The organism is Candidatus Aquicultor sp. (genome assembly GCA_036504445.1).
In the GTDB taxonomy this organism is placed as follows: Bacteria; Actinomycetota; Aquicultoria; order Aquicultorales; family Aquicultoraceae; genus DASXVE01.
On record DASXVE010000019.1, the window covers coordinates 115,344 to 162,457 of the forward strand.

The 47,114-nt window shown below is 49.8% G+C and carries 45 protein-coding genes and 1 tRNA gene (1 of these 46 only partly in view); 9 read left to right on the forward strand and 37 right to left on the reverse strand.

Going from position 1 to position 47,114, the window contains the following annotated elements; all coding sequences use genetic code 11:
- Positions 1-483 carry the 3' end of an oligosaccharide flippase family protein gene (locus tag VGK02_04960; protein ID HEY3374397.1) on the forward strand. Its footprint begins 876 nt before the window's first position, so 483 of the gene's 1,359 nt are visible here — the last part of the coding sequence; its start codon lies beyond the left edge, outside the window; the stop codon is at positions 481-483.
- 64 nt (positions 484-547) lie between these two features.
- On the opposite strand, the gene VGK02_04965 is transcribed toward VGK02_04960, so the two are convergent.
- The 15 genes from VGK02_04965 to VGK02_05035 form a co-directional block, all read right to left on the reverse strand.
- A complete protein-coding gene (locus tag VGK02_04965; protein HEY3374398.1) occupies positions 548-1,951 on the reverse strand; it encodes a polysaccharide deacetylase family protein in 1,404 nt (467 codons plus the stop codon).
- Positions 1,952-3,124 carry a glycosyltransferase family 4 protein gene (locus tag VGK02_04970; GenBank protein HEY3374399.1) on the reverse strand — a complete coding sequence of 391 codons (1,173 nt, stop codon included), beginning with the start codon at positions 3,122-3,124 and terminating at the stop codon, positions 1,952-1,954.
- A gap of 75 nt (positions 3,125-3,199) precedes the next feature.
- The gene (locus VGK02_04975) at positions 3,200-4,288 is read right to left on the reverse strand and encodes a glycosyltransferase family 1 protein (GenBank protein ID HEY3374400.1); all 1,089 of its coding nucleotides are present in this window, start codon (positions 4,286-4,288) and stop codon (positions 3,200-3,202) included.
- A gap of 1 nt (position 4,289) precedes the next feature.
- On the reverse strand, positions 4,290-5,609 hold the full coding sequence (locus VGK02_04980) for a hypothetical protein (protein ID HEY3374401.1): 1,320 nt from the start codon (positions 5,607-5,609) through the stop codon (positions 4,290-4,292).
- Positions 5,602-6,711, reverse strand: coding sequence for a hypothetical protein (locus VGK02_04985; GenBank protein ID HEY3374402.1), 1,110 nt, complete (start codon positions 6,709-6,711; stop codon positions 5,602-5,604). The genes VGK02_04980 and VGK02_04985 overlap by 8 nt, the downstream gene beginning before the upstream one ends.
- 183 nt (positions 6,712-6,894) lie before the next feature.
- Complete coding sequence (gene wbaP / locus VGK02_04990) at positions 6,895-8,421, reverse strand: undecaprenyl-phosphate galactose phosphotransferase WbaP (GenBank protein ID HEY3374403.1); 1,527 nt, start codon at positions 8,419-8,421, stop codon at positions 6,895-6,897.
- Positions 8,422-8,689: 268 nt separating this feature from the next.
- Positions 8,690-9,370: a sortase gene (locus VGK02_04995; protein HEY3374404.1), complete on the reverse strand. Its 681-nt coding sequence runs from the start codon at positions 9,368-9,370 to the stop codon at positions 8,690-8,692.
- A 73-nt stretch (positions 9,371-9,443) separates the two neighbouring features.
- Positions 9,444-11,393, reverse strand: coding sequence for a DUF4012 domain-containing protein (locus tag VGK02_05000; GenBank protein ID HEY3374405.1), 1,950 nt, complete (start codon positions 11,391-11,393; stop codon positions 9,444-9,446).
- Positions 11,380-12,750 (reverse strand): polysaccharide biosynthesis tyrosine autokinase, encoded by a 1,371-nt coding sequence (locus tag VGK02_05005; GenBank protein ID HEY3374406.1) that lies wholly within the window; start codon positions 12,748-12,750, stop codon positions 11,380-11,382. The genes VGK02_05000 and VGK02_05005 overlap by 14 nt, the downstream gene beginning before the upstream one ends.
- A gap of 166 nt (positions 12,751-12,916) precedes the next feature.
- Positions 12,917-13,486 (reverse strand): hypothetical protein, encoded by a 570-nt coding sequence (locus VGK02_05010; protein ID HEY3374407.1) that lies wholly within the window; start codon positions 13,484-13,486, stop codon positions 12,917-12,919.
- Between the two features lie 216 nt (positions 13,487-13,702).
- Positions 13,703-14,707, reverse strand: coding sequence for a DNA polymerase III subunit delta (holA, locus tag VGK02_05015; GenBank protein ID HEY3374408.1), 1,005 nt, complete (start codon positions 14,705-14,707; stop codon positions 13,703-13,705).
- A gap of 25 nt (positions 14,708-14,732) precedes the next feature.
- Positions 14,733-17,084, reverse strand: coding sequence for a DNA internalization-related competence protein ComEC/Rec2 (locus VGK02_05020; GenBank protein ID HEY3374409.1), 2,352 nt, complete (start codon positions 17,082-17,084; stop codon positions 14,733-14,735).
- A 4-nt stretch (positions 17,085-17,088) separates the two neighbouring features.
- Positions 17,089-17,871, reverse strand: a complete 783-nt coding sequence (locus VGK02_05025; protein ID HEY3374410.1) for a helix-hairpin-helix domain-containing protein — start codon at positions 17,869-17,871, stop codon at positions 17,089-17,091.
- 175 nt (positions 17,872-18,046) lie between these two features.
- Complete coding sequence (leuS, locus tag VGK02_05030; protein HEY3374411.1) at positions 18,047-20,518, reverse strand: leucine--tRNA ligase; 2,472 nt, start codon at positions 20,516-20,518, stop codon at positions 18,047-18,049.
- Between the two features lie 135 nt (positions 20,519-20,653).
- Positions 20,654-20,728, reverse strand: a tRNA-Ala gene (locus VGK02_05035).
- A 399-nt stretch (positions 20,729-21,127) separates the two neighbouring features.
- On the opposite strand from VGK02_05035, the gene VGK02_05040 reads away from it, so the two are divergent.
- The gene (locus VGK02_05040) at positions 21,128-21,367 is read left to right on the forward strand and encodes a hypothetical protein (protein ID HEY3374412.1); all 240 of its coding nucleotides are present in this window, start codon (positions 21,128-21,130) and stop codon (positions 21,365-21,367) included.
- Positions 21,368-21,404: 37 nt separating this feature from the next.
- Here the strand turns inward: VGK02_05040 and VGK02_05045 are convergent, their stop codons facing one another.
- From VGK02_05045 to VGK02_05060, 4 genes are all read right to left on the reverse strand, one after another.
- Positions 21,405-22,499: a LytR C-terminal domain-containing protein gene (locus tag VGK02_05045; GenBank protein HEY3374413.1), complete on the reverse strand. Its 1,095-nt coding sequence runs from the start codon at positions 22,497-22,499 to the stop codon at positions 21,405-21,407.
- Between the two features lies 1 nt (position 22,500).
- Positions 22,501-23,064, reverse strand: coding sequence for a bis(5'-nucleosyl)-tetraphosphatase (symmetrical) YqeK (gene yqeK / locus VGK02_05050; protein ID HEY3374414.1), 564 nt, complete (start codon positions 23,062-23,064; stop codon positions 22,501-22,503).
- Between the two features lie 20 nt (positions 23,065-23,084).
- A complete protein-coding gene (nadD, locus tag VGK02_05055; GenBank protein ID HEY3374415.1) occupies positions 23,085-23,726 on the reverse strand; it encodes a nicotinate-nucleotide adenylyltransferase in 642 nt (213 codons plus the stop codon).
- A gap of 151 nt (positions 23,727-23,877) precedes the next feature.
- A complete protein-coding gene (locus tag VGK02_05060; protein ID HEY3374416.1) occupies positions 23,878-24,915 on the reverse strand; it encodes a glycosyltransferase family 4 protein in 1,038 nt (345 codons plus the stop codon).
- Between the two features lie 171 nt (positions 24,916-25,086).
- Between VGK02_05060 and VGK02_05065 the strand changes: the two genes are divergently transcribed.
- The 4 genes from VGK02_05065 to VGK02_05080 all read left to right on the forward strand — a co-directional run bounded on the left by VGK02_05065 (position 25,087) and on the right by VGK02_05080 (position 28,437).
- Positions 25,087-25,713: a uracil-DNA glycosylase gene (locus tag VGK02_05065; protein ID HEY3374417.1), complete on the forward strand. Its 627-nt coding sequence runs from the start codon at positions 25,087-25,089 to the stop codon at positions 25,711-25,713.
- A 17-nt stretch (positions 25,714-25,730) separates the two neighbouring features.
- Positions 25,731-26,372 carry a DUF1614 domain-containing protein gene (locus VGK02_05070; GenBank protein ID HEY3374418.1) on the forward strand — a complete coding sequence of 214 codons (642 nt, stop codon included), beginning with the start codon at positions 25,731-25,733 and terminating at the stop codon, positions 26,370-26,372.
- Between the two features lie 322 nt (positions 26,373-26,694).
- The gene (locus tag VGK02_05075) at positions 26,695-27,102 is read left to right on the forward strand and encodes an STAS domain-containing protein (protein HEY3374419.1); all 408 of its coding nucleotides are present in this window, start codon (positions 26,695-26,697) and stop codon (positions 27,100-27,102) included.
- 171 nt (positions 27,103-27,273) lie between these two features.
- A complete protein-coding gene (locus VGK02_05080) occupies positions 27,274-28,437 on the forward strand; it encodes a PQQ-dependent sugar dehydrogenase (protein HEY3374420.1) in 1,164 nt (387 codons plus the stop codon).
- An 18-nt stretch (positions 28,438-28,455) separates the two neighbouring features.
- On the opposite strand, the gene VGK02_05085 is transcribed toward VGK02_05080, so the two are convergent.
- The 11 genes from VGK02_05085 to VGK02_05135 form a co-directional block, all read right to left on the reverse strand.
- A complete protein-coding gene (locus VGK02_05085; GenBank protein HEY3374421.1) occupies positions 28,456-28,965 on the reverse strand; it encodes a nitroreductase in 510 nt (169 codons plus the stop codon).
- 95 nt (positions 28,966-29,060) lie between these two features.
- Positions 29,061-30,482, reverse strand: coding sequence for an S-layer homology domain-containing protein (locus tag VGK02_05090; GenBank protein ID HEY3374422.1), 1,422 nt, complete (start codon positions 30,480-30,482; stop codon positions 29,061-29,063).
- 143 nt (positions 30,483-30,625) lie between these two features.
- Complete coding sequence (locus tag VGK02_05095) at positions 30,626-31,003, reverse strand: nitrous oxide-stimulated promoter family protein (GenBank protein ID HEY3374423.1); 378 nt, start codon at positions 31,001-31,003, stop codon at positions 30,626-30,628.
- Positions 31,004-31,158: 155 nt separating this feature from the next.
- Positions 31,159-31,797, reverse strand: a complete 639-nt coding sequence (gene nth, locus VGK02_05100) for an endonuclease III (protein ID HEY3374424.1) — start codon at positions 31,795-31,797, stop codon at positions 31,159-31,161.
- 163 nt (positions 31,798-31,960) lie between these two features.
- Entirely contained in the window at positions 31,961-32,914 is a 954-nt protein-coding gene (locus VGK02_05105; GenBank protein ID HEY3374425.1) for an ABC transporter ATP-binding protein, read from the reverse strand.
- Between the two features lie 36 nt (positions 32,915-32,950).
- Positions 32,951-34,081 carry an ABC transporter permease gene (locus VGK02_05110; protein ID HEY3374426.1) on the reverse strand — a complete coding sequence of 377 codons (1,131 nt, stop codon included), beginning with the start codon at positions 34,079-34,081 and terminating at the stop codon, positions 32,951-32,953.
- A complete protein-coding gene (locus VGK02_05115) occupies positions 34,078-35,202 on the reverse strand; it encodes an ABC transporter permease (protein ID HEY3374427.1) in 1,125 nt (374 codons plus the stop codon). The genes VGK02_05110 and VGK02_05115 overlap by 4 nt, the downstream gene beginning before the upstream one ends.
- Positions 35,195-36,127, reverse strand: a complete 933-nt coding sequence (locus tag VGK02_05120; GenBank protein ID HEY3374428.1) for an ABC transporter ATP-binding protein — start codon at positions 36,125-36,127, stop codon at positions 35,195-35,197. Before VGK02_05120 ends, VGK02_05115 begins: the two co-directional genes overlap by 8 nt.
- A gap of 68 nt (positions 36,128-36,195) precedes the next feature.
- Positions 36,196-36,960: an efflux RND transporter periplasmic adaptor subunit gene (locus VGK02_05125; GenBank protein ID HEY3374429.1), complete on the reverse strand. Its 765-nt coding sequence runs from the start codon at positions 36,958-36,960 to the stop codon at positions 36,196-36,198.
- Positions 36,961-36,971: 11 nt separating this feature from the next.
- Positions 36,972-38,303 carry an HlyD family efflux transporter periplasmic adaptor subunit gene (locus VGK02_05130; GenBank protein HEY3374430.1) on the reverse strand — a complete coding sequence of 444 codons (1,332 nt, stop codon included), beginning with the start codon at positions 38,301-38,303 and terminating at the stop codon, positions 36,972-36,974.
- Positions 38,293-38,943, reverse strand: a complete 651-nt coding sequence (locus VGK02_05135; GenBank protein HEY3374431.1) for a TetR/AcrR family transcriptional regulator — start codon at positions 38,941-38,943, stop codon at positions 38,293-38,295. Before VGK02_05135 ends, VGK02_05130 begins: the two co-directional genes overlap by 11 nt.
- Positions 38,944-39,164: 221 nt before the next feature.
- On the opposite strand from VGK02_05135, the gene VGK02_05140 reads away from it, so the two are divergent.
- On the forward strand, positions 39,165-39,602 hold the full coding sequence (locus VGK02_05140; protein HEY3374432.1) for a hypothetical protein: 438 nt from the start codon (positions 39,165-39,167) through the stop codon (positions 39,600-39,602).
- A gap of 58 nt (positions 39,603-39,660) precedes the next feature.
- Here the strand turns inward: VGK02_05140 and VGK02_05145 are convergent, their stop codons facing one another.
- From VGK02_05145 to ccsA, 3 genes are all read right to left on the reverse strand, one after another.
- A complete protein-coding gene (locus VGK02_05145) occupies positions 39,661-40,218 on the reverse strand; it encodes a hypothetical protein (GenBank protein HEY3374433.1) in 558 nt (185 codons plus the stop codon).
- A gap of 88 nt (positions 40,219-40,306) precedes the next feature.
- Positions 40,307-40,990: a hypothetical protein gene (locus tag VGK02_05150; protein HEY3374434.1), complete on the reverse strand. Its 684-nt coding sequence runs from the start codon at positions 40,988-40,990 to the stop codon at positions 40,307-40,309.
- Positions 40,991-41,001: 11 nt separating this feature from the next.
- Entirely contained in the window at positions 41,002-41,955 is a 954-nt protein-coding gene (ccsA, locus tag VGK02_05155; GenBank protein HEY3374435.1) for a cytochrome c biogenesis protein CcsA, read from the reverse strand.
- 210 nt (positions 41,956-42,165) lie between these two features.
- On the opposite strand from ccsA, the gene VGK02_05160 reads away from it, so the two are divergent.
- Together VGK02_05160 and VGK02_05165 are read left to right on the forward strand one after the other, a co-directional pair.
- Positions 42,166-42,534: an STAS domain-containing protein gene (locus tag VGK02_05160; protein HEY3374436.1), complete on the forward strand. Its 369-nt coding sequence runs from the start codon at positions 42,166-42,168 to the stop codon at positions 42,532-42,534.
- A gap of 157 nt (positions 42,535-42,691) precedes the next feature.
- Positions 42,692-43,117, forward strand: coding sequence for a peptidylprolyl isomerase (locus VGK02_05165; protein ID HEY3374437.1), 426 nt, complete (start codon positions 42,692-42,694; stop codon positions 43,115-43,117).
- 14 nt (positions 43,118-43,131) lie between these two features.
- Here VGK02_05165 and pyrE read toward each other — a convergent pair whose 3' ends face one another.
- From pyrE to VGK02_05185, 4 genes are all read right to left on the reverse strand, one after another.
- Positions 43,132-43,674, reverse strand: a complete 543-nt coding sequence (gene pyrE, locus VGK02_05170; protein HEY3374438.1) for an orotate phosphoribosyltransferase — start codon at positions 43,672-43,674, stop codon at positions 43,132-43,134.
- 15 nt (positions 43,675-43,689) lie between these two features.
- Positions 43,690-44,343, reverse strand: a complete 654-nt coding sequence (locus VGK02_05175; protein ID HEY3374439.1) for a carbonic anhydrase — start codon at positions 44,341-44,343, stop codon at positions 43,690-43,692.
- A 211-nt stretch (positions 44,344-44,554) separates the two neighbouring features.
- The gene (locus VGK02_05180; GenBank protein ID HEY3374440.1) at positions 44,555-46,399 is read right to left on the reverse strand and encodes a HAMP domain-containing methyl-accepting chemotaxis protein; all 1,845 of its coding nucleotides are present in this window, start codon (positions 46,397-46,399) and stop codon (positions 44,555-44,557) included.
- A gap of 463 nt (positions 46,400-46,862) precedes the next feature.
- The coding region (locus tag VGK02_05185; GenBank protein ID HEY3374441.1) for a hypothetical protein at positions 46,863-47,114 on the reverse strand (252 nt) is incomplete at its 5' end.

Genomic DNA, 47,114 nt, shown 5'->3' on the forward strand with positions numbered 1-47,114 from the left:
ACTCGTAATTCACTTACAATAATAATTATACTAGCAATACTGCTGGCAATCGCATGTGAACCATTAATCTCCATATTGTTCGGAGCACGATTCTTGCCCGCGGTGCAGCCATTGTTGATTCTATTACCGGGCGTCATCATGCTAAGTGTCAGCAAGGTATTAGTTGGTGACCTGGCCGGTCGGGGACGGCCCGAATTTGCCATGGGTTCGTCCATTGCCGGCATGTTGGTCAGTGTCCCCCTCTATATCTACTTGATTCCAAAATGGGGTATTAACGGTGCTGCGTTTGCGTCTTCGGTATCTTACAGCGTATCTACTATCGTCGTTATGGTCGCATTCAGCCGTTTGACAAACACGCGATTCTCGGATTTTCTCCTATTTACGCTGGATGACCTTCCTATTTATATGAACATCTTAAATGGAGCTAAAAGAGTCTTTAAGCAGAATTATTTGCGGCTTATAAGCTATTTTCAGGGTGTTTAGTGTTGCCTAGCGGTCTTTAGGCAACATGGGTAATATGGCGGGCAGAAAAAGTATGCGGCGCACATCATGTGCTGATTTCTCCGACAATACTCCTATACCAATGCTGCTGTTGTCGAGTTATAAGTGAGCTGTTGTGCCACAGAAGCGTAAAATCGCCGTTGAATTTCCTGCACGTGCTATTGAAACCGGCTATCGATTCCTGAGCCTTTTCAAATGACAACCCCTTGTAATCAAAGAGCGTTCCTTCCATGACAATAAGCGGGCGTTCGCGCAACTTTAAGGGTACTCGAGCGATAAGATCAAACACGGGATATTCGTAACATACGCCGCATCTGAAGCCCGGTAGCTCCGCAAACGTCAGCGTGCTATCGTAACCGACACCGGCTTTCTCAAGATTCTGCCAGGTGGTAGGGTTCGACCAGCGTAAGAAATGCTGGCGCGACCCCCACACCGGTTGATTTATTCCAAGCTTTTCACATACACCCAGCAGGTTTTTGAACTCGGAGCGTGTTATTGCCGCGTCGCAAAATGTGTTGTAGCTAGTATGCAGACCAATTTTATGGCCCCTGTCGAAGAAGCTTTTCAGAAGTTTTTGAATCCAGGAGTCATCCAGCGTATATGCACCATCGATCAATCCGGCCGTGTTTCCTGCGATTACAAAAAAAGTGCTGCTGATATTGAATTCTTCACTTACCCGCATGACAAAATCGAATGTGTTATTAACATCGTAGTCGAAATTCCCCTGCCTCGTGTAAGGAACGGCGCGAAGCCGACGATATGCGAGTGCGGGCTCTTTACGCCGCATGATGTCGGCGGCCGCCGACATCAGCACACGCTTTGGTCCCTGAGATCCCGACATCGGCCAATCGACATCGTGACTGAGAAGCACTCCGGCGTGTCGTTGTTTGCGCTCCAGCCACGGCCACTGCTGTTTGAGCGCCCACCATAATATCTCAAGATATTCATTTACTATAGGCCTAGAGAGAAGTTGTTCTCTAAAACCGGTCGTTGCCACGGCTGGAAACCGCATGTGGAAGTCACGCTCCGGCCTTACGGCCTCTTCGTAGCGCGTAAGCATGAAAAACATGCTACCGAATATATCTAAACCCAAAGTAAGCCTGCACGGTGTTTGCGCAAAAATCAGTTCGGAGTTCTGTGTGTTTGCATACAGCACGGGCACCCGCGGTGAGGTGACCCGGGCGTCGACAGGTGTTCGTGAGATATCCCATATACCGAGGGGGTTCTTTGGCAAAGCGCTCATCGTAAGCCACTGCCCCACCGGCACTTTAAAAAGAACCTCCGCTACAAGCAACTCCTTGCCTTCGGGGTCGCCTTCGAACAGGATATTAATATCATCGCGTTGCTCCTCTTGGGTTTGGTACTCCAGCCCGAGAAAATCGCGAAATATTACATCAAATATGTAGCGACGTTCAGCCTGATATGCCGGCGAATGAACGATTGTAAGCATCTAGCCCCTTCTCGATTCTAATAAACGGTTGTAAATATCAACAGTGCTCTCAAGCATCTTCTCTATACTATATGAAGCCCCAACGAGCTCGAGTGAGACACTGCTGAAACGTTGCCTAAGCTCCGAATCACGTATTAGCGTGTCGAGCGCTTTGCTTAAGTCGTCCGGGGCGTCTCTGGGCACTAATAAGCCGTTTACTTTGTCGCGAACCAATTCGCTATTGCCGCCCACCGATGTTGCAACGATCGGCAATCCTTCCGCCATAGCCTCGAGTAATACATAAGGCAGTCCCTCGTATCGGCTGGGCAACACAAAGATGTCAAAAGCGCTAAGAACGTCCGATGCAAGCGGGTGATACCCGGCAATATGAATGCTTCCCGCGTGCGGACTGGTTTTGACAAGCTGTTCAAGATCACCGTGTTTAGGCCCGTCTCCCAGTAAAACCAAGGAGATATTAGTAGGGCCCGGCTCAAGCCTACAGTATGCTTGAATCAAGATCTCCGGCGCTTTTTGATAGTCTAGACGACCGCTAAACCCAATGACAATATCCTCAGGTGCAACACCGAGAGAGCTTCGATATTCCTCGCGGCGCTTCAGCGAATTCTTACCAATACCAACACCGTTCACTACGGTATTCACCAGGTTGGTCGGTATCCCGAGTTCTATCGCATGTCGAGCTTCGTGATTCGAGACGGCAATAATTGCATCTGTAAGGTACGAACCGAGGATCCTTTCAATCAGATTGTACACGAACCTTTGTTTACCGCTTAAACCGGGCGACAGAGTAACGCATGCATGAGGAGTATATACGATTTTTGCCGGGCCTGCACCGGTTATCTTCAGTAGGCGTACCAACGCCCCCGCTTTTGAGCTATGCCCATGGATGATATCGAAAGGTCCATACTCCTTGACGTACCTTCTGATGGCAAGTAAGGCCGTCAAGTCTGCATATGGGTTGATCGAGCGCTGCATCGGGATAACCCTTGTGGTAATCATCCCGTCCAGCGCTTTGATTCTCTGGAAGAAGCGGTCCTCTAGCCGAGATTCGGAATATATAAGATGAACTTCATGGCCACCGGTCGCTAATCCATGCGCTAAATCTAAGATATGTCGCCCTACACCGCTTCCGGCAGCCTCTGTCAGTAACAGAACCTTAAGTTTTTCTTTTTTCATAAACCTAACTCTTTCTTCCCGTTTGTGCTTCTACCACCCATCACAAGAAGGCAAACAGCATATGGCCATGCACGTTTAGCGCAGTAATTTCTCGATTACAGACCAAATATCGCGACCGCACCTATCCCACGTGAACGAAGCAGCCCGTTCAAGTCCCCTTGCTTTCAGCTGCTCCCTGAGCCCCGTATCCTGCTTGAAACGTTGAATCTTATCGGCAATATCGCGAGGATCGTATGGGTCACAAAATAGTGCTGCGTCCCCACAGACTTCCGGCAACGAAGCGGCGTTTGCAGCGATAACAGGACAACCGCACGACATCGCTTCAATCGGCGGTAAACCAAAACCTTCATACAATGAAGGGAACGCAAAACAGTGCGCGTTCTCGTAAAGCGCTTTAAGCTCCATGTCACTTACTCTGCCGAGGTACGTAATCCGGTCTTTTACCTCTAACCCGTTACTGTTAAAAACCTTGCTGTTAATCCCGCCGGCCACAACAAGTTCAACTTCCGGGTCGCCCAAAGCCTCAACAGCATCAATGAGGCGAAGGAAGTTTTTACGCGGGCTAAGTGAGCTAACAGCTAAAACAAAACGTTTGTTGATTAGACCGTGTCTTTCCAGTATGGATATATCTGATTGCAGCTGCGTGAAATGATCGATACCGGGATATGCGACCGTAACTCGTTGTTCGCTAACATTGCAGTAGTGTGATAACTCTTTCCTTGAAAAATCTGAGACGGTCACCAGCTGTCTAGCCCTTTTGCACAAGCTAAAAAACATAATCTGATACCACGACCTGAAAGCCAACGAAAACTCAGATGGGCATGTGTACGGTGCCGCATCATGAATCAAGGCAAGTTGGTTTCTTTTGATGATCGGCGCGGGTCCACATAAGCTTACCAACACCTTCCCGCGTGCATATAACGGCAGCTCGAACTGCTCCCAGAGGTGTCCCGTAAGGTGGCCGACGACCTTGACTGAGATATTCTTAAAATCAGTCTTATACTTCAGGTCTTTTTCCGCCGCCAGGGTGAACGAGTATGAATTCGCATCAATTATTCCTGCGCCGATCAAATTATCGAGCGCTCTTACGACTTCCAAAGCGACTCTTTGCACACCTGTTACCGATTGTGAAAGAAACCTTCCGTTGATAATGATCTCTTGCATACTATGAACCGCTCCTTTGCCTAAATTCCGCACGTTGATGTTGCCGCTTGAAAGCCATGCGGTCTGTCGGCATCACCGGTCGCCTGATCTCCCTGCGTTGGTAGCGAGACAGGCTTACTGCAATCCCTACACATGCTAAAAAAACAAACGGTAAGACAAAAATGGTTAAGAAATAGTAATTGATTCGGGTAATCGACCATAATCCCGGATAAATGATAATGAAAGTTAAAGCGGCGAGAGATATATCGCCCGAGAACCGTTCGCCAACCTTATACGCGATACCCAATAGGGCGCCTATGATTAAACTCATCGCAAAAGCGAATATGCCCCAGTCGAACCACCATAAGCCTAGAACGTTAACTGTTCCGAATGAACTCGTCCAATATGGGTTCAAGCTATAACCCACAAAGCCGCCTATCGTATCACCCATCAGTGTCGTACTGAGAAACTGATAGCTAGGATCATATCCTAGTAGCACCAAGGCGTTATTTAGATCAGCGGCAAAATACCCCTGAATCAATAGATCGAGAATATGCTTCTGAGTGTCGGCCGAAAATAACCCGAAGCCGGTAGTAGTTGCGTACCATAATCCACCACGCAATAGTTCCCCGGTCCAAATAATGACGCCGATAATGCCCACGGTTCTTAGTATCGTTCGCCAGCTAAGACGAAATGTATCGGGTTTACTTAGTAAGTATGATGCCAAAACGACCGAGATAAAATATACGGGAAACATTCTTGCGGAAAACAAGAGTGCATGCAAAACGCTGACTGCTCCTATAATGATTAAGCGCAACCTGGCCTTACCGGCCGCCGTCCGGTCCATACGCGGATGAAACACAACCATGGCATAGATTGCGGCAGGTACGATAAACAGATTATTGAGAGAGCTCAAACCTACGATTCGCAGCTCTTTTATCTCGACGCCAACATTCGCCATGTTGCCCGCGTCAAACGCTTCCTTTATCATGCCCGGATTTAGAATGACTTCACGGATATAGATTAACTCCCCAATAACGCTTAGCAGCAGAGAAAATGCAGCCAGCGAGAATAAAAACCGGATCCAGGCGGCCGGCGGTATCTTTTCCTGACGTTTCTCATCTTTCCATAGCGTTTGGTATATGGTTTTTCCTAAGAGGACACCTACCAACAAGCATATCCAAAGCAACGAGAAATTGAGTATCGCGTTGAAACTTATATAGCGCGGTGCCGCTCCATAGATCGTAGGGACATCCGGCATGAAGGCCCACCACAGAGCTAACTGTAAACCGAAAAGGCCGGAAATTATCCAAAACGGGTCAAGCATGTAATGCTTACGCATGCGAATTCCCCACCAATGCGTGTGCCAGCTCATCCCATGAGCGGATATCATCTAGGCATACCTGCGAGCGGTCATACTGGGCAGCCGCGTCCAATACCTGGCATATGCTGTCATCGTCGCCTGGACGATAATAAAAGATATTCTTGCGACTTGAAGAAAGGAACTCCGGCGCGACGACGGGCATGCGGCAGTATGAATATTGCATCACTTTTAAGCTATCCCCTAGCGATTCCGCCCCCGGATAGTAGCTGCGTATAGCCAAACCGATATCTGCATGTTTAATAAACGGAATCGTGTCAACAAAAGCCATTTCGCCGTACGTTTTAATATTTGGGCCTTCCGGGACTTGCTTAATGGGACCGATTATATGAAAAGCCCAGGTAGGAAAAAGACGGCCGGCACGCTCGATAAAATCCAGATCGACATGAGAGACACCTACGAATACGGCATTAACACCGGACGACTCTCCGTAAGGGTTTGGGTAGTCCTCGTCGAACAGTTCCTTGTTAATACCGTGCAATTGCAATTGCACGTTTGCGACTTTGCCCTCGAATATCTTGAGCATGCTGGCATTTGGAACGCTTATCAGGTCAAAACTCGATGCATTATCTTCTTCCGCTTGGATTACCACAGGATGACTTCTTAGTAAACGGAGGTCATCCGATACCCGGTAAATAAAGCGTGCTTGCGGACATAAACGCTTAAGGCGAGGCAAAAGCATAAGCGCGGGTCCGCTCTCCAGGACAATAATGTCTGCGGAACGTAAGAAGGATTCCGCTTGCCCTAACGGTAGTGACGCATAGCGCTCGAATAAACACGCGCTTAGTTTGTTTAGGCCGGCAATCCTCAGATTTGCGGGATGCCATGGTGTAAACCAGACATAGCTCCAAAGCCCTTTTTGCTCTGCTACCATTTTATTTCGGATGCGCAACAGATTGTACCTAAGCCGTTCGTCTCGCCTAAGGATTGATAAAAAACTCAACGGACTCGTAAGAAAAAGTACTTCCGAACCCTGGCGGTGGAATGCATCGGCAAGCCAGTGAAACCCGGCCTTCTTTTTCGATCGCCAGTAATGTCCTGTTATTAAAACAACGCGTTTCAAGTAGTTACACCTTAGCCTGCTATCGTGCGATTATGATACATATAATATCGGTCAGCCGGTGTAGAACCTTATGTCAGATGTTACGCTAGTAGCGCTTTCACCAAGAAAGTTTGTGGTCGTTAAGGGGATTAATGAGGATATCGGGGAGCGGCATAATGTTTCTATGTCTTTCCGGTTTATCGACTAGTATGCGCCTGTCTTGTCTAAAACAGCACTTACGGTTCGAATCAGGAGCGTAATGTCGAGCCAAAGCGACCAGTTACGAACGTACCATGCCTCTAGGTCGACCCGTTCATCGTAGCTGATGTTGTTGCGCCCACTCACTTGCCATAGGCCCGTTATGCCTGGCCTTACCATAAAATAGTACGCAATCGAATAGCCAAATCGCTCGATTTCTTTTTCAACGATCGGGCGTGGTCCTACCAGGCTCATTTCACCCTTAAGCACATTAAATATCTGCGGCAGCTCATCGAGACTTGTCTTGCGCAGGAACTTGCCCACGCGGGTTGTCCGGGGATCATTTTTCAGCTTAAAATCGCGCTTCCATTCTTTCTTTAGCGCGGGATCTTTGGCAAGCAGCTCATCGAGAATCTCCTGTGCGTTCACGAACATTGTCCTGAACTTATAACAGCCAAACAAATCACCGTGCATACGCACACGCCGGTGGGAAAAAGCGATAGGTCCCGGTGAATCAAGCTTAATCGCAATGACGATAAGCGCTAGGATCGGCAATATCACCAGTAAAATCGCAATGCTGGCAATTACATCGAAGGTGCGCTTAACAAACCTGTTAAGTGGTCTCGCCAGATTATTTCTAAAGTGAAGCGAGAGCACTTTATCGCCAAAAGCATTATCAGCTTCAACACCCATAACGGGAACGCCGTGTAAGTTCGGGATAACCGTAACGGATACGGCTTCGCGCTGAAGCCGGTTGATGAGGCCGACCATAGTTTTCGATGGGATACTCGGTGCGGCTACTATCAAATGGCCGGCACCCGTCTGTGCCATTACCCTATCCGTGTCTCTAAAGCTTCCCAGAACCAAGAATGCTTTACCATTCAAGAGTACCGGCTGGTGCTGTTTAGAAGGGTCCTCATCCAAAAAACCCACGATCTTATAGCCAAGGTATTTTTGTTCAAGCAACGCATTCCCAACTGCTATGCCGGTACGTCCCGATCCAAGAATAATCACGTGCTCAATACCAATGCCTACACGTGAGACAATAGCTCTGATGGATTGCCGTCCCAGCGGCAACAGAATCAGCGTAAAACAATATCCCATCATCAAAGCAAAGCGAGATATTGTGTCGCTTAGCTTACCAAGCGATATTACTGCCAAAACCAGAATGAAACCTAGGCTCACAGCCCTGATAAGGTACCTGGTTTCCTGCCAAAAACGAAGCCGTTTTGAATAAAGCCCTTCATATGCAATACACAATATACATGTAAACATGACAATCCAAAGTTTATCGAGCAGCATTTGTGAAGGCATCGATGCAAAAAGCGGAGACACCGACGGTAATAAATTGAGCCGAATGATAAAAGCAAGGGACAGCGCAATATACAGGATGCATGCATCGGCGATGATTAAAGTCAGCGTCGCTAAAGAGTGCGAAATCCGTCTACTATATATGTGTTTAAGCGGCTCCTTGAATGTGTGCTCATGAGTTAGAACACCCGTCGCCGCTAATTCTTGCGATGCTTTCGCCATAATAAACCCTCGTAATTATGGTTGGGCTATTAGATATTTAAATGCTGAGATTTGTATCGGCATAATCCATGCCGACTATGAGATAGTTAATTGCATGCGATGTTCTTACTAAGTGGGGGTTCGGTTTGAGATGCTTCTAAGATGCGATGATTTCTTCGAGAGTTACTTGTTTAGTCTATCGGCTTAGAAATTATTTAATACCGGTTGTTTAGCGCTCGATATCTAAACAAGCAAGCCTCGTATTAAAACCGGTCACTGTTGCAGAGGATTATTTGACCGTCCCTAGCGGTTGCACAGAACGCATCTTTGAGATTATCAGAAGGCGTTTAGCGGCGGAATATATCGGGTCGCATGTTGATAGAATCAGTTGCGAGTTTCCCCCCTCTGTTATGTCACGCCAATCATCAGGGTTAACCCGCTTTATATCGCTGACCTCATAAGAGAAAGCGGCTTTTTTTGTATACAGAATCAACTCATCATTAATCGCTATCTTGTGCAGGTCGTGAAAAGGTGCCCCGAACATCGTTCGATGACCCGAAACAAGCGTCGTGCCTCTATCACCGATGCGTGCTGTTTTCGAGACACGGACCGGTCCAGTGGCTAGATTTGTCCACGATTCACCCTCGATAACGCTAAGCTTGAGGTTTATCTTAGGTATCGATAGGAGGGCAACATTTTCCCCGGGCTTAATCGGACCTCGGTCCACCAGGTCGGCGGCTTGTGCCTGCACGCTCTCGGTAGTATCGGCAGTTTGGCCTTTTACCCCTGTGGATAGTGTCCTGCTTTGCGACTCCGGGAGTTTCTCTGATTTTATCAGCGATTGCCATTGCTTTGTCTCGTTCCACTGATAATAGGTTGCATTAAGCCAAAATATCGCGGGAATAGCAATAAGCGCGACCCCGAGAACCATCATAATATTTGTTATTATGCGTAAGCGATTTTTACTCATGTGCTAACCAATCCCCCAACTATTTCACGTTCCGGTCTCTGGTTTAACCGCTATTGCATCATCGCCCATATCATTAGCGCTTAACCTTAAGCGCTCCGGTCAGGTTGAAATCGAATTCGATATCTTTAATAAGAGGCGCGCAATATGTCGCTTCTTCCCCGTTCCGCTTATATCCGTCAGGTATCGACGAAAAGCCTCCGGGCGCAGTAATTGTAACAGTAAGCATCGGCGTATTTATAACAGGTTGTGCCTGAACACCAATGTGATAGCCCGGCGCAACAGCGTTGGAGCGCACAACATCAGGTAGCGTATAGACTAATTCTACTGTCGAGCTCGTACCCGGTGCTACCTTCACGTATTGTGAAAAAACCGTTTTATCGAGTTCCCTGCCTACCTCTATCTGAGAGTCTCTATCATTCTCACGTGCACTATTTAGTTGTGCGGTTTTCGGCACATAGACGCTGAGCCAAGTATTGTCGTATCCTCGGGGAACTACATGACCCTCCCCGGCGACATAATCGCAAAGCGTGCTCACCGGTGCTTTGTTCTCAATCGATATCCTGGCAACTGCCCGGGCAGAGCCGTCTTTATTGAGTACTACGCGGTAATCAATCTTTTGGTCCAAATAGACGTCGAGCTTATTCGCACCATGATTCTGTAAAACCACCTGCAGATAATCCCCGGAGGTTGGCTTCAAAGAACCGCTGTAGCCAAGACGCTCTAGTAACCGCTGCTCCTGGGCATGCTTGCTGTAAACAATCATGTGCTTTTCATCTAGCGCCCGGCGGATTTGCTGCATGATGCCCATCGTGTCGGTGTTTCCGGACAACATGCGCGTCCAAACCGCTCGTGCTACATCTGCTAAATAACTTTTGCGGTCCCGACGGTCTTCGTACTGGGCATACGCTTTCACCAATGTCTCGTCGATTACATTGTGCTCATCGATAGTGTAGGGATGATGATTCGCGTCGGTTGTTGTGACCGGGCCAAGTGCTACAAGTAGATACTGTAAGCCTACCGGGTCTAGGCTAATGACCCCATCTACTTTCACGCCCGTTGCGTTGGTGTAAAGGTTTGAGACTATGTAGCCGGTTCTTGAGAAATCGGGGCTCATATTGGTATTAAGCCACAGTGAAGTCGACTTAAAGCGCCCGTATCGCACCATGAATTCCTGCGGCATGACAACCGGTTTCAAGCTGTCAAGCTGCAATTTATGTATCTCGTCGAACTCCTCAAGGCTAATCTTGCCGTGATCGATTGTGATAATACCATAATTGCCGATTATGCCGCCTGTTGCGCGTAGTTCAGCGTTGTTTTGAACAGCCAGGAAATATCTTCTTGTGCCATCCGCCCCCAGCAACCCCGAAACCAGTGGGACAATCCCGTCTAGCGTGTCTGTAATGCGCTTAAGCTTTGGTATCTGCTCGCCAAACTCGTTACATGCGGAGCGTATAACCGGTACCAGCATGCTGTGATGAATGTCTTTATAGATAGTATCTGCCGCCCGCACGTGGTATGACGTTCGATTGAAGCCGGTACTCATGCTATTTAGCAGAGCGAGGTTAATCCGGCCGTTACTCAATATAGGAGTGCCTTTATTCGCATAAGACACCTCGAGGGCCGTTTGGGAAAGCGACTCTCCGGCGCTGGCTACGTGAAAACCGGCTTTAGCAAGGAAGCTGACCGTCCGTATATTATTGCCAAGTACAGGAAAATAGCGACAGGGAGTCACGGTGTTCGAGCTCAACAGCTTATCAGCATCGGTAAAATCGATCCTGGCTTCTTTGAATTGCAAACGGGCGCTCTGTAGCTCGCCCTTTATGGCGGATGAATACGCTGATGTGAGATTCGATCGGCCGTGTAATAGAACTTCACGAGCCTGAGTGATTGTCGGGATAAGTAAAGCGCTATAGAATATGATCCCTAACGCTATACCAATAAAAGAGAAAACAATCGCCCGCGTATTACGCTTACGTGATGAGAGCGCTGATTCTTCTTTCTCGCTAATATCACTGCACCCCATTGCTAATCACCCGATGTTTAGCGTTGGGCTTATAGTTGTAATAACCGTGTTTTTTGTTAAAATGCACGCCATTTGTTACGAAACCGAGAATGCGAGCGCCTACTTTATCCAGCGAGTCTCGTGCGAGAACAATATCATGTTTTTTTGTTTTGCTGGCATATGCGACCAGTAAAACCGCATCGGCCTTTGAGGCAAGAATCACGGTGTCTGCGATCCCGAGAATCGGCGGACAATCCATAATAATGATGTCGAACGCTTCTTTAAGCTCGCCCAAAATACTTGCCATGCGTTCCGAATCAAGAAGATCTGCGGGGTTAGGCGGCATAGCTCCGCTCGTAATAATCCACAGCCCCTCAACATCGGTGGCTTTCACAACCGACGCAATTTCATCTTTGCCCGCTAAAACCCCCGACAGCCCTACGCCATTTCTGTTGAGGACCTTTCCCGCCATCGGCCGCCGCATATCGCAATCGATGAGGAGAACCTTGTTATCTGCCTTAGCAAACACCGTTGCCAAATTGACTGAAACAGTTGTTTTTCCTTCGCCCATATTAGCGCTGGTGATCACAATTGTTCTAATAGAGCGATCGAAGTTCAAATACTGCAGATTTGTGCGCAAGCTCCTATAGAATTCCGAACTATCAAAATCGTCACCCACCAATAACAATGGTTTCTTTGTAACAGGTATTCTGCCAAGTGCAGCGATCTTGATAAGTTCCTCAAGCTGCTCAGGGTCTTTAACGGTCGTATCAAGTTGCTCAAGGACAAGTGTCGAGCTTATGCCCACTAAGATGCCGAAGATAATACCTAAAACCAAATTGAAAACGGGGCGCGGGCTAACCGGCTTTAACGGAGCTGTTGCTTGGTCAACAACTGCCATGCTTATAAACGAAGAAGCCGCTACCGATTGCTTTACTACATTTATTAAGATCTTAGCGTATGTATTGGCAAGCAGCGCAGCCCGAACAGAGTCGGTATCCGTAACCGTTATTTGTATAAGCTGCGTATCTTTTACTAAAACCGCCTCGACTCTTGATTTGAGTTCTTCCGGCGGAGTCTTTAGCTGCTGGTCGTCGATAACACGTTGTGCAACCGATCTGCTAAGGGCTATTTGGGTAAACGTTTTTGCAAGTTGTTGGCTTAACAACATAGCTTGATACGACTCATCGACCTGTTGATTGCCTCCCGCGACCCTGCCCTGTGAAAGCAATATCTGCGATGATGCTTTGTATCTGGGAGCAGTATAGGTGTTAACAGCAACAGCCGCAAGAACGCAAAGTATCATGCTTATAGTTACTGCCACTTTATGCTTGAAGACTATCTTTGCTAAAGACAGAAAATCGATCTGTTCTTCCATGCTACACCTAGACCTTGAATTATTGGCAGATATATTACCGGTTAAAGGTAACTAATCAGAGAAATTACTTCTTACTTATGTCGGTAAAAAGAACGCAGAGCTTTAATTATTCAAAGCTCTGCGTTTGTGTCCGCTTATGATTTTACCTGTCAAATGAACTCTTGATTTAGCTCCGCCTTACCAACCGTAAGCCAAAGCTTGTGGCTACCAGAAAGACGCCTGCAATAAGTGCGACTAAGAGATATATGCCTCCCGTAAACGGTAGTTCGTTGTGATGCGGTTTCGGTGTGGTCTTTGTGCCCAACACCGTCGTTGATATGGTTGGAGTAACCTGTTCGCCGAGCACCGCCGTCTCCACACGTACCGACCCTAATGCCACATGATTATCTTCCGTATTATTATGCGAATACGGCTCGACTACGGTTCCAGTGTTTGAATACGCAGTGCCCTGGGCGGAGAACGAGTGTATGCCGGGCCTGGTATCGTTTGGTAGCGTGTAGGTGAAAGATATGTTGCCGTCGGCATTAGCCGTTACGCTCTTACCGCCGCTACCATCCATCGAAACACCGACAGCGGTGTTTGGTTTAAATCCGCCACCTGTTACCGTTACGGTCCCACCAGGATTTGTTTTACCGGGCGATACCGCAAGGCTCCCCTGTGTCGTTGCTAGTGCGTTTGTAAAAGAAAACAGCACGACCAGGGTTAAGATCGCAAATAATATCGTTAACTTTTTCATGAACGGCCCCCCTATTCGGCCTAAAGATGCGTGTGTTGGTACAGAGAGGCTGCGTCTTCTGGTCTTCTAACTATCGTAAGGATATCGGTCAATTACCTAGGCTAATTCTACCTATAGCTTACTCACCTAGGTATTACTATCATACTATGATATACATATTCTGGCAATAGATTTAGCAGATTCCCCCCCGGATATTATGAAATCTATAGATTTTGCTTATGCCAGCTGTATTATGAGGTCTTGCATGGTGGATTCTGCGGATTGCGCGCTTGATTTTAATGCAATATCGGCTTGAAGCATGCGCTCAAACATGCCTTTAAGCTCATCAGCTGAGAAGTTGTAGCTCTGCTCACGGTATTTAGCTACGACAAAGCTCGGAAGCTTCTTGCCTGCATCCCCCGTTAGGTGCTCGACGAGATACCTATTATCATGACCGGTCTCAACCCATACTTTTGTCCGAAGAAGTAGACGGAAATGCCGTGCAATAAGCGCGAGAATCGCAAGTGGCGCTTCTTTTTGCTGCAACAAGCTATCCAGAATCTCCAAAGCACGCCGTATATTCCGTTCGCCGATACGGTCGACTAGGTCGAATACCGACAATTCGGTAGATTTCGTGATGATCGGGTCCACATCGCCGGGATCGATGATTCGGTCATCATTGCAGTAGAGGCTGATTTTCTCGATCTCGATGCTTAAGCGTAACAGGTCTGAGCCTACAACTTGCAGGATATGGCGGGCAACCGCGTCAGACACGAGCTGCCCCCGCGCTCCAAACTCCTTCTTTATCCAGGTTAAGGGGCTCTCTTTAAGCTTATACTCGGCGATTTCTCCAGCCTTTTCGACCGCTTTATACAGGCGGCTTGCCCGATTTATAGTGTTAGCAACGAGCACGAGGCACGTGGTATCGCTCGGGTTTTCGATATATTTTACCAGCCGAGTGATATCGTCCGCGGAGAGTTTCTCCACGTCTTTTACCACAATTAAGCGCTTATCAGACATAAACGGCAGCGTATTTGCAGCTTCGATGATATATGCTGCGTTCGTATCGCCGCCGCTGAACCGGTTAAAATTAAATTCAAGGTCAAATTGGGCGCCGATACGGTTTTTAAGACGCGCCAGGCCTTCGGCAATCATTTTTTTATCGCCGAAAATTAGATATACGGGCTTTAGCGGTTTTACCTTTTGCCGGGGTTGTGCTTTAGCGCCTGGATTGCTCTTCATGTATTGCTGCCCTTTTACCTTTGTGTTACTGCCCTTTTTGTATAAGCACCCGGTATGTAGTGCCGTCGGACTTAATTGTAACATCCCCATTCTTGTCTGTGCGGTAAATTTTTGCACCGGCGTTGTGCAAACGCTTAATTGCCGATGCTGACGGATGCCCGTACATATTGCCTTGTCCTACTTGGATGACTGCAACCTTTGCCGCTACACGGCGCAGGAATTCCGCACTACTCGACGAGGCGCTTCCATGATGGCCCACCTTGAGAACATCGACATCGAGTTTATCCTTCCCTTCCAGGAGTTTCTTTTCGACTTCGGTGCTGGCATCACCGGTAAAAAGAACCCTAAATTGTCGGTACTTGGCAATAAACACCACTGATTCGTCATTGCCTTCGTTTTCCGTGTCGGCGCACAGCATATCGATTGTGAGACATTTCCCCAGATGGAGGGCTTCATCGCCGCGAATAGGAATGCATCTTACACCCTTCTCTTTGGCGGTGGTAAACATGGGCTTACAGATTGCAGCTTTACGAAGGCTCGGCGGATACATTAAGCTCCCGATATTGTGTTTTGCAATAAACTCTTGTGCGCCACCCATATGGTCGGCATGGGCATGACTTATGATCAACGCATCCACTTTCTTTATCCCCTTGATGTCGAGCTTGCGCTGGATAATCTTTGGATTCTGACCACAATCAACGAGCGCCCGCTCACCGTCAGGGGCTGTCAGCAGTATACTATCTCCCTGCCCGACATCTAAGAATGTTACTTCCAGCCCGGATGGGAATCGGTTCAGCGTAAGATGCCATAAAAGAGATACGGCTAGAAGACCTATGACGACCAAAACGATATGACTAAACCTATAGTATAGCTTTGCTCTTCGAATATACATGGCACTAGCTGCAATTACTGCATACAAGACAAACACCAGGCATATAGATACCGGCGGTAGGGTTACGTAAGCTCCGGGCATCATCGACATGATTGACGCCGTTTCTATCATCGCCATAAGGATAATTTGTAGTAACAGATAGAGCGGTATACCCGCTAAGCTCAGAATTGCGGCGACCGGCAGGACAACCATCCCGAGGATCAACGCAGGCCCTGCGAGGGGCACTACGATAAGGTTTGCCAGTATTGAAACGGCCGATACCTGCCCAAAATAATATATAAGGACGGGGAGAACACCGATTTGAGCGGCGACTGTGACAGTGAATGCAGAGCGGATACTTGAAGGAACATCCGCAAACAACCGATCGAGTAGCGGCGAGAGCACTACGAGAGAAGCGGTCGCCAGAAATGATAGCTGAAATCCAATATCGTATACGCTAAATGGATCGATTACCGTAAGCAAGAAGGCCGCTATCGCTAGCGAATTGAGCGGCGATTGCTGTCTACCGAAGAGCCATGCAAGCAAACCTATCGCTGCCATCACAAACGCCCTGTTAATAGATGCACTCATGCCGCTGATTATCGTATACAACCCCGCAAATACGATCAGGATTATAACCTGTACCGGCGCTCGTAAACGCAAACGCCTTAAGAGAGGCCACAAGGCGCCCACGATAAGCGCTATATTCATACCGGACGCGGCGACAACGTGCGTAAGCCCCGTGGCGCGAAACGCCTCCTGGACGTCATCGCCAAGCTCGGACGCATCTCCCAGCACAATACCGTTGAGCAAGCTTGAATATGCTTCAGGCAAGTATCCGGAGTTGGTTTTTTTGATCCACTGCCGAAGCGACCCCACATAATGCATGAATGTGCTCTGGACGTTATCTTTCCGGACAAGTTCGATATCCTCACCGGCGGCGCTCAATGTCGCCATAATCCCTTTGTGGCAGAGGTAACGCCGGTAATCAAAATCGCTACTCGAGCGAGGCAGTGAAAGGCGTCCGGTAACTTTGACAGTATCCCCCACCATGAATGGCAATGCCCTGTTCGTTCGTACCTTAACCGCCAGTTGCTCGCGTACACGCCATTCGCGTGCGCCGTATGCGCCCGCATCAAAAACGCCGTTAAAGCGAGCCGCAGTCACCCTCATGGTAAAGCGAGCGCTGCCGTCTGCAAAGGTTGGGTCGGCGTTTAAACTGCCTTCGACGGTAACATATGGTGTATTACCTGCTGCTTTGTAGAGTATGCCGGATGCAAGACGTTCCGCCGTAACGCTGCCGGCAAAAATCCCCAGAAAGAAAAAAGTAAGTGTTGCCGCAAGCAGAGCACTAAGACCTTCCGTCTTATATTTGATTACTGTTAAAAGCATAATGAGGCAGAAGCCTAGTAGCACGGCCGCTATTGTGAGGCTAATATGCAGAGTATCACAAGCAACGATTCCCAAGATAAACGCGATTGCCAGAACGAGAAGTGGTGTCACCATGGCATTACTCAACGCAGAGTTTATCTTTGAGTTGATCGAATTTCTTCGGGCCAATACCGTCGACGTCTTTGAGCTCGTCTAATCGCTTAAACGCACCGACTTTGTTTCTGTAATCGATGATTTTTCCGGCGGTAACCTGCCCTACCCCAGGTAAAGTATCGAGCTGCTCGGCCGTAGCTGAATTTAGATTAAGTCTTGCCGTGGGAGTTGCGGAAGTACCGCCTGCGGTTGGAATGCCGGTAGCTGTGCTTGCAGCTGATCTGCCTGTGGTCGGGACTGCCCCGGTACCGGTTGGTTGGGCCGGTGGGGCTTCGCCTTTTTTCACTATATAGATTTTTTCACCGTCAAACACCTTTTCAGCGAGATTAAGCGCATTTTGATCGGACTCGGGGAGGCTTCCACCGGCCGCGGTTATTGCGTCGATAATCCTGCTGCCGTCATTGAGCTGGTAAACACCGGGATGAACGACGGCTCCGGCAACATGAACATATAAGCGCTTTACCTCAGGTGTTTGTGCTCCGGCAATTGTCGCGCTGCCCTCACTGCTCGCAGCTTTATGCGGTGCCGTCTTTTTTGCGCTATCCCCCGCCCGCTCTACTACGACCGGCATGGGCTGTGACGCTTTGTAGATAAATATGCTGCTCGCACCTATCAGTAAAACCAAAAGGCCGATAGCGATACTGTGACGCTTCTCTATAGCCATACCGCTCTCGGCAAAGCGAGCACGCAATACCTGCAACAACTCATCTTTGATTGATCCAGCAGTAACGCTTTTATGCTTTTGCATAATTGTATATATTCTGCGATTGTTGGCTGTTCCCCTTCTTAAGAACCATTATTTTTGAAAGTTTTCGTGTATGTATCGCTCTCCCGTCAAAGAGCAGCCGTTTTCGATAAATAAAGAAGTGGGCGGAACCTTCCGCCCACATTAGTTAGATAACGTTCTCCTGGAAATCGATAACTTACTTTACGACAATATTTACGAGCTTACCCGGGACGATAAAGATATTTTTAACCTCTTTGCCGTCAACGAACGAGAGCACGCGCTCCGATGCCAGTGCCGTCTTTTTCATCTCGTCTTCGGCAATATCTGCGGCTACGGTAATTTTGTCTCTCACCTTGCCGTTTACCTGCACCACCAGGGTCACTTCTTCGGCTTTTGCCAGTTCCGGGTCGTATTTCGGCCACGATTGCGTATGTACGCTCTGCTTTTTACCCAAATCCGACCAGAGCTGTTCGCTCATAAAGGGCGCAAACGGTGCAAGCAACAACACCAGGTTTTCGACAGCCTCGCGCATAACGGCCGGGTTCCGATCACCGCTGTCGTTATATTTGTACAAGGTATTAACCAATTCCATAACGGCGGCAATCGCCGTATTAAAGTTAAAACGGCCGATATCTTCGGTAACCTTCTTGATCGTCCGGTGTACCATGAAGCGCACGTCACGCTCGGCTGAAGTCAACTCACCAGGAATCACTCCTGAACTGCTATTAATCAATCCTTTATTATCATCAATCAGGCGCCAGACACGGTTCAGGAACCGGTAGCTGCCCTCGACGCCGCGGTCACTCCACTCGAGTTCCTTCTCGGGCGGCGATGCAAACAAAATAAAGAGCCGTGCGGTATCGGCACCGTAACGCCTGATGATCTCACCGGGGTCGACTACGTTGCCTTTCGATTTGGACATCTTGGCGCCGTCTTTAATAACCATGCCTTGCGTGAGCAGGTTGGTAAACGGCTCCACTGTCGATACCATGCGCATATCGTAAAGCACCTTGGTAAAGAACCGCGAGTACAGCAAGTGCAGCACCGCGTGCTCGATGCCGCCGATATACTGATCGACCGGCATCCAGTAATCAACCGCTTCTTTTTCAAAGGGCAGCTGGTCATCGTGTGGGCTGCAGTAGCGCAAGAAATACCAGCTTGAATCGGTAAACGTGTCCATCGTATCGGTTTCACGACGGGCCGGTTGCGCACATTTCGGGCAGGTAGTTTTGATAAATTCTTCGTCGTGCGCCAGCGGTGAGCCACCGACACCGGTAATTTTAATATCCTCGGGTAATATAACCGGCAGCTGGTTTTCAGGCACCGGTACGACACCGCAGGTCTCACAGTAGACCATCGGGATCGGGTTGCCCCAATAGCGCTGGCGTGAAATCAGCCAGTCGCGAAGCCGGTAGTTAACTGAAAAGTCGCCGATATCGTTATCCTTTAGGTGCTGTGTAACTTTAACGATGCTTTCCGCCTGCGGCATACCGCTAAACGGGCCGGAATTAACCAGCACGCCCTCACCCGCATATGCCTGAGCCATCATCGTAGGATTCAGCATCTCGCCTTCCGGCTGGATTACCACTTGGATGGGTAGGCCATATTTCGTCGCAAACTCGAAGTCGCGCTGGTCGTGCGCGGGTACAGCCATAACTGCGCCGGTACCGTAGCCCATCAGAACGTAATCCGCCAAATAGACCGGCAATTCTTCGCCGTTGACCGGGTTAATAACGTACGCGCCGGTAAAGTAACCGTTCTTCTCTTTCTCGGCTGATGTACGGTCGATCTCCGTCTCACGCGCTACGCTTTTCTTAAACTCGGCCGCCCCCGCCTCGTATTTCGTGCCTTTAACCAGCTCATTCACCATCGGATACTCGGGCGCCAGCAGGAAAAACGTCGCACCCCAGAGGGTATCGGGCCTCGTTGTAAAGACGGTAATGGTTTCATCACGACCTTTGACCTTGAAGTCAACCAAGGCACCTTCGCTTTTGCCGATCCAGTTGCGCTGCATAATGCGCACGCGCTCGGGCCATCCTTCAAGCAAATCCAGGTCTTTGAGTAGGCGTTCGGCATAATCGGTAATCTTAAAAAACCACTGCTCGAGCTCGCGAAATTCGGCCGGAGTGCCGCAACGCCAGCACACGCCGTTTTCGACCTGCTCGTTTGCCAGTACGGTCTCGCAACCCGGGCACCAGTTGACGATGGCTTTCTTGCGGTATGCAAGCCCTCGTTCGTAGAACTTCAAAAACAACCACTGACCCCAGCGATAGTAATCGGGGCTCGCCGTAACGACTTCGCGGGCCCAGTCGTAACTTACACCGAGCTCTTTGAGCTGCTCACGCATGGCCGCGATATTATTAAACGTCCACTCTTTCGGTGGGATGCCGCGCTCGATCGCCGCGTTTTCAGCCGGCAAACCGAAGGCATCGTAGCCTATGGGGTGCAGGACATTAAACCCTTGCATGCGGTTGTGCCGCGCGACAACATCACCGATTGAGTAGTTGCGCACATGACCCATATGCAATTTGCCGGACGGATATGGGAACATCTCTAGAATATATTTTTCCGGCTTCCCCGGTTCTTCGTAGGTGCGATAGATATCCTCTTCATCCCATTTCTTGCGCCATTTTTCTTCTATTGCTTTGTGATCGTATCGTTCGGCCATCCCAACCCCCTGCTAAGATATATTTGTTAAACCACGTTTGCCGGTAAAATAAAAAAGCCTTTCATCCTGTAAGGGACGAAAGGCTAATCCGCGGTACCACCCTTTTTAGTAGAAAAGCAGCTGCGAAGACTGCTTTGGTGGAGCCAGAGGGATTTGAACCCTCGACCCCTTGGCTGCCAGCCAAGTGCTCTCCCGCTGAGCTATGGCCCCATGTATTCTACTCGCTCATCGGTATTATAACGGTTACCACCCGCGCTGCCTAGACCCGCATATACAATATTGTACGCCGTACGCAGCGTGTCGTCATTGCTATAAAACGCGAGTTTTACCAGCAGGCTCTGAGGCGAGTTCGACTGCAATGCTACCGGCTTACACCCGCCGCCGGCTCTCTGCAAGCGAAGGCAGGTCTACTACTCCTCATCATAGCCTTCATCTGAAATTACCCTACATATATTAATGACTCACCAGCGTAAAGTCAAATGAAGAGAAGAGCTTACGCGAGCCCTTTAAGAATCGCTATCCGGTCTCTTCCTCCTGCCATTTATGGTGCGGGGCATCTGCCCATAAACGTTCGAGCTGATAGAAATCCCGCTGTTCCTGGGTGAAAATGTGGATAACGACCGCGCCGTAATCCAAGAGCACCCAATCCCCTCGCTTATCACCTTCGATGCCTACTTTTCGCACCTTAAGGTCATGCAACCTTTCTTCGATGCCGTCCGCGATACTCTGAACCTGGCGGTTGCTTTGCCCGCTGCAAATTACAAAGTAGTCGGTGATAACAAAAATCTTGCTAATATCGACAATGATTATGTCGCTCGCCTTTTTATCCGAAGCGACCGACGCGGCTAATTCTGCGATTTCTTTAGCTTTCAGCTTTCATCCTCCTCTACTTGGCCGGCTTAAGATCTTGCCCTGCGATAATGGCTATTTCAGCAACATCCTGTGAAACCGGGTGATACACTACATCACCAACACCGAGCAATTGCTGAACAATCTTAGCCTTGTCCATAACATCCTCTTTATATGCAACTATCTGCGTTGTTTTATAGTCAAAACTGCTCGCGTTTTTCACATCAATAATCATATAACCGCTCGGCACCAGCTTGTCGGAAATCTGCTTGCCGGCACCGGGTTTACCCGAGCCGTTAAGAACAATGATTCTTACCGGCTGCGTCTTTACTTCTATCTTTATTCCCCATAACGATTCGACTAGTTTGCTGATTTCTTCGTTATTCGGCTCATAGAACGGTTCACCGTTTATACTTATATATTTAACCGGCAACGGTACTATATTAATTTTCGATGCATCGATCTTAGAAATCGCTGCACCGTACGCTTGTTTATCTCCTTCAAAAAGGCTCGTCTCGATTGCTTTTTCAAAGGCGACCTGAAAGCGATTATCGCTTACAAGCGTCTCAAAATCTTCGTAATGCATGACAATATGGCTGTCGGTCTCAATGTGCAATAAATCCTGTACCGCCTTTTTTGTCGATGCGAGGCCCATATTAAACGATTCGCTGATTTGGTCGGCGCCAAGTCCGGTGATGTTAAGATAGGTCCTCTCCGGAATATTCACCGCCTGTATTATATTGTTTGCCAGATCGATCTTGGCCAGCAGAATCCCTTTTGCGACTTTACGGTTGGCTATCTCTTGCACGCCGATCATTAACACATTCGAGACCTGTTTTGTCTGAGCGGTCGTGCTCTCGTCGCTGCTCGCAGCAGCTTTTTCGTCGTGAACAGCCTGCGCTGGTTCGGTCGTCGATGTAACTTTGGTCGTAGTTGTGATGACGGCGGCACGTTTCGCACCAGGATTGCCGAGCACCTTGAATGCAACAGCACCCCCGACCCCGGCCGCAACTACTAACAGTATTACCAGCGAGATCACAACCCACACACGACGCCGTTTCGACCGCTTAGTGCTACGGTGTTCAAATCGCGAATTATTTTCATACTCTACATCATCAAAAAAGTCGCCCATATCACTCCGCAATCAGCTTATTCCATACATCCAAGGTCATCGGATGTATCAAGTGCTGCGTCTTTACTACGTGCCCAAGCGTTTGTATATATGCGGCCCTGAACGCCTCGTCTAAATCTTCCAGGGCAATTCTTCGTATTCGGTCAAGCCCCTCGTATGGTCTGCCGGGTTCTATCAAGTCTGCAACATATATAACTTTATCGAGTTCAGACATATCGAGTGCACCAAACGTGTGGCACTCTATCGCGTGCGCTATCTGTTCATCGACGCCGAATTCGCTTTGCGCCAAGCGGGCAGCAATCTTAGCATGTAAGAGATACGGGCGTCGCCGCTCGACTGGGTAAATATCGAAACCCAGACCCTCCGCAGCCGTTAGCAGTTCCCCGTGACCCATCGATTTCGTACAATCATGTAACAATCCTGCCACATATGCCGTATGCTCATCAAGTGAAAATGCGCTTGCCATCCGAGCGGCGGTTTCAGCTGTTCGCAAGCAGTGCGCGTAATGGTCGGGCCGCAGCCTCGCTTGCAGGTTCTTCTTTAGCACTTCAACGTTATATTTCATTATCTGTTCGCGTGCCCCTGTTATTCATCTCTCCAGAATTTACACTTATAGATATAGTTGGCAACCCCTTCGGGGACTAAATACCGGATAGGACGATTCTCCCGCACCCTGTTTCTGATGTCGGTTGAGGAAATTGCAAGCGCCGGTATTTCCATAATTGATACCTTTGGCCTGCCCTTTTCTATACCCTTATCCTCAGGTAGAACGTGAAGCTTCTTGAACTTTTCCAGACTGTAGCCCGGTCGGGTGGCGGCAATAAACTCGGTGAGTTCAACCAGGTTCTCGGCATCCTTCCAGGTTAATATTTCCCACACCGCGTCCGCACCGGTAATAAAGAACAAGTCGGTTTTCGGACCATAATGTTTATGCAGCTCACGAAGCGTATCTATTGTGTACGAAGGCCCTTTTCGCTCGATCTCAAGCCGGGATACCTCAAAATCCGGATTTGACGCGGTCGCAATTACAGTTAGGAGATACCGCTCTTCAGCCTGGAGGATTTCCTTATTGGCCTTATGCGGCGGTTGCCCCGACGGCATAAAGATCACCGAATCCAGATTAAATTGTGAGAGTGCTTCTTCGGCGGTTACCATGTGCCCGTAATGGATAGGATTAAATGTGCCACCCATTACCCCTATGCGCGCCCGGCTGTTCTTACGTTTCATCGCTTATGTATCCTTCGAATATATTCCTAATGGGTAAAGACGGTAATACCGTTATTATAGCAACAAATAACATATCAGCTACTAGATAATAGCGAATAGTTGCATGCTTTTAGGAGTACGGGCGGTAGGCAACGACGGTTTTTCCTGTGTTCTAGCTACCGTAGAGCACGGCTCTGTACGCGGCTTCATACCCGGCAACCATCTTTTCGATAGAGAAATGTTCTACAACGTGCCGGCGGCATGCATGTGGACGTATCTCGGGGACATGATTGAGCGCTTCTACTAAATCATCAAAAGAATCTCCAAGAAAACCGCATACCCCACCCTTGATAATTTCAGGAGCCGCTCCCCGCCGAAGCGCAATAACTGGAGTGCCGGCTGCCAGCGACTCGGTTATTACCAGGCCAAACGGCTCCTCCCACTGGCTCGTGAACAGCGTAGCGTAAGCGTGCTTAAAGAGGTTGAATTTTTCCTCGTTTGAGATATCTTCCAATATCTCAATATCCGCTCCCGGCAGAAGCGGTTTAATGGTTTCTCTGAAATATTCTTGTTCATGGGCTTCGGTCATCTTAATCGCCATCACTAACTTGCGCTTAGACACCACAGCGATTCGAATCGCCAGGTCGAGGCCTTTTTCCCAGTTGACCCTTCCGACAAAAAACAGGTAATCGCCTTTTTGATCGGAATACGGAATGGCGTCGACGTCTATGCAGTTATGTACGGTGGATACAAAATTGATGCCGTCTTCTCCAAACAGCTGGCGCTGCCTATTACTGATGGCCACAAAGTAGTTATTCTGGCCAAAGGCGCTCATGCGGCGGGCCAGCTCGGCCATCCCCCGTTCAGCCGGGCCATGCAGCGTATATACGACTTTCATGGGCAGCCAGGTGTTATGATACATCGTATGATCGTGAATAATATCGGCTTGTTCCAAATAGCTCCGAACAAACGCATACTCTGAAAGTGCGGAGGAAAGTGGTTGACCGTATTCCTGCCAATCCTGGCCTATATGCCGTTTGACGAGCGGTATGAGACGCGCTTTGGTTATGGAGTCGCCCGGTGCTAAGAGCAACACATCATGCCCCCGGTCTACCAGGCCATCGACCAACTTACTAATCACGAATTCGGTCCCACCGTAACCCTTTGGCGGAACCGAAAGCCATGGCCCGGCAACAATAGCGATTCTCATTTAGACCCCCTGCGAAATCGTTTTTTGTCTGGTTCCAAGCACCTTGAGCACTCGGACGCAGTTATATGTGCGCGTTACGTTATACCGCATATCCGGCAGAAGAAAACGTCCGTGGCGATAGCAGATTGAAGCAATAGTTTATGCCTGCTTGATTTGCGGTATGCACAAAATATGGCTAAACCTAGTGATAATAAAGCTATTCGAGATGTTATTGCGGATATTGAGGCGTGTGCAAATTGCCGCGATCTGGCCGGTGTAAGCGACGTGCCGGTATTCCCGCGCGGCAATCCCAACGCGCCGGGCGTGATTGTGGGCGAAGGACCCGGCGAGCAAGAGGAGCGAGAACAGCAACCGTTCGTCGGTGCATCGGGCCGGCTGCTTCAGAGCACCCTTGAAGGTCTGGGGTTTGATGTAGCTCGCGATTTTTATATCACCAATGTCGTCAAGCATCGGGCCTTTGAACCCCTGCCATCAGGTAAAAGGAAGAACAAACCGCCTACGGTTAAGCAGATTAACGCTGAACGGCAATTCTTAGAGCGTGAACTCGAAGCCGTACATCCTAAGCTTATCGTTACACTCGGAGCTAAGGCGAGTCGGTGGTTCTTAGGAAAAGACTTCAAGCTCACCCAGGATCACGGCAAGTTTTATAGATGGCACGCCATCCCGGTGCTTCCCACGTTTCATCCGGCGGCGGTCTTACGAGCCTATAGTATTGGGGGCGGCGAAGGCAGGCTGCAGGAATTTGCGCGTGACCTCGCGAAGATACGAGAGATTATTCAACCCGGCAAGGCCGCATAACGGAGGAACGCAACTAGATGAGACGCTCGATTATAATCGGATTAATATTCTCGTTCCTACTATCTCTTTTATTCGTACTGTTCCTGGTAAATGCAGTAGCAATATCGTTCACAAAGCTCGGGTTAACCGTACAGCAAACGTTCGCGATATTTCTTGCCGTGCTTATCGGCGGCTATATAAATATACCGGTGTCCCGCCGCAGGGTTGTTGTTACGGAGCGCAGGGCGCTGCCGTATCCTTTTTTCTACTACCCGCCTCAAGTTGCTGAACAGGTGATATTTGTTAATGTCGGTGGTGCGGTAATACCGGTATTGCTCTCGCTTTACTTCCTGCCAAAGGCGCCTCTTGAGCCTACAATTATTGCGACTTTTATTGTTGCAGCGGTCGCCAAGGCCCTGGCACGCCCGGTACCCGGTGTCGGTATCCAGATGCCGGCTTTTATTCCGCCGATAGTTTCGGCATTTGTCGCGCTTTTGCTGGCACCAGGCCATGCTGCAGTGGTTGCATACATCTCGGGTGTGATCGGGACGCTCGCCGGGGCCGACCTCCTTAACTTGGGAAGAATCCGCAAAATCGGTTCGCTTGCAGTCAGCATAGGCGGCGCCGGCGTGTTCGACGGCGTGTTCCTGGTCGGCATCATTGCTGCCCTGCTCACGTAGTTCTTTATCACAGCGCTTCTCACATGGTTTTTGCCTCAGCGTTTCGTGCCCCTTGATACTGTTCCTACCCTGGTACTATAAGTTATAGTGATTGACATATTTAACCATGCGGCGTATACTTTTTTACTGACCAGCAATTATTTTCACACAATTCCTTTGCATTATAACGTACCGTTATCATGCCATTTATTTAGAGGCCTTACGGAATGGGTCCTAGTGCAAGCAAGACTTTCAAGTAAGCAAACGCTTTATTGAACACATGTAATTCGCAGTACTAATCGAAAACGCCTCGCTTGGAAAAAGTAGTTTTGGAGGCGTATGTATGGCTCAAAGAGCAGTTGCTAAGAAGATTGAAGAAACTCCAAGCGGTAAAACAACCCGTCGCACCGCCCGTTCTCGCAAGAAGGCTTTTAGCTACTCGGTTCAATGCGACCTCACAGGCACATACGAAGTAACTTTCTGCGGTTGTATGACCGGCCAGTTTTTAGCGACAAACCGGTTTGCAACAAGCGGTATCAGCAACGAGCAAATCGAACAGGCGCTCCTTAACTTGACCGATGTAACTGAAGTTGACGATGATGGAATCGAGCTACTGCTGCAACTGATGAGGAAGTTGGATAAACATAACATCCGGTTCCAGCTTATTTACAGCGATGGCAAGATCGGCTCGATGATAGAATCATCCGGCGTTGCGAGCTATTTTGCGCAACCGACATGGGTATACGCGTAGTACCCCACAGTACCCAATATTGAAAGTGCAGTCCTGCTCCGCCCACCAAATGCAGACGCAGGCATAAAGAATGAGCTCGGTCGATGACGGAGCTCATTCTTATTTTTCCTCCGGTCATAAAAACTACAAAATATAAAGCTTAAAACCTTTTATCTGGGGTACAAACTACGCATGAAACGATACAGCCTTGCATCTATTACGATTTTCACCATAGTAGCGGCACTTGTTATATCGGGGCTCATATCCGGATGCACAACCCAACAACGATCGCGAACGCGGACTACGGCGAGCTCAACGACAACTACGTCTACGGTCACGACGTCGACCAGCCCGCCTACCGCCGCCTCAGCAAAAACCACGACCCTGCCTAATTCTATTACAGGTCTTAACGAGCCGATTTCTATGGCGTTTGCCCCTGATGGACGTGCTTTCTTTACAGAGCGAATCGGCCGCGTCCGAGTTATTGAAAACGACAAACTGCAGAGCAAACCGTTTATCACGGTCACCGTGCCTAATCTGTCGGGCTACCATGAAACCGGTCTTCTAGGCATTGCACTTCACCCGGATTTTGCGACGAATCCTTACGTGTACGTCTACTACACGTACCCCGACGGGAATCGCATGTTTAACAGGGTGGCGCGGTATAAGTTCGGGGGTACGGAGACGCCGAAAGAAGATGTACTGATAAACCGTATCCCGGCCGGACGTATCCATAACGGCGGCATCCTGGTCTTCGGGCCCGACGGCAACCTCTATATTTCAACCGGTGAGACCGGCAACCCGGCACTCGCCCAGAATCTAAATTCAACCGCGGGAAAGATATTGAGAATAACCCCAAACGGCGGTATTCCGGCAAATAATCCGTTTCCTCGCTCACCGGTATTCTCTTACGGCCATAGAAACGTTTTCGGCATAGCGTTTAATCCGGCAACGGGTGCTTTGTTTATTACCGAGAACGGACCCAGCAGCGACGACGAGATAAACGTTATCCAGGCTGGAAAGAACTATGGCTGGCCGAACGTTCTCGGTAAATCAACAAATCCCAAATACACGAACCCGATTCTCGTATACAGCACGGTAATCGCTCCAACCCAGGCACTTTTCTATACAGGAAATAAATTCTCCACAATCAAAGACCAGTTCGTATTCGGCACGTATGATGCAAAGAATGTGCACGCTCTGGCTCTGGGCGGCCCCAATGACGCCACGGTTACCAAGGATACCGTGATATTTACCTCAAACCAGCCGATTATCGGAGCATTCCAAGCCCCGAATGGTGATCTATTCTACACAAAAGATACATCGATCCAGAAGATCACAGCGCTGAGCAAATAGCCGCCTGCGGCTGTTACTCTAAGCTTCTTCTCTGTAAAATACCAACCTGTCGAGTTCTTCACGCCTTCCGGCCAGGTTTGACGGCTCCGGATGGCCGAGCGTGATCACCGCCATGAGCTCAAGGTTATCAGACGCACCGACAGCCGCTTCAACCAGGTGCCGGCCGGCAAGAATCTGCCCAACCCAACACGCGCCTAATCCTAGCGACGCCGCTGCTAGAAGCATATTTTGCATGCACGCCCCGATTGACTGCACATCTTTTGTCCTGTCATAGGCGGTCGAGTTATCGAGAAAAACGGCGATAATTACGGCGGCATCAATCATAAGGGATGAGTATTTTGTTGCCTGTGCGAGCTTATCTTTTGTTTCTTCTTTTCGTATAACGGCAAAGCGCCAGGGCTGATTATTAAGCCCCGACGGGGCCCATCTGCCGGCTTCAAGAATTACGTCGATGTCCGCATCGCTTACCGTCTCTCCGGTATACCTTCTTACACTTCGCCGTGTTCTTATCACATCTAGGACTTCCATAACCCCTCCTTAGCTCCCGGCCGGTTGTTTGCAACAGTATACGCCGCACAATATAAATGTGATAGTGAGACAAGCCGTCGTACTGTTTGTGGTGCTCACGGCGAGGCGGTTTCGATGGCAGTTGCAGTGGTAATTGTATCTGTGGCTGTAGCGGTGTTAGTGTCCGTAGCGGCGGTCGCGTCGATGCTCGATCTTACATACTCGGGAGGCTTATCGAGCACCGCGTGCTTTTCAAAAAAGAGCCAATGCAACAATGCAGCCGTTTCGGCGCGCGTCACGGGACTAGCCGGATAGAATTTCCCGTCGGTATATCGCCACGGGAGACCGTACCTCACCGATGCCGCAACATACGGTCGCGCCCTCTCGGAGATAGCGGCTCTATCCGGGAACCCTTGCAGCCACTTATCGATGGTCTCGGTACTTGTATCAACCGGCACCCCGGTCGCTCTAACGCCAATGATTACCGCGTCTTCCCGTGCGGTCTTTTCAAACGGCGCAAATACCGCGCCCGGGGCTCCATCTATAAGACCGAGATTATATGCCGAAACAACTGCCTGGTAAAACCAGTCGGTTGGTCCTACATCGCTAAACGGCTCGGTTGAACCGGGCGCCGGGCCGGTACCGCGTACGATGCACATCACAAACTCAGCTCTCGTCAAATTGTTCGCGGGTTTGAAGGTACCGTCATGGAACCCGCCCATAAGACCCCAACTCGTCACTTCCTTCACATATTTGGCGAACCAGTCGGTATTCTTAACGTCCCTAAACGTAGCTGGAGGCAGTTGTGTGCTGGTAGCCGGTGTTGTTGTCCACGCCGAATTTCCTAGCGTCGTGGATGACGTAGAAGAGCCGGTGCTTTGCCCCGAAAGCGATGTACCGGTGCTTGAGCTCCCGGATGCCGAACTCCGGGACGTGCCCGGCGTAGTCGAGCCGGTGGATGGGCCGGTCCCCGATAACCCCCCGAGCGACGGCAGAGTGGTACTTGCCTTCCCCGCGGCAGAGGTTGCAATTGTACTAACTGCCGGGAAAAACATAGTTGAAAGGTTATTAGACGTCACCGCGCCCCCGCGCTGCAATTTGGCGCTCGCAATACCCGTAATAGTTCCCTTGCGCTTTGATTTGAGGTAGAGCTTAAAGGAGAGCTTCTCGCCGCCGACTATCTGAAACTTACCCCAGTTTACTTTGAGACCTCCACCGAAAGGTACGGCTTCCGTATTCTCAAAGCTCGGTTTGGCGCCGATAACATCGAGCGAAGCTCCGGCGTAAGCGACAAGATTATCCGTAACATTAATGAGCGTTGCGGTTGCTTCCCTGTTTTTAGAACTGACATCTATTTCGCAGGTGACTGTTTCATCAACCGTTGCCGTATCCACTGCGAATGCGGCAACAGAGATTTGTAGCGATGGCTGCCGTATGCGGTGTCTAGCTTTCGCGGGCACTCGCGAATCGAATCCGGCCAGCACCGTGATAACCGCCAGCGCCATAAAATAGGTAATGAGAATTACCATGGGCCGCATGTCTCGCACGAGCTAGTCCCTCCAGGCGGTATGATTTTGGCTAACCTACCTATTCCCGACCCGACCGATACTAAACGTAATTGTCTTTCCCGAATATCGTCCACGACCTGACAGCCAGGTGAAGTGATGAGCAGTGCGGTATTTTATGCAAAATAGTGGATGAGCATATCCAGGCGTCCTCGTTTCGCCAGATATATACCCGAAAACTTCATTGCTTCTCTCATGTTGTCTCGATACAGTGGATGGTAGCAGTGATTAGGGCATTTCTTACACATGGGTTTTGGGTTCATCGGGCAAAGAGCCCGTTTTGCGATGCCGTGGTTTAGCAGCTTTGCGCATTCACTACATAGATACATTTCCGGCAAACATAGCCGGCCGGCATGTTTTCCTTTGTACTCAAAGCGAAGTTTTTCCACCCCGGGATGCCGCTGCCCGCAATAAATGTCGACAAACTTCGCGAGCACTTTTATATCTTTAATAACCTTCGAGGTATATACGGCGGCCATAACCATTATCTCCATAAACACATCTTGCTACATGAGTGCCCGGCATCTTCACAATACCAGCACAGGAACTTAACATACAGCATGCAGGCGACGAGCTCTACTATGCTAAGAATACAGAAATACCGCCGGATTAGCCTTGACCTAAGTCAAGAAAGCGCACAAAAGCGATGTTAAGCGATAAACGCCGAGGGGCAGATGTCGTTGAGAACGCACACGTCACATTTCGGCCGCTTGGCGTCGCACACGGCCCGGCCGTGCTCGATAAGCAGATAGGTAAGCTTGAACCAGTCTGATTGCGGAATGATCCCCATCAGGTCTTTCTCTATTTTCTCCGGGTTATCGTTCTTGCTTAAACCCAAACGGTTGGAAAGCCGCTTTACATGGGTATCGACGGCAATTCCATCGACTACGCCGTATGCGTTCCCGAGAACAACATTTGCGGTCTTTCTGGCGACACCCGGCAGCTTGAGAATCTCTTCCATGGTGGACGGGACTTCACCGTTAAAGCGATCGATGAGCATAGTCGCCGCCCCTTTGATGTTCTTAGCTTTGTTGCGGAAGAACCCCGTAGGCTTGATATCTTGTTCAAGCTCTTCAAGCGGCACATTTGCGAAATCATCGACCGTTCCGTATTTCTTGAAGAGTGTTGCTGTGACCTCATTTACCTTTTTATCAGTGCATTGCGCGGAGAGCATGACGGCGACCAGCAGCTCAACCGGATTGGAAAAGTTGAGCACGATATTCGCATCGGGGTATTCAGCTTTTAATCGCTCGATAATCTCATGAGCTCTGGTATCGGTAGCAATCACAACAATCGTTCCTTTTCACCGGTATGATGTACGGCAGGATTAAAATACACTGCACATCAATTCTATCGTGCAGCGTGAGAAATGCAACTTTATCGGTATACGCGCCTTGTTACCTTTAGCGCAAGCCATACAGGGCCTATTTTATCGTACGTATGGTTGTCTGCTACTCCTGGTGACGCTCCTCTATAAGATTGACAAAGACGTCTTCGAGACTCGGCTCGACAACTTGTATCGAAAACTCGCTTAACCCGGCAGCCTTAAGGTTCTTCTCAAGCAATGGAATAACCTGCTGCGCCGATCCAACCTTGGCATGCACGGTGGCTCCATAAAAATATGCTTCCCCAACCTCTTGTGTCGCCGATATCGCCTGGAGCGCATCTTGAGATGCCTGCATTTCGACCTCGATAATATCACCGGTCATGTGTTCCTTCTTCAGGTCGTCCGGCGTTCCGAGCGCGATCATGTTTCCCTGATAGATAAAACCGATGCGATGACAATGCTCGGCCTCGTCCATGTAATGTGTGGTCACAAAAAGTGTGGTCCCTGCCTCGGCCATGTAATAGAGCATCTCCCAGAAGTTACGCCTACTCAAAGGGTCAACACCCCCGGTCGGCTCATCCAGGAACACCATTTCCGGTTCGTGGATGATCGCGCTGCCCAGGGCAAGGCGCTGCTTCCATCCGGTTGAAAGGTTCACCGCGAGCTCGTTCTCCCGGCCGACAAGACCCGCCATTTCAAGCACGAAACGCTTGCGCTCAATAAGCTTATCGCCCTTCAAGCCGTAGATGCCCCCGAAAAAGTCGAGATTTTCGTCAACGGTTAGGTCATCGTAGAGGCTGAACCTTTGCGACATGTAGCCGATGTGGCTTTTGATCTGTTCAGCTTGGGTAGCAACATCAAAGCCCAAAACGCTTGCTGAGCCACCGGTCGGCTCGAGGATACCGCAAAGCATACGAATCGTCGTCGATTTCCCAGAGCCGTTCGGCCCTAAGAAACCGAATATTTCACCCCTCCTAACCTCGAGCGAGATGCCGTTAACGGCCACAAAATCGCCGAACGTCTTCACCAGGCCGTCTACTATTATTGAATTCTCGTAATTATTTGTACTATTCAACATGCTTCCCCTTACAAAGCGCGTAGTTTATATCGCCGGTTAGTCGGCAAAACGTTTCTGGAATCTGAGCACGCTCGCCGTAAAAATCAACACGCCCAAGAGCGAAAGTATAAGCGCTTGGCTCCACAGTTCATGGATTCCGATTCCCTTCAGGAATATCCCTCGCACGATGACGAGGAAATACCTCAGCGGAATCAGGTAGGTGACGTACTGGATAATTCTTGGCATATTATCAATCGGGAAGATAAAGCCCGACAGCAATATCGCCGGCATCATGAAAAACATAGCCGTCATCTGCGCCTGATGCTGGGTACGCGAGATTGTTGAAACAAGAAGCCCCTGCCCTATCGTCGTGAACAAAAATGCGATACATAGGACAAGCAGCAAGAGTATGCTACCCCGGAACGGCACGCCGAACCACAACACACCCACACCGGCAATTATACCGAGCTCAATAAACGCTATAGTCACGAACGGCAATATTTTCCCCAGGATGAGCTCCCACCGTTTAATCGGCGTGACGATGAGCTGCTCGAGCGTCCCCCGCTCGCGCTCTTTGACAATCGCAATCGCCGTAATGATGGTGGTGATGATTGTAAGAATTAGACCGATTAAGCCGGGCACCATATAATTAACGCTTCTAAGATCGGGGTTATACCAGACCCGTACGCGCGATTCAACGCTTGAAATATGCGGAACGACGGCCGATATCGCCCCGAGCTTCTTACTCATGAGCTCTTGAGACCGGGCCGCGATGATTCCCTGCGCGTACTGCGTAGCCTGAACGCCGACGTTTGGATCCGATCCATCGAGCACCAGCATGAGCTGCGCCGAACGGCCCGCTTTTATCGATTGCTCGAACCCTTTCGGGACGACGAGACCGATTGTGGCTTTATCCGACCGGATGAGCTGCGGCATGTCCTGCTCGCTGTTGACGCGACCCACGATTGAAAAATAGCCCGCGTTCGTAAACTTTTCCGTTATTACCCTGCTCTCGGCGGTACGGTCGTAATCGACCAGAACGATGCCGATATGTTTGACTTCGGTCTGCACAACGTAGCCGAATAGAATCAGCTGTATAATCGGGGCAATAAACAGCAGCGGCAGCATTCGCCTGTCACGCTTGAGCTGTAAAAACTCTTTTTTAGCCAGCAATAAAGCGCGTCTCATGCTAACGTCCTCCTCAAGCGAACCGACGCGATGACGATCATCAACGTTGCGAATACTACCAGGGCAAGCAGGCTCGGCCAGAGTACCGAAAACCCGACGCCTTTAAGGAAAATCCCCCTGATGACCACCAGGAAGTACCGCGCTGGTATAAGATACGTCATGTACTGCACGATAACCGGCATGCTCTTGATCGGAAACACGAAACCCGATAATAAAAACGCGGGCAAAAATGTTAACAAGAATGCGCCAAAGCTGGCGACCTGCTGTGAATCGGTGGCCGCTGAAATAACCAGCCCCAGGCCGAGCGTACCTGCTACGTAAATAACCAGGCTCGCCGCAAGCAGCCACAGACTGCCGTTCATCGGTACATTAAACAGGAACGTACCGGCCACCAGTATTATCACCGCCTCAATAAACGCAATAATAACGTAGGGTATAATTTTGCCGATGATAAGCTGCCAACCGTGAATCGGCGAGATAATGAGGTTCTCGAGCGTGCCCCTCTCCTTCTCGCGCACAACCGCAACCGAAATACTGATCGTCGTTACCGTCATCATGATGAGCGCCATCAAACCCGGCACAATAAAGTTTACGCTGCGAAGCTCGGGGTTGTACCATACGCGAGCCCGGGGATCAATCGGCGGGACGCCCTGCTGAATCGTGATTCCCCGTTTATAAAGTGAATCGACCGTCGCATTGCTGGAGAACCGGTTGATAATAAGAGACGAGTAGCTCGCTCCGACGCGGGCAAAGTTGGGGTCCGACCCGTCAACGAGTACCTGAACCCTGGCTGTTTTATCGGAACGGATAGTATTTTCAAATCCCTGCGGGATGACGATTGCGACTTTTATCGTACCCTCGTCCAGGCGCTCGGTAAAATCGGCGCTGTCCGGCTTCGCTTTAATATCGAAATAGCCGGAGCTAGAGAAGTTATTGGAAAGCTGGCGACTCATCGTCGTTTTATCGCGATCATAAATAGCGGTTGGAATGTGATTAATATCTAAACTCAGCGCGTAACCGAACATTAGAAGCTGAAAGAGCGGCAGAAATAAGGTAATACCGAGCGTTCTCGGGTCGCGCAGGATATGTATGAACTCTTTTCTCATAATCGATTTAATCATGTATCCTACACCCCCCCTTCATCATGCCGATAAATGCGCTTTCGAGCGTCGGCGCTTTCGGAACGATGGCTATGATATCGACTTTCCCACTAAGATCGTGTTGTAGCTTGGTGACGGCGTCGGTAGCTGAGTCGACCGTAAGCTGCAGGCGTTCCCCATATATTTCAATGTCCCGCACGTATGGCAGCGTACCGAGTACGTCCCGCGCCTTCCGCTGCGGTTTTGCGATAAGCTCGACGATTTCACCGCTAAACAACGCTTTGATTGCATGGGGCGTATCGCTCATCTTAATCCGGCCGTTATCCAGGAAGGCTACCGTTGAACACCGTTCGGCTTCATCCATATACGGAGTCGAGACAAAGAGCGTGATACCGTTGCTGCGAAGCTCCGAGAGAATCGCCCAGAATTCGCGCCGGCTCACCGGATCGACACCCGTCGTCGGCTCATCGAGAAAGATAATATCAGGTTGATAAATAAGCGTGCACGCCAGCGCAAGCTTCTGTTTCATGCCGCCCGACAAGAATTCCGCTCGGCGATCCGTAAACATCTCAAGCCGCGCAAAATGCAGAAGTTCTTTAGTCCTGCGATCCCGCTCGGCGCTGCTCAAACCATAGACATCGGAGAAAAACCTCAGGTTCTCCTCGACCGTTAGGTCGCTGTAGAGATTAAAGCGCTGTGACATGTACCCGATACGGCCCCGCACCGACCCTGGGTTTTTAACGATATTGTTGTCCCAAATACGGACGCTGCCGGCTGTCGGCTTTAGAACGGTCGCAAGTACACGGATGGTTGTCGTCTTACCTGCGCCGTCCGGTCCGACAAGACCGAAGATCTCACCCTTCTCAACGCTTAGGCTAACGTCGTCAACCGCGCGGACGCCCGGATATTCTACTATTAAGTTCTCGATATCAATTACATGCGCCATTAAAAACCCATCTCACAGTTATGCGATCTACAACAAGATGACGCCGAGCGTTCGCACGTTGCGCCAGCTTACTGCAAAACAGCATCGGCCGGCATGCCTGGTTTGAGCTTGTCATCTGAATTCTGGATACGTATCTTGACACCAAAGACCAGATTACTGCGCTGCTCTTTCGTCTGCACGTTTTGCGGAGTAAATTCGGCTTGAGAGGAGATCTCGGTTACCTTGCCCTCAAACGTCCGGTTCGGATACGCATCGACCGTCACGTCGGTCTTCTGCCCGTTTTTCACCCTGCCCAGATTGGTCTCGTCAACATAGATAGTAAGTTCGAGCTGCGATGTTTTGCCTAGCGTCACGAGAGTAGCGCCGGGGCTTACAACCTCACCCTCAGTGTACGGCAAACTGAGAATAACACCGTCGGCGGGGGCTTTGATGCCGGCATAACCCAGCTGGATTTGGGCCATAGCGAGATTGGCCTTAGCCTGGTCGCGCTGCGCCTTAGCGATTTTTATCTGATTAGCGCCGCTGGCGTCGTCGACGCCGGCCTGCGCCGCGTCGACGCCGGCCTTAGCAACTGTTACCTGGTCGCGCAACAGGTTATCGTCAAGCTTGATGAGCATATCGCCTTTTGAAACCTTTTGCCCCTCGGTTACCTTGATGTCGGTGATCGCTGAGGCGATTTGCGAGCCGACATTGAGATCGACCGCCTCAATTGTTCCCGAGCCCGTAATGTTGCCGTTTGACGAACTACTCGCGCCTGCATATGAATACCAACCGTATGCAAGACCGAGCAACAACAAGAGTACAATGGGTATTGCCAACCGCTCCTTATGCATAACCGCTCCTCCTAATGGATCGATATGTCCGCGGGTAAACCCGCTTTTAAGATATCGTTTTGATTTTCTACCTGAACGCTCACTCTCACGACACGGACAAGCTCCAGATCGCTCGTTGTCATATTTGATGGCGCAAATACCGCTTCAGCCCCGACGCCCGTTACGGTTCCCTTAAAAATCCTGTTAAGTTCGCCGTCGATCTTCACGTCGACCGTATCGCCTTTTTTAACACGGGCTACATCATGAAGCGGTACGTAGATGGATAGTTTGAGCGTATCGGCACGGCCTATCGACATGATCGCCTGCCCCGGATACACAACAGAGCCTTCATCAACCCTAATATTTTGCGCCCGCCCATCACTTTGCGCGTGAATTTTTGTTGAATCGAGTATTTTTTGCGCCATTGATACCGCAACTTCTGCCTGATCGCGCCTGCGTAGCAGGATCAAAAGCTTCTTCGAAATTTTTGTCTGCCCCCCGCTGCTCTTCGTGCGCCCCTTATTGATCTTTGTAAGCGCATCGTTCATCTTCGTAATGCCGGCATCAAACTGCTGCTTACCGGCATCGAGCCCCTGATTCGCTTTCGCAATGCCTTGTGCAAGCTGCGATTCGCCGCTCTTAAGCTGCCGCACCGTCGCGTTGAGCGACGCCTCTTTCCGGGCAAGACCCTGCAATGCGCCTTGCGCTTGATTAACACGTTGCGCTTTCGTAGGATCGTTATCGGGAAGCGCTTGCGCTACGGCAAGCGCTAGTTCCGCTTGCGATTTTGCTTCTCGAATAGATGCTAAGCCCGATTCGGCTTGTGCAAGACCGGATCGAAGCGTTGCCAGTTGACGTTCGAGCTGAGCAATCTTAGTCTGCCCTTGCGCATATTTTGATGCAAAGTTGCTCTGCACTTGCACGCGCTTGGCCTGAAGATCGGCTTCGGTCTGGCCGAGCTTATTCTTATTGCTCTGCAAATCGGTCCTTGTCCCCTGCAGGTTCCCTATGGTGGCGACAACCTGGTCGAATTGAGCCTGCGCCTTGGCCAGGTTTTGCCGGGCCATACGGTCATCAAGCATGGCAACAACGTCACCGCGTTTTACTAAGTCGCCCGGTTCGATATTGAGCTTTGCGATAGTACCGACCGGTTTCTGCGGCCCCCGCGTCGCTCCGGGTTTCGCTTGTTTTGTCGGGTCTGCACCGATGACTGCAAGACCTACCGGAATGCTCACAGCGACCTTCTCGGCCTCCAGCACACCGGATGTCGTAACTGTTGAATTTTGTTGTGCTTGAGCGAAGAAAACGGCTGAGAACGCCGCTATGATCGCCAGCGCAGAAACTACCGGCACCTTAGTCTTCATGGTCTACCCTCAAGCTATGAAGTACAAGATCGAGCGTTGTATCGGCTATATCTTTTGCGTTGATCTTGCCGTTGAATGCTTTATACTGCACGAGTTGCCCGATAATGAGACCCATTACCGCTATGGCGGATTTCCTTGTGTTTACCTGCCTAAATTCACCCGATTGTATGCCTTCGTCGATGACGGAGCCCACCAGGGCTAAATAATCCTCTCGTAATCCGGTAATCGTCTCTTTAGCCCGTGAATCATTAATCATGATGTTTTGAACGAAAAATGGGATGACCGGGCCGACTGTTTTGATAGCTTTAAGATGAGTGCGAATGATGGCTTCAAGTTTGCCCGACGCCGTATCGGCTTTCGCCAAAGCCTTGTCTATCTTTGAGAAGGCACGCGTTTTTCCGAAACGCAAGAGCATAAGGAGCAGGTCTTCTTTTTTGTCGACGTAGTAGTAGACTGTCCCTTTTGCGATACCGGCGTTATCGGCGATATCTTGAATTGACGCCTCATGGAAGCCTTTTTCGTCGAAGACCTGCGCGGCGCTTGCCATGATCTTCAGGCGCGTCCGCTCGCGTTTGCTCATGGGGCCCGTTTCTTCTTCCAATAGTTCGACAAATTTTTCAGAATCAAATGATTCGGACATGTTCACGGCCTCTTGTTTGCCTTTCGTATTGCCGGCAATGCGAGCGATTACATTATTACCTATATTTTCGACCATTCGGTCAATTTAATTATAGTTTTGTTTCGACCGTACGGTCAATTATTTTCGACCATTTGGTCGAAAATAATTGACAATAATTACTTATTCATTTTCCAAGCTCCTAGTGTGTTATTAAGCACTTGTTTTGGGTAAATATAATATCTATGGATACGGCCTATTGCACAGCACTTGCTACGACGCTCGATCTTGAGAAACAAGGCGAGGCGCCGTATAGAAAGAGCTTAGACAAAGTACAAGACCAATTCGCCCGGCAAGTGCTAACCTTTTTAGCCGATGAGGAAACCGAACACATACGTAAAATCGAGGCTTTCAACGCTTCCCTTCTAGGAGGCGGTGTGTTCGACTTCTCGGTCGAATGCAGTATTAGCGTTCGGCCCCGCATTGCGGTGCTGCTCGGCGAGCGAATCGAGCGGAAAGACGTCAAGATTGACCCCGGCAGCATCGATCTAGATATCTATGAGATGGCGATGGAGATGGAAAAGCGCAGCTACGATGCGTGTGAGCGTACGCTTCTTCGAGTTTATGCTCACCGAGGAAACGGAACACTACGACCTATTGGCCGCATCGAGGAAGTATCTTGAGGATCCGGCGTATTATTTTAGTGATTACGGCGGCTGGATCTTTTCTTAAAACCGTCGGTTAATTTGCGGTCTGAGTTGCAGCCTGAGTTCCGGTCTGTCCGTTATCTACAATCTTCTCGGTTGTCACATTGCCGGAGTGTTGTGACTTAATAAGCGCATCGATGATTTGCGTATCTTTAATCGTTGCGTCGCGCTGAACTTCGAGCAGCCCATTTGAATAATCGGCTCTCACTTGGCCGATCTTGCCCAGCTTTTCAAGTTCGGGGCCTATGGTTTGCACGCAATCCGATCCGCGGAGTTCGTTCATTTTAAACGTTGTGGTTAGAGCATTATTGATAGCACTTGCAGCTACAGCATTGAATATTTCAACGCCCTGCATTTGGGCTGCAAGCGTTGTCGCCGTGGTGGCCCCGTTTGTTGCCGCCTGGTTTGCACCCGACTTTTGGGTTGACTGATATGCGACGATCCCGAAGAATACGACCATCGCTATGATAACAGCCAGCACGGGCGCAGTGTTTACTTTATTTCCAGAAGCCTGCTGTACCGAGACTTCTTGTTTTGCGGCCTTACTCTTGTATGTAACGCCCGTACTTCCCCTTGCCTTTTTTTGAGACATTACGACCTCCAGTGACAAAAACAATCAACGGCTTAATTGTCGCAGGAACACCTGTGCGACGCAATAGCTATTGGTTAATTCTGTAATATTACGTATCGGTATCATACACTGCAGACGCTTCCTGTTGCACTAGTTCTTCATCAACAGCCGGGTTGTTGAAAACGCGCTTGGCAATTGCGGCCAATTCACGCGCGTAAAACGAGAGCACGCACCCCACAGTTATAAGACCGGTTGAGAACCAAAAGACCGCCAGGTGATTCCGCATATCCTTCACCACAAGTAGGTCGATCGCAAACACAACAAATCCCAGATGAAGCAGCGATGAGCCGAGCTGCACGAGAAATCCCTCGCGCTCAAAAGCCAAACGGTCCGATTTGCCGATAAGTAAAACCAATACGATGGTCTGAATTACGCCGGAGATCAGCAGGAAAAACGCGAGGCCTGTGGAAAATCCCCAGGCAAATCCCGTTAATATGCTGATTGAGAGCAAGATGAGGCTTGACTGTACAAGGTAGCTCCTCGGAACAAAGCGCTTTGGAATACACATACATAAAACCAGAATGAGAGCAACTGCAAATGGGAACGCGTACCCGTTCATTTGTTGAAGATATGCGGGATACAATAACGTCTGCGTCCACAGGGGATTCATAACCGAATTGATCCAGCTCTGGATAGTGCCGTACACCGAAATCAGCGAGAGCGCGATCAGTATCACAACAGTTGCAGCCGCAAGAACGAAATCATATGTGCCGGGCTTCTTTACATTAAGCATCTACCTCACCCTTAACCATATGAATGAACACCCGGAATAAAATAGGTCGTGGCATACGTCAGCACGAGTACAAGAAAACAAAATATGCCGAGTATGGCGGTCGTATTCCACATGCCGCGACGGTGCAAGTGCAGCCTTGAGTGTAGATATGCCGTGTAGAACAGCCACATCATAAGCGACATATTGATCTTTGGCGACCACCACCACGGTTGGTTGGCCCAGGCCTGAAGCGCCCACGGGTAGCTAACGAGCATGCCGAGTGTAAGCACGACGTAGCCGAGCTTGGCGTAATTATAGGCGATCGTGTCGTAGATATTGCGCCGTTTTACCAGCATGAATATTGATGCTAAGAACGCCACGACAAGCGTCGCATATGATATGAAAAGCAGCGGTGGATGCACCCACATATATGCTGAGTTATAAAAATAGATGACCCGCCCGTAAAACGATTGAAAGTATTGCGCCTGGATATAAGGGTTGGAGTTAACCATTGCCATCTGGTAATTTCCGATCTCCTGGTGCAGTGCCGGCAGCGGGTTTGCAAAGGGGTCGGAGATGAGCATCGTTAGCACCGTAAACGCGGCAAAAACGATATTGAGCCATACGCTAAACGGCTCTCCCTTATACTTGCGATGGACGACATAGGTAAAGATACCGAGGAACATCGCCCAGAAATACAGCTTCTCGCTTTCGATCCACAGAGGGGCCATAAGTCGTCCCAGGACTTCGCCGTTCGTTGGATTGATAAGCGCTATCGTGGAGTAGATTCTCAGATGAAACCATGCCAATAGCGCAAAGCCTACGACGATAACAGAAACGGTCGCTACAAGAACGCGACCGGTGGATTTGTGCCTGATGAAGCTAACAACGGTAAGCAGTATTGATAAAAACAATATCGCGACAAAGAAATAGATTTGAAACGACTGCACAAGCTCACGAGCCTGTACGTACTCGTTGTATCCCAAGTAAAACTCCTCTTATCCCCCATAAAAGCTGGTGACAACGCACATGCGTGGGATATCTGTAAGCATATCCGTCTCTAAAACCAGATTACACTTATTCTATCAGTAGACGATGGAAATCAGAAGCGTCAACTGGGTGTAATACAAGTTTGCCAAACTACAATAATTTGGGGTACATTCTATGCTAGATGCGCATATGAATTGAGGAGCCTTATGGGCAAAGATATCGCAATTAAGCTAGATTGCATAGACGGTATCCCCATCGTCACTGTTGGCGGCGAATGCGACGCGTTTAGCGCAACATTTACTCACGGCGCGATGACAGCGCTCATCAATGAGGGGTATAAAAGTATCATCATTGACATCGAAAAGCTTGTCTTTCTCGATGTCGCCGGTTTTCATGCGCTCGAAGACTGCTGCAGGATGGCATCAGAATTAGATGGTCAAATACTACTGGTACATCCGGAGAAGCACGTGAAGGAAGTATACGATATGCTTCGCGAGCAAGGCGGGTGCAAAATGGTCGATACGCTACAAGACGCTTACAAGCTTATGGGAATTTCCAACAATATGGTCATTTAATTTCATAGTTGCATGCTTCACGCCTAATATCGCCATCATAAGGCGCGGTATGACAACGTGATTAGAATTTTGAGAAAGCGGTAAAAGAGGTCTAAGCGGGTTCAGGTCGAACCCGTTTTTGAATAGTATCCGCATGATTGTGAAGAAAGGATGTATGATGACGATTAAGAAGGGTTCAACCGTAACAATGGATTATAAAGTGTACGTCGACGGACAGCTTGTAGACGAGACACCTGAAGGTGAGTCGCTTACCTATGTCCAAGGATCCGGACAGATTATTCCCGGGCTTGAAAAAGCGCTTGAAGGGCTCAACTCCGGGGATAAGAAAGAAGTTATCGTACCGCCGGAGGATGCATACGGTGAGTACAGCGAGGAAGCCGTCCTCCACGTACCGCGGACCGACCTACCGGCCGATGTCGAACCCGAGGTGGGTATGCAGCTGCAGGCAACCGGAAACAACGGTGAAATGTATGTCGGCATCATCAGCGATGTCGAACCCGACCATATCGACGTGAACTTCAACCATCCGATGGCGGGAAAAGCCCTGAAGTTTGAAGTTGAGATTAAAGACGTCGAGGGCTAGAGCGCAGGCGTGTTCTACTTCTCTATGCCGAGGTCGCTCGGAGCATAGAGTACTTCAAGCCGGACGCCTTTACCGCGTATGACATCAGCTCCGCCCTGTTCGCGGTCGACCAGGCATATGGCTTTTAGTACGTGAAGCCCTTCCGCCTCTACCGCTTCAATCGCTTCGAGTACCGAGCCGCCCTTCGTGATAACGTCATCGACGATAATTACGTTTGAGCCGGGGGCGACCGGACCCTCAATGCGCTTCATCATGCCGTGGTCTTTCTGTCCTTTGCGCACAAGAAATGCATTTGTCGGCCTCCCCTTCTCATAGCTGCGCACCGCAATCGCAGTAGCAATCGGATCGGCGCCAAGGGTCAACCCTCCTACCGCATCGGCATCCTCAAGCATGTCCGAGAGTATCTCGCCGATAAGAAACGCCCCTTTTGAGTCGAGCGTTACTTTTCGACAATCGATATAGTAGTTGCTCTTCTCGCCGGATGATAATGTTACCTCGCCTAATACTACCGCTTTTTCGCATATGAGCTGGCGAAGTTCCTCTTTATAATCAACCATTACTACCTCCTGATTTTATCCGCCCACCGTTGCTGGAACCAAAAATTCGGCGCTTCCGCTTTCAAGATCGTATTTGGCTCCGACAATAGTGAATGTATCATGTTCTATTTGCCCCCGGATAACACGGCTGCCCTGCTCAATCTCGCGTATGACCGCTTTAACATTCTCAACCACCGCGTCCTCGACAATTGCGGCCGGGTCGGTATACCTGCTCTTCGCGATATCGACGGCCGGCTTAATTTTGGAAGCAATCGCGCGTATGCATGGTGTAGCGTCGTCCCCGTCAAACGTGGTCTTAACAGCGAGACAGTCGCTGTGCCCGAGCACCACGAGAAGGGATACACCCATGTACGTTACCGCATATTCGATGCTACCGAGCGCCACATCATCGACTACGTTTCCCGCAACCCGCACAACAAAAAGGTCGCCGATGCCTTGATCGAAGATAAACTCCGGCGGAACGCGCGAGTCCGAACAGCCTAAAATGATGGCGAACGGCTGCCGCTTGGCGGCGACTTCATGTCGCTTGTTGGGCCCAATGTCTCTGCGGCCCGTTTCCCCTTTGATAAACCGTTCATTGCCTTGTTTAAGCAAATCTAATGCTGCATCGCCGGTCAGATTGATTGACTGCGGTAGCTTGAAATTTTGTTTATTGTTGTTGCGGCTCATCGCGTATATTCCCCTACATAATGCTAGTTGATTGGCCGGTAATACAATTGTTGTAATGATACCATCCCATTAGGGGAACCGCCAGCAACCGATCTTACACCGACGGCGTACGGTGAGAGTACGCACCCGTATGGCACATGGAATAACCCGTACACGGGTGGTGTCGATGGTAATAACTACAGCGACCCACAGGCTTATGTGAATACGGAGGTTACGCAACCTTGAAGTAGCTGACGTCTTTCGCAAGGCGATTTGCCATGTCCGCCAGATCGTTGATTGATGAGACGATTTCCTGGATCTGGGCGCTCATCTGCTGTGTTGCCGCCGATACTTCCTGAGAGGAAGCTCCGTTTTCCGCGACAACTGCGGCTATTGATTCAATCGATGTGACGATCTCATCGCCTTTATTGGCCACCTGCTGGACAGATCCCGCGATTTCATCAATCATCTGATCGGTATCTTCAACGGTGGTTAATATCTTGCCGAGTGAGTCCCCGGCCTCATGCGCAAGCGAAGTGCCCGTTGTGACCTCGCCGGCCCCACTCTCCATAGCAGATACGGTTTGGTCGGTCCCCTTTTGAACCGCGGTGAGCAGCTGAGCTACTTCGCCGGCGGATGAATTCGCGCGTTCTGCCAACTGGCGTACCTCATCGGCGACAACGGCGAATCCCTTGCCGTGCTCCCCGGCCCTGGCTGCCTCGATAGCGGCATTTAGCGCCAACAGATTTGCCTGGGCGGCGATATCGCCAATAACTTTTACGATGTTTCCGATCTGAGCAGAGTATTCACTGAGCTGACTTATCTTTTGAGCCGACTCGCCGACGGTTTCGCGAATTGAATCGCTTGCGACTTGATTAATGATAGTCGACATCTGGCTGACAGCGCCCAAAATGCCGTCGATAGAACCGCTTTGTGAGCTGGTGCCTTGGGCGACCTGCTCTATTGTATGCGCGATTTGGGTTGTCGCAGTGGCGGTTTGGTTGGCGGCTTCTTTTAATGAGTCGCTCGCCCGTTTAAGCTGGTTGGATGATTCTGAGATTTCTATAACCAGGCGGCGTATGCGTTCAAGCATGACCGCGAATGTGGTTCCGATTTCTTCGAGCTTAACCAACATGCCGTTGAATGCTCGCGCAAGGCTGCCGATTTCATCGTTTGCCTTGTGCTCGATTTTGACGTCGCCAATATCAAAACACCCGGTATGGCATCTGGTGAGATCTCCTTCTGAGACCGCCTGCATTTCTGTAGCAAAACTCTCCAAACTATTGTTTACAACATGCGTTGCAGCCGATGCGATCTTCTTTATCGGGCTCACTATGGTGCGGGCGATAAACCATGAAGCCAAACCAATAAGAAGCGCTGCGCCAAGCAGTACAAAACCAATCATCGCTTTAAAAATGCGGGCATTGTTCTCAGCGATCGTAGCCTGAACCCGAGCCATCGAAAATCCGACGCGGAACCCGCCCCAGTGTTTGCCGTTTACGTAGATGGGAGCTGAGACATCCCACATGGTCTCGCCTGTATCGCGCTTATACACCTGCTGCAATACTTCCCCTGTATGCCTGCCTGCTTTCAATCCTACGGGATCATTAAAGAGTCGTTTTGTCCGGTTTGAAGCTACGTCTTTCGCACCGCTTGCGTACTTAGCGTTGTGCGTGGGCAAGAAGCCGTTTGTATCGACAACCGCCGCAAACACCACGTCGGTGTCCTTCAAATACTCGTCTTCTATGCGCTGAAGCGCTTTATCAGTAAATGCATCGTATGCGGTATGGTATTTTTGCGGGTTAGTTCCCGGTATGGGCTTGTAGCTGACATCAAACAAAGCCTTTTCGCTGATTTCGCGGTTCTTTATGGCGGTCTCAAACATATCGCCGGTCGCACGAGCGCCGCTTAACGCGATAATCCTGCCTTTTGTGAGAAGCGCGTTCTCGATTACCTGGTACTGAGATGACGCTACATAATAAGCGAAAACTCCGAGGAGAAGACCGACAACACAAACGATTGCCAGTGTGGCTTTGATCTGTATTCTTCCGGTTACCAGTTCTGTTAATTTACCCATTGCGCCAGACCCCTATCCGATTTCGTAGTAAAGCTGTTTCAAGTTAGCTAATGTGATCGTTAGAATAATAACGAGTACGTCTTTAGCCTGTATCGTCGTCTTGTTATGATACGCGTTAGGAAGCCAACGCGTACAAAAGAACGGCCGGCGATCATTAGTAAGACCCTTGTCGAAAACGATGCCGTCAAAATCGTGCTCTTTACGCTGGATAAGGGGTAATCGCTCTCAGATCATACGGCCGGGGCTCCGGCGATAATCCAAGTAATCCGGGGTAAAGCCAAGATAAAACCGGGCGATGCAGTACATGATGCCGTATCGGCAATCGAGGATATGGTCTTCTTGCTTACGCTTATACGCTAGGACTCTTGCAAAGCGCTGAATAAGTAGAAGTACTGAAACATAAAGACGACCTCCGCGCTTGGAGGCCGTCTTTCTTCTATAAGGCGTTACCCTATGTAATTTATTACAGGTTGAAGCTTGAAACCAGACGATCGAGTTCCTCGCTCATCGCCGAGAGTGATTGGGCTTGGGCCGCGATCTCCTGAACGCTGGCCGACTGCTCTTGGGCCGATGATGAAACTTCTTCGGCCGATGCGGCCGCCTCTTCACTTGAAGCCGCAATCGAGTCAACGGCATTTACTACCTGGCTGGTCGATGCGGCGACTTCTTCGGCGGTCGCCGAGGTCTCTTCGCTGATTGCCGCGATCTGCTCGAC

Bases quoted from the DNA above. Each gene is read 5' to 3' on its own strand.
- VGK02_04965 (HEY3374398.1), bottom strand. From the start codon at position 1,951: ATGCTTACAATCGTTCATTCGCCGGCATATCAGGCTGAACGTCGCTAC.
- VGK02_04970 (HEY3374399.1), bottom strand. From the start codon at position 3,124: ATGAAAAAAGAAAAACTTAAGGTTCTGTTACTGACAGAGGCTGCCGGA.
- VGK02_04975 (HEY3374400.1), bottom strand. From the start codon at position 4,288: ATGCAAGAGATCATTATCAACGGAAGGTTTCTTTCACAATCGGTAACA.
- VGK02_04980 (HEY3374401.1), bottom strand. From the start codon at position 5,609: ATGCGTAAGCATTACATGCTTGACCCGTTTTGGATAATTTCCGGCCTT.
- wbaP (HEY3374403.1), bottom strand. From the start codon at position 8,421: ATGGCGAAAGCATCGCAAGAATTAGCGGCGACGGGTGTTCTAACTCAT.
- VGK02_04995 (HEY3374404.1), bottom strand. From the start codon at position 9,370: ATGAGTAAAAATCGCTTACGCATAATAACAAATATTATGATGGTTCTC.
- VGK02_05000 (HEY3374405.1), bottom strand. From the start codon at position 11,393: ATGGGGTGCAGTGATATTAGCGAGAAAGAAGAATCAGCGCTCTCATCA.
- VGK02_05005 (HEY3374406.1), bottom strand. From the start codon at position 12,750: ATGGAAGAACAGATCGATTTTCTGTCTTTAGCAAAGATAGTCTTCAAG.
- VGK02_05010 (HEY3374407.1), bottom strand. From the start codon at position 13,486: ATGAAAAAGTTAACGATATTATTTGCGATCTTAACCCTGGTCGTGCTG.
- holA (HEY3374408.1), bottom strand. From the start codon at position 14,707: ATGAAGAGCAATCCAGGCGCTAAAGCACAACCCCGGCAAAAGGTAAAA.
- VGK02_05020 (HEY3374409.1), bottom strand. From the start codon at position 17,084: ATGGTGACACCACTTCTCGTTCTGGCAATCGCGTTTATCTTGGGAATC.
- VGK02_05025 (HEY3374410.1), bottom strand. From the start codon at position 17,871: ATGCAAAAGCATAAAAGCGTTACTGCTGGATCAATCAAAGATGAGTTG.
- leuS (HEY3374411.1), bottom strand. From the start codon at position 20,518: ATGGCCGAACGATACGATCACAAAGCAATAGAAGAAAAATGGCGCAAG.
- VGK02_05045 (HEY3374413.1), bottom strand. From the start codon at position 22,499: ATGGGCGACTTTTTTGATGATGTAGAGTATGAAAATAATTCGCGATTT.
- yqeK (HEY3374414.1), bottom strand. From the start codon at position 23,064: ATGAAATATAACGTTGAAGTGCTAAAGAAGAACCTGCAAGCGAGGCTG.
- nadD (HEY3374415.1), bottom strand. From the start codon at position 23,726: ATGAAACGTAAGAACAGCCGGGCGCGCATAGGGGTAATGGGTGGCACA.
- VGK02_05060 (HEY3374416.1), bottom strand. From the start codon at position 24,915: ATGAGAATCGCTATTGTTGCCGGGCCATGGCTTTCGGTTCCGCCAAAG.
- VGK02_05065 (HEY3374417.1), top strand. From the start codon at position 25,087: ATGGCTAAACCTAGTGATAATAAAGCTATTCGAGATGTTATTGCGGAT.
- VGK02_05070 (HEY3374418.1), top strand. From the start codon at position 25,731: ATGAGACGCTCGATTATAATCGGATTAATATTCTCGTTCCTACTATCT.
- VGK02_05075 (HEY3374419.1), top strand. From the start codon at position 26,695: ATGGCTCAAAGAGCAGTTGCTAAGAAGATTGAAGAAACTCCAAGCGGT.
- VGK02_05080 (HEY3374420.1), top strand. From the start codon at position 27,274: ATGAAACGATACAGCCTTGCATCTATTACGATTTTCACCATAGTAGCG.
- VGK02_05085 (HEY3374421.1), bottom strand. From the start codon at position 28,965: ATGGAAGTCCTAGATGTGATAAGAACACGGCGAAGTGTAAGAAGGTAT.
- VGK02_05090 (HEY3374422.1), bottom strand. From the start codon at position 30,482: ATGCGGCCCATGGTAATTCTCATTACCTATTTTATGGCGCTGGCGGTT.
- VGK02_05095 (HEY3374423.1), bottom strand. From the start codon at position 31,003: ATGGAGATAATGGTTATGGCCGCCGTATATACCTCGAAGGTTATTAAA.
- VGK02_05105 (HEY3374425.1), bottom strand. From the start codon at position 32,914: ATGTTGAATAGTACAAATAATTACGAGAATTCAATAATAGTAGACGGC.
- VGK02_05110 (HEY3374426.1), bottom strand. From the start codon at position 34,081: ATGAGACGCGCTTTATTGCTGGCTAAAAAAGAGTTTTTACAGCTCAAG.
- VGK02_05115 (HEY3374427.1), bottom strand. From the start codon at position 35,202: ATGATTAAATCGATTATGAGAAAAGAGTTCATACATATCCTGCGCGAC.
- VGK02_05120 (HEY3374428.1), bottom strand. From the start codon at position 36,127: ATGGCGCATGTAATTGATATCGAGAACTTAATAGTAGAATATCCGGGC.
- VGK02_05125 (HEY3374429.1), bottom strand. From the start codon at position 36,960: ATGCATAAGGAGCGGTTGGCAATACCCATTGTACTCTTGTTGTTGCTC.
- VGK02_05130 (HEY3374430.1), bottom strand. From the start codon at position 38,303: ATGAAGACTAAGGTGCCGGTAGTTTCTGCGCTGGCGATCATAGCGGCG.
- VGK02_05135 (HEY3374431.1), bottom strand. From the start codon at position 38,943: ATGTCCGAATCATTTGATTCTGAAAAATTTGTCGAACTATTGGAAGAA.
- VGK02_05140 (HEY3374432.1), top strand. From the start codon at position 39,165: ATGGATACGGCCTATTGCACAGCACTTGCTACGACGCTCGATCTTGAG.
- VGK02_05145 (HEY3374433.1), bottom strand. From the start codon at position 40,218: ATGTCTCAAAAAAAGGCAAGGGGAAGTACGGGCGTTACATACAAGAGT.
- VGK02_05150 (HEY3374434.1), bottom strand. From the start codon at position 40,990: ATGCTTAATGTAAAGAAGCCCGGCACATATGATTTCGTTCTTGCGGCT.
- VGK02_05160 (HEY3374436.1), top strand. From the start codon at position 42,166: ATGGGCAAAGATATCGCAATTAAGCTAGATTGCATAGACGGTATCCCC.
- VGK02_05165 (HEY3374437.1), top strand. From the start codon at position 42,692: ATGACGATTAAGAAGGGTTCAACCGTAACAATGGATTATAAAGTGTAC.
- pyrE (HEY3374438.1), bottom strand. From the start codon at position 43,674: ATGGTTGATTATAAAGAGGAACTTCGCCAGCTCATATGCGAAAAAGCG.
- VGK02_05175 (HEY3374439.1), bottom strand. From the start codon at position 44,343: ATGAGCCGCAACAACAATAAACAAAATTTCAAGCTACCGCAGTCAATC.
- VGK02_05180 (HEY3374440.1), bottom strand. From the start codon at position 46,399: ATGGGTAAATTAACAGAACTGGTAACCGGAAGAATACAGATCAAAGCC.